Raw genomic sequence first — 40,598 nt, 5'->3', positions numbered from 1 at the left:
GTCTCCGCTGCCGTCCCCGCTGCCGTCCCCGCGGCCCGGCGCGCGCCCGGCGCAGAGGCGGCCGCAGCGCGCGCCCGGCGCTCGAAGGTGCTCGCACGCCGTCGGCGCACCACGGTTCTTCTCTTCCTCGCCTTCACCCTCGGCGCGATCGTCGCAGCGGTCGGCGGACTCGCCTTCCTGTGGGCACCCGGCGCACCCGCCGTGCTGCTCAGCGCGTACATCGCGTATCTGCGAGCCCAGGAGCGGCGCCGCTTCACCTACCAGATGGACCGCCGCCACGCCGAGGCCGCCGCGCAGCGGCTGCACGAGAACCGGCGCCGGCCCCGCCGGCGCGCACCCCTGGACCCCTCCGCCGACGCGCCGGACGCGGGACCCGAACCGGAGACGGACCCCGGACTGTCCGCCCTCGCCGCCGACCGGCGCGCCCTGGTCGAGCAGACCGACCACGCCGAGTGGCTCGACCAGCAGCGCGAGCGCCAGCGCCGCCCCGGCCGGGGCGACAGCTGGGACCCGGTCCCGGTCCCGCTGCCCACGTACGTCACGGCCCCGGTCGCCCCGCGCGCCACCTCCGACGTCGACCTCGGTGCCCCGGACACCTGGAGCTCGGCGCGCTCGTCCACGGCGGTACCGGAGCAGGACGCGGCCCCCGCCGGGGGCGAACCCTCCTCGCCCACCGACGACGCCCTCCCCCACGCTCGAACGCGCTCGCGCGGGGGGACCTCCACCGCCGCCTCGGCCCGCCGCTCCCGCGAACGCGGCCGCACTCCGCTCTTCGACCAGTACGAGGACGGCGACCGTCCCCGCGCGGCCAACGAGTGACCCCAGGACCGGGCCCCGCTCCTGACCAGCCCGGCAACGGATTTCCAACCACCCGGACGAGGATGCTAAGGTTTCCCTCGTTGCAAGGGCCTGTGGCGCAGTCCGGTAGCGCACCTCGTTCGCATCGAGGGGGTCTGGGGTTCAAATCCCCACAGGTCCACGCATGACTGTTCTTGAGTTAGCTCGAGAGCTGTTGACGAGATCCCGCCGATCTTCTTGATCGGTCGGGATCTTTGTCGTTTCCGGGGTAATCCCCCAAAGGGAAGAACAGTGACTGAATGGACTGAAGGTGACAAAGTCACCCCTGTAGTGCCGACCGATCATCCCGAAGATCCGGTAGGGGAGGTCGTCATGATCACCGCGAACGGCGGTGTCATGGTCAAGTTTCCGCTCGCCGGAGCCGAGGTGTACTCCCCTGACGAGCTGACCCGCGCACCTTCCGAAGCAGAGTAGGGCTCCAGCCAAGCCGGCAAGACCAGAGGCTTGGCTGTACGGGGAACGATCACTTCACGAACGGGGAACGATCTTCAAGCCCTCGCGTCACCGCTGGTCAAGGCTTCTCGTGAACACCCCACGCAGCTCAGAGCCCCGGTCGGTGATCACCGACCGGGGCTCTGACGTGTTGACGGTGACTCAGCGGCGCTCTGTGGCTCGCGGATGCCCTGTGCCTGCGAAGGTGATCCAACAGGTCTCCCGGACGGTGTTCCACCGACAGAGCGTCGATACCGAACCTCACGCTGCCGTCACCGGTCGTGTACGAAGGGGCGAGCGCCTGCTCGGCCGGTGTCCGATCCGCCATGGGCGGTCCTTATCCTCCCCTGAGCCGTGTAAGGCGTCAGCACTTGGCGGCGGCCGCTGCGCGATCTGATGCTGCGGTATCCCGCCTCCGCACAGCTCGCAGTGCCAGTCGGCTGCTATCGGTGCACCAGGTTCACCAAAGCCGCACAGTGCGGATCGTCCTGCGGATCCTCGAACAGCTCGCGCTCCCGCGACCGCGGGAACACCTCGGCGATCACTGCCGGTCCTGCCTCCGCGAGCCGCACATCGCAGCCCACCACGTCGGGATCACCCTGATGCCGCACGTACAGCCGCATCCGGCCCTCGCCGAGGTACAGGAAGCCGACCAGCAGTGACTCCGCCTTCTCCCGCTCCTCGTCACCCGGAGCCGGACAGTTCAGCGTGGTCAGCAGCGCGTACGCCCGGTCCTCCGGACGCTCCTCGTAGGGCACGTCCTCCGAGAGCCTGATCAGCGGTGCGCCGAGCACGGTGTCCACCTGGCCGCCGGAGTAGAAACGCACTTCGCCGGCCTCATGCCGTACGCGGCTGACCGCATCCCATGGGCTCAGCATCTCGTCCTGCTGGGAAAGCGGGACCTCGTAGACGGCGAGGAGGCCATGGACGTCCGCTGTGCGTTTGCCGAGGGCGATCCGTACGGCCGGTGACCGGTGGGGGGCTGGGAGGACGCCGCGGACGCGGAGCTTCTTCACGAGGGGCGCCTGCGTGTAGCGGATCATGTGGCCGGTCACGTCGGCCTGTGCGACGGCCACTTCCCACGGCGTCATACGAACGTCTCCCTGTCAGCGCGCGAACTTGGCGGTGGACTGGTTCATCCAGTTGGGGCACTTCGTCATGCCCTTGCAGAAGGCGGTGATGACGCCGATCATCTGCCCCTTCCCGGCGTCGTACCGCTTGTCCTGGGTACGGCGGGTGACCTGCGCCTTGACGATGATCTTCACCTGCGGGTGCTTGCCGTCGAAGGCATAGCCCCAGTATTCCAGCCCTCCCTTGCCGTCGTTCTTGTCCGGCTTGCCGTTGAGGGGAGCGTTGACGATGCGGCAGGTGCGAATGTTGTGCCTGCCCGAGAAGTGGGCCCAGCCGAGTTCGCTGTTGCCGACACGGGTGGGGACGTTCCGTCCGTCCCAGTCCTTCTGCTGGCACTTGATCGTTTTGTTCCAGTGCGGGGCGGCCTGCGCGGATCCCACCTGGGTCAGGGCCAGGACGCCGGCCGAGAGGGCGACGAGCGATGCTTTCGCGATCTTCTGCATGGTCTCCGACCCTGCCAGACAACTGCCCGGCGAAGTACCTGATTTCTGGTCATCCTGGTCCAAGGGGGTGCGGGTGGATGACTCAGCCTTGCGGGTGGATCGGACGGGTCGCCGCCCTGTACGCGGCCGACCACCTCAAGAAGTCCGAGGCGTCCCTCGCCACCGTGTTCCAAGCCGTCATCGAGAACGAGCACGTCCCCTATCTCGCCGCCCCCCGCTACAAGGAGTCTGGTCTGCGTAAGCGTGCGCAGTGGGAACGCGTCTGGGAGCAGCAGCGAGAGGAGGACCGCGACGGCGTGCGCCTGGACATCAAGGTCCCGCCGAAGTACAGCGGCGCCGACTTCCTCCGGCACTCCTACTGGTCGAACCGCGGCAAGCTCGATGTGCCCAAGGAGCGGTTCATCTCCTACCCAAGTGCCTCCACCGACGGTGACCCGTCACTGCTGCTCGGCTGGGCCGGCTGGAACCACAGGGATCAGGCCGAGGACCTCGTCAACCTCATCAACGACCGCACTGAGGAGGACGGCTGGCAGCCCGAGGACCCGCGGTTCGTGCCGTTGTTGGCCGGGTTGAGGGAGGTCATGCCCTGGGGCCACCAGTGGTACGACGAGTACGACGAGGAGTGGGGAGACAGCCCCGCCCGCGAGTTCCAGACGGCACTGAACAAGGGCTGCGCCGTCCGTCGGCTGTCGGAGGCCGATCTCCGTGACCGGCGGCCGGAGAAGCGCCGGGGCGGGCGGGCGAAGGCCGCCGAGTAGCAGCGCCGCAGTGGGACGGGACCGTCAGTCGGCGGTCCCGTCTTCTTTTCCGGGGCCCTCAGGTGAGGGATCCTCCGCGCGCACGAAAGTTCCTTTGACGGGAACAGTGATAAGCAGCCCCTGATCCCGTAGGTCGCGGATGGCTCGGCGGATGGTGTTGACCGCTACGCCGTACTCCTCCGCGAGGTCGCGCTCGCCGGCGAGACGTGCGCCCACGGGAAGGCGCCCCGTTCGAATCTGCTCGGCGATGTGGTGCGCCACCTGCAGGTACACGTACACGTGACTCGTGGGGTCGGGTCGCCACTCACGGATGTCGGCCATAACTGCACGCTAAAGCGCTGCTCAACAGGCGGGTACGTACGGGTGCAGCCATCTGCTACCTATTGCACCCTAGTGCTCCCTAGTGCTCCCTAGTGCTCTCTAGTGCAGGGTAGTCTTGAAGTGATGAAAAGACCCCGGCGGCCTGGCAGGGCCCCGGGGCACGGCCAACGCTGCAAAGGAGCGTCGACATGCACGACCTTATCCGCCGCCTCGCCCATTGGCTGGGCCTTCTCTTCGGTCCCGGTACCGGAACCCACCGTGCGGGCGACCCTCGCCCCGCGCACCTCACCCCGAACCCCACCCCCGCCACCGACTCCGTCTGCCTCCCCCTCCACCGCTCCCCGTACTGCCTGCACCTCCCCCTCGACGGCACCGCCTCCCGGCTCGTCCGCCCCTACCTCACCGCCCACGAACAGGAACGCGCACGTCAGCGCCGCCGCCGGGTCACCCTCGTCCTCGCCGCCGACTTCGGCATCGACCTCGACCAGCACGTGATCGGCGCGGGGAAGGTGGCCGCGTGATGGAGTCGTACCCCTCGCTCCGGCTGCTGCCCTGGTCGTCGCCGGACGGAAAGCCCTGCTTCCTCGCCAACGGCAGCGAGGGTGGATACGTCTCCCGGCTGGCCGACGAGACGGAGGCCCGGCAGCTGGCCGACGGCCTGGACGTGCTCCGCCGTGCCCGACTGGTGCTGGAGGACCCGATGTCCCCGCACGTCGAGGTGCGGTACGCCGCCATCCGCCTCACCGAGTGCCTCGCCGACGCCCTGCGCGTCGCGGAGTCCCGCGGCCGACGCCTGCCCTCGGCGGACGACATCGACGAGCCCTGCGGCTCGGTGGACGGCGACGGAACCGGTGACCACACTCCGGGAGCACCCGCATGAACCCACGCGCCCCATACCAGGCCCGGCACCAGCGCCCGGCGCCGAACGGCTCACCCGGGTGATCGAGGCGGGCTATCGTCGTAGGAACGGTGCGCCGAAGGAGCACGAAGGAGTACCCCCGGTCATGACCGCACACGCCGCAGAACCCACGCCGACCGTTCCGCCCATGCCCGAGCGGAACCCGAAGGCGCTGCGTGCCGCCATCGCCCGGCACACTCCCCAGCTCCTGCCCGACTTCGACGAGCACTGGAAGCGGGCGATCGCCGACACCTACGACATCGGACCGCTGCCCGCGTTCATGGCCCGCTGGTGGGGCGAGTACGCCATCGCCCGGGATCCGAAGCTCGACGCGCACATGGCCGACCTCCACCAACGCGCGGCGGAGTCCACCGGCATCGCCGAGGCCAAGGCCCTTCTCGAAGAGTCCTCAAGGATCCGCCACAGGGCGCGGAAGGTGGAGCCCGACGAGTGACCGACGAGTTCACGGAGCCGCCTTGGCCGATGGACTGGCGGCTCAACGCTTCGGCCGACCGCGGTGAACTGCCTGAGTCGGCAGTCCGGGCCGGTCAGTTCAGCAAGGAAGCCGTGAACGTCGCGCGGTGGTCCGCCAGCCAGGTCTGCATGCGATCCCAGCGTTCCCATCCACCGCGCTCGGCCAGCGCCTGGAGGTAGGCGGGGTCGCCGTCGGCCACGCGGGCGGCGACGAAGCTCCGGCAGACCTCGGTGGCCTGCTCGATGACGCGGGGCAGTTCGGCGCGGTCCCGCGGCGAGAGGCCGTAGCTGTCGGCGAGGATCCGCAGCCGCGCGGGTGCGTCCAGTCCGGAGGGGTAGAAGGCGGCCGCGGACGCGGGGTCGGCCATGGGCACCCAGTAGCGGGCGGTCATGGCGACGTCCCAGAGGGGGCGGCCCGGGGCCGCCAGGTCGAAATCGATCAGGGCGGCGGCACGGCCGTCGCGGAAGACGACGTTGTCCGGGCACACGTCGTTGTGGCACAGCAGCGTTCCCCCCTCCGGATCGGCGAGGTCCAGGGGCCACCCGGCGCCGGCGTCGACCTCGACGGCCGCGCCGGCCTCGTGCAGGCGCCGCAGCAGGCTGCCCACCGATTCGAGGGCGGCCTTCGTCATCGCCCAGTCCGGGAACGGCGGCAGAGCCACGGCGCCGGGGATGAAGGCCAGTTGCTCACGGCCGTCCTCGGTGAGGCCGACAGGAGTCGGTGCCGCGTCGAAGCCGTGCTCCTTCAGCGCGAGGAGATGGACATGTAGGGCGGGCGCGTTGCGCGGCGCCGGGCGCTCCACCAGCGCACCCCGGCGGAAGACCGCCCCGGCGTTCACCATGCCGCCTGCCAGCGCCTCGCTCTCAGCCGTCATGGCGGTCACGCTACCGCCGGATCCGCCCCGCGCGGGCCAGGAGCGGAAGCCTGCCAGCGTTGGCCGGTCAGGCGCTGGTCAGGGCGCACTGGCCGCGGTCGGCCTTGGTCGGGCCGGTGGCGGTGGGGCGGATGTCGAAGTCGAAGATGGCGGTGGGGACGTACAGCGAGCAGCAGGCGTTGGGGATGTCGACGATGCCGCTGATGCGTCCCTCGATGGGGGCCGCGCCGAGCAGCAGGTAGGCCTGCTCGCCGCTGTAGCCGAACTTCTTGAGGTACTCGACGGCGTTGAGGCAGGCCCGGCGGTAGGCCAGTGTCGCGTCCAGGTAGAAGTTCGTGTCCGTGTCGTGGTCGACCGAGACCCCGATGAAGGTGAGGAACTCCGAGTACCTCGGCTCGACGTTGCCCGGAATGATCACGGGGTTGGTGGTGATGCCGTACGTCTCCATGCCGCCCTTGATCAGGTCGACATGGAGGTCGACGTAGCCGCCCATCTCGATGGCGCCGCAGAACGTGATCTCTCCGTCGCCCTGGCTGAAGTGCAGGTCGCCTATGGAGAGTTTGGCGTCCTTGACGTACACGGGGCAGAAGGCCCTCGAACCCCGCGTGAAGTTCTTGATGTCCTGGTTGCCGCCGTTCTCGCGGGGCGGCACCGTGCGTGCGCCCTCCTCGGCGATGCGCCGTGCGGCGTCCCCGGTGGCCGTGCCCGCGAGCGCGTTGTCGGTGGTCGGCGGTGTGGCGAGCGGCGGGACCCGGTTCGGGTCGGTGTCGATCAGCGCCTTTTCGCGGGCGTTCCAGCGGGCGAGCATCTCGGCGGAAGGAGCCGTGCCGAACAGCCCGGGGTGGGTGATTCCGGTGAAGCGGATTCCGGGCAGGTGGCGGGAGACCGCCTGCTGCCCGTGGAAGCTCCATATGGCCTTGTAGGCGTCCGGGAAATAGTCGGTCAGGAAGCCGCCGCCGTTGGCTTTGGCGAAGATGCCGGTGTATCCCCAGCCCTGGCCCGAAACGTCTCCGGTCTGCTGCGGAATGGGGCCGAGATCGAGAAGGTCCACGACGAGCAGGTCACCCGGTTCGGCTCCTTCCACGCCTATCGGGCCACTGAGCATATGAGGAACGGTCAGATCGATGTCGCGTACGTCGTTGGCGGAATCATTGTCGCCGATCTGGCAGTCGGTCCAGTCGCGGCACTCCAGACGGAACTCCGCTCCCGGCCGCACCATGGTGACGGTGGGGACGTCCGGATGCCACCGGTTGTGTCCGGGGACATCCTGCTCACGCATCGACTTGCTCTGGTCCACACTGAAGAGAACCTCGGGCATGACGGATCCTCATTCCTCGTTCCTGGACCGGGCTTCTGGCCCGGTTGTCCGGTTGCGCGGGCACCACCACCGGGGTTGTGGCCACAGGCCTCAAGGGCGCGGCAACCGCGAGATCGCGGGGTGTGGGCGCCGTTCCGCCCTTGCGCGCGGCGGCACTTCGGAGATCACGGGCGGGGCCTCGCGGGTCTGCTCTTCCCGCTGATGGAGGGCGGCGGTCGCTTTCGAGGTCAGCGCGAGGCCGACCGAGGAATACGCGCGTCTCGCAGCCCCTGTGCAGACAGGGCAGTCGTAGGATGCGGGCGCCGTTCCGATCGTCAACTTCACGTCGAATGGCCCACAGTGGCTGCATAGATATTGATAGGTCGCCATCACCACTCCGTAAACCGGTGGACGCCGGCCAACCCGAGTGCGTGCGGCGCGCTCCGAAAAGCGCACTCCATGCAGCGCATCTCTCCTTCCAGGAGACGGTCCGTAAGTGCACGTGTCAAATCCAGCACGTCATGCCCTGTGAGTGCCCTATGAGTGCCCTGTGAGTCGGCTCACTCCGAAATGTGCTGGACGGTCGCGGCCCGGGCCCTTAGTTTCCGTAAACGGACTGATTTCCCAGCGAAACCAAGGTGGACACCGGAAGGGCGGGCCAGTGAGCAACGCGGACGCCGTGTGGGTACGGGGCGTGAACGGCATTCAGTTGCATCACGTGACCGACCTTCAGGATGCCGGCAGGTTTCTGGGCAACGCGGCGATGGCGCTGCGGGCCGCGCACGTGAGGACCGGCGCCGACCGGTACTCCGGCATCGCCGCCGAGCTGAACGGCCTGCTGAAGCGGGTGCGGGAGCTGGAGGACGAGGCGCGGTCGAGCATGCACGACCTGCACTCCGCCGACCCCGAGCGGTTCGCCCGCTGCCGGGACGGTCACGAGCCGTGGCCCGATGAGATCCCGGCAGGGTTCATCCCGCGCCACACCTGCAGGGACGAGTGCCTCTACCACGACCGCGAGGTCCTCGACGCCCTCATGCAGTGCACGTGCGGCCGGCCGCCGTGCCGGGCGTGTGAGATCGGCGGGAAGCTCTGACGGGTCCGGGTCCGAGCTCGGGCCCCCGCCCTGCCGGCGCGCCCTACAGCGTCTTCGCGAAGCACATGCTCGACTCGTACTCGCGGTAGTAGCCGAACTTGGTGCACGGTTCGTAGCCGCTGGAGGTGTAGAGGGCGATGGCCTCCGGTTGCTGGTCGCCGGTTTCCAGGACCATGCGGAGGCGGCCGGCGGCGCGGGCGTCGGCCTCCAGGGCGGCGAGGACGCGACGGGCCAGGCCGCGGCCGCGCATCGACCGGATCACGTACATCCGCTTCAGTTCCGCGTCGCCGTCCTCGTTGCCCTCGGGGTTCTTGTCCTGGCTGCGCCAGCCGCCCGTGGCGACGGGAGTGCCGTCCTCGTCGTAGGCGATCAGGTACGCGCCGTTCGGGGGCCGGAAGTCGGCCGGGTCGAGGGGCGTGGCGTCGCCGCCGTCGCCGTAGCGGACGTGGTACTCGGCCTGGACCTCGTCGTTCAGCTTGACGGCGTCGGGGTGGTCGAAGGGGACTGGGCGGATATGCATGTGGGAAACCGTATGTCGATGCGGCAGCGGGCAAGGGCGCGGTCTTCGAAAAGACCTCGTCCAGTGTGCCGGTATGGTGCCCCCGTGTTCACCGTGACCTCCGTAAATGTGAATGGACTGCGCGCCGCCGCCAAGAAGGGCTTCGTGGAGTGGCTCGCCGGGACCCAGGCCGACGTGCTGTGCCTGCAGGAGGTGCGCGCCGAGCCCCACCAGCTGCCCGAGCACGTCCGCACGCCCGACGGCTGGCACGTCGTGCACGCGCCCGCCGCCGCCAAGGGCCGCGCCGGAGTCTCGCTCTACACGCGGCGCGAACCCGACCGGGTTCAAATCGGCTTCGGGTCCGCCGAGTTCGACGGCAGCGGGCGGTACGTCGAGGCCGACCTGCCGGGTGTGACGGTCGCCTCCCTCTATCTCCCCTCCGGCGAGGTCGGCACCGAGCGGCAGGACGAGAAGATCCGTTTCATGGGCGAGTTCCTCGCCCATCTGAAGGGGCTGCGCGAGCGGGCCGCCGCCGACGGGCGCGAGGTCCTCGTCTGCGGCGACTGGAACATCGCCCACCAGCAGGCCGACCTCAAGAACTGGCGCGGCAACATCAAGAACTCCGGCTTCCTGCCGGAGGAGCGGGAGTGGCTGGACACCGTCTTCGCCCCGACCGCCGGCGGGTACGTCGATGTCGTGCGTGCTCTGCATCCGGGCGTGGCGGGGCCGTACACCTGGTGGTCCTACCGGGGGCGGGCCTTCGACAACGACGCGGGGTGGCGCATCGACTACCACGTGTCCACGCCCGGGCTCGCCGCCAAGGCCGTCAAGGGGTTCGTGGAGCGGGCGGCCACGCATGCCGAGCGGTGGTCCGACCACGCGCCGGTGACCGTCGTCTACGACCTTTAGGGCCCGCCGAGAGTCTCCGCTACGGCTGTTTGCGCGCCCTGCGGTCCAGCGCCATCGACAGTTCCGCGTCCACCACGCTCTTCGCCAACGGGCGCAGGCGCGGGAGATCCCCCTCGGGGGCGTGGCGGAGGATCAGGTCGGTGAAGAGGGCGGCCAGGGCGTCGGCGTGTTCGCGGACGCGGCGGCCGGCGTCGAGGACTTCCGCGAGGGGGATGCCCTCGCGGACCAGGGCGGAGGAGACGTCCAGCAGGCGGCGGCTGACGTGGACGATCTCGCCGCCGTCGGTGCCGACGTAGCCGAGCTCCATGGCGGCGGCCAGGTTCTCGGCGGTGACCTCGCCGGCGAAGTGGTCGGCGAGGTCTTCCGGGGTGAGGCGGACCGGGGTCTCCTCCGTCGGGGCGCCCAGGCCCAGCAGGTCGCCGACGTCCCGGCCGTGGTCGAAGGCCTCGGCCAGTTCCGCTATGCCGCTGAGCGTGTGGCCGCGTTCCAGCAGCGCCGAGATCGTGCGCAGGCGGGCCAGGTGACGGTCGTCGTACCAGGCGATACGGCCCTCGCGACGCGGCGGCGGGATCAGCTTGCGCTCGCGGTAGAAGCGCAGGGTGCGCACGGTGATGCCGGCCAGGCGGGCCAGTTCCTCCATGCGGTACTCGCGTGGGCCTCCAGCCTGTCCGCCGCGCTCTCCACCGTCTTCTGCCACGGCAGCAGCCTATGTTGTACCAGCGGTGCCCGCGGCGGCAGCCGCTGATGCAAAACGCTGTGGTCGGGCCTCTACCCATCAGTACGCACCTCCTCTACGCTCCCCATTACGCCAGTGTTCACTGGCAGAGTCGCTGAGGGCTGGACGCGAGTCGCAGGACGCGAGGCAGGGAGGGGTGCGATGTCGGAGCACCGACATGTGCGGGTGGCGGTGATCGGATCCGGCTTCGGCGGGCTGGGTGCCGCCGTGCGGCTGCGCCGGGAGGGGATCACCGACTTCGTCGTACTGGAGAGGGCCGGCAGTGTCGGCGGCACCTGGCGCGACAACAGCTATCCGGGGTGCGCCTGCGACGTGCCCTCGCACCTGTACTCGTTCTCCTTCGCGCCCAACCCCGACTGGCCGCGCACCTTCTCCGGGCAGGAGCACATCCGCGCCTACCTGGAGCACGTCACGGACGTCTTCCACCTCCGCCCGCACATCCGCTTCGACTCCGAGGTCAAGAAGATGACCTGGAACGCGGAGAAGCTGCGCTGGGACATCGAGACCACCGGCGGGAACCTCTCCGCCGACGTCGTCGTCTCCGCGACCGGGCCGCTGTCCGACCCGAAGGTACCGGCCGTTCCGGGGCTCGACTCCTTCCCCGGCAAGGTCTTCCACTCCGCCCGCTGGGACCACGGCCACGACCTCGCCGGCAAGCGGGTCGCCATGGTCGGCACCGGCGCCTCCGCCATCCAGATCGTGCCGTCCATCCAGCCGGAGGTCGCCCGGCTCACCGTCTTCCAGCGCACCCCGCCGTGGGTGCTGCCCCGCGTCGACCGCGCGATCAGCGGAGTGGAGCGCACACTGCACCGCACGCTGCCGTTCACCACGCAGCTGCGCCGCGGACTGCTGTGGGGCATCCGGGAGTTGCAGGTCCAGGCGTTCACGAAGCACCCCAACGAGCTCGGTCTCGTCGAGCACTTGGCCAAGCGCAACATGGCCCGCGCCGTCAAGGACCCGGAGCTGCGCGCCAGGCTCACCCCGGACTACCGCATCGGCTGCAAGCGGATCCTGCTGTCCAACACGTACTACCCGGCGCTCACGCAGGACAACGTGGACGTGGTCGCGAGCGGGCTCAGCGAGGTCCGCGGGTCGACCGTCGTCGCCGCCGACGGCACCGAGGCCGAGGTGGACGTGATCGTCTTCGGTACGGGCTTCCACGTCACCGACCTGCCGATCGCCGAGCGGGTCGTCGGCGCGGACGGCCGTACGCTCGCCGAGACCTGGAAGGACGGCATGGCGGCGCTGCGCGGCGCCTCCGCGGCCGGCTTCCCGAACTGGATGACGATCATCGGGCCCAACACCGGCCTCGGGAACTCCTCGATGATCCTGATGATCGAGTCCCAGCTGAACTACATGGCCGACTTCCTGCGGCAGTTGGAGGTCCTCGGCGGCCGGGCCGCCCTCGACGCCCGGCCCAGTGCCGTGAACGCCTGGAACCGCAAGGTGCAGGAGCGCATGAAGCGCACGGTGTGGAACACCGGCGGCTGCACCAGCTGGTACCTGGACGCGAGCGGTGCGGGCGACCGGGCGGGCACGCGGGCACGGCAACGACGACGCACGGATCAAGGACGACGCACGGGTCAACGACGACGCACGGATCAAGGAGGGCGCATGAGCAGGGTGGGCCTGGAAGGGCAGGTCGCGGTCGTCACGGGGGCCGCGCGGGGCGTCGGTGAGCTGCTCGCGCGCAAGCTGTCCGCGCGCGGCGCGAGGATCGCGCTGGTCGGGCTGGAGCCGGACGCGCTCAAGCAGGTCGGTGAGCGGCTGCACGGCGAGAGCGCCCACTGGCACGCCGACGTCACCGACCACGAGGCGATGACCCGGGTCGCGGCGGAGGTCAGGGAGCGGTTCGGGAAGGTCGACATCGTGGTCGCCAACGCCGGTGTGGCGAGCGGCGGTCCGTTCACCGAGTCCGATCCGGAGGCCTGGCGGCGGGTGATCGAGGTCAACCTCATCGGATCGGCGGTCACCGGGCGGGCGTTCCTGCCGGCGCTCACCGAGAGCCGGGGCTATCTGCTGCAGATCGCCTCGCTCGCCGCGATCACCCCGGCGCCGATGATGACGGCGTACTGCGCCTCCAAGTCCGGTGTGGAGGCGTACGCGCACAGCCTGCGCGCCGAAGTCGGCCACAGGGGCGTGCGGGTGGGCGTCGCGTATCTGTCCTGGACCGACACCGACATGGTGCGCGGGGCCGACCAGGACGACGTCATGCGGGAGTTGAGGCAGCGGCTGCCGTGGCCGGCGAACAAGACCTACCCGCTGGGACCGGCGGTGGACCGGATCGTGGCCGGGATCGAGCGGCGCGCCGGCCATGTGTACGGGCAGTGGTGGCTGCGGGGGACGCAGGGCGTGCGCGGGTATCTGCCGGGGATCATCGGGACCGTGGGGCAGCGGGAGATGCGGCGGTTCGCGGACCGGCTGACGGGCGTGCGGACCGGGCTGGTCGGCGCGGGCGGGGCGGCCGACGAGCAGCACCGGACGACCTCAACCACGTACCGTCACTGATCGACATGCGCAGGGTCACCGCCCGTGTGAATCTGGTCGAGGCCGATCCCCTCGCCCACGTGGGGATCATCCTCACCCATACGGGAGTGAACAGCATGGGCATGAAGGACAAGTCCCAGGAACAGACCGAGCAGGCGCGTCGGCAGGGCAAGGAGAGGTCCGGCGAGGGCCGGGAGAAGGCGGGCCAGCGCGCCTCCCAGGAGCGTGACCGTGCCCGGCAGGGCATGGAGGGCACGCGCGACGAGACGGAGGGTCGCCGCAACGAGGACTACGACCGGTAGTCACTGTTGTCGCCGCGCTCGGCTTCGACCGTAACGACGTGGGGTGCCCCGTGTGTTGGGGCACCCCACGTTTGGTGACGGGTGTTCACCGGCAGGCGGGCTCAGCGGCGCGGGGGCAGCTTCGGCCGTGAGCGGTCGGGTACGTCGCCGTAGTCGGGCGGGGTCGCCGCCGGGTTGGCCTCCAGGAGTTCCAGGGCCAGTTCGATGGCGTCGTCCATCTCGACGTGGCGGCCCTCGGCCCAGTCCAGGGGGGTGCGCAGGCTCTCCACGTCGGGGGCGACGCCGCGGTTCTCGACGGACCAGCCGTAGGCGTCGAACCAGGCCGCGTTCATCGGCACCGTGATGATCGTGCCGTCGCCGAGGCGGTGCCGGCCGGTCATGCCGACCACGCCGCCCCAGGTGCGCTGACCGACCACCGGGCCCAGCTTCAGCAGCCTGAAGGCCGCGGTGATCATGTCGCCGTCGGAGGAGGTCGCCTCGTCGGCGAGGGCCACGATCGGGCCGCGGGGCGCGTCCGAGGTGTACGACACCGGCTGGGCGTTGCGGGTCAGGTCCCAGCCGAGAATGGTCCGGGTCAGCTTCTCTATGACCAGTTCGCTGATGTGGCCGCCGGCGTTGCCGCGGACGTCGACGATCAGCGCGGGCCGGGACATCTCCATGCGCAGGTCCCGGTTGAACTGGGCCCAGCCGGAGCCGCCCATGTCGGGGATGTGCAGGTAGCCGCAGCGGCCGCCGCTCAACTCCCGTACGACGGCCCTCCGTTTGGCCACCCAGTCCTGGTAGCGCAGCGGGCGCTCGTCGATCAGGGGGACGATGGCGACCCGGCGGGGCGGCCCGCCCTCCGCGGGCTCGAAGGTCAGCTCCACCGTCGTACCACCCGAACCGGCCAGCAGCGGGTACGGGCCCGCCACCGGGTCCACCGGGCGGCCGTCCACCTGGGTCAGGACCGCGCCCTCGCGGATGCCGGTGCCGGCCAGCGGGGAGCGGGCCCTGGAGTCGGAGGAGTCGCCGGGCAGGATCCGTTTGACGGTCCAACGGCCGTCCCGGCTCACCAGGTTGGCGCCGAGCAGGCCCTGCCGGCGCTGGTAGTGCGCGGGGCCCTCGTTGCGGCGGGCGGCGGCGACGTAGGCGTGGGAGGTGCCCAGCTCGCCGAGGACCTCGCGCAGCAGGTCGGCGAACTCGTCGGGGGAGGCGACGCGCTCGACCAGCGGGCGGTACTGGGCGAGCACCCCGTCCCAGTCGATGCCGCACATCTCCGGCTCCCAGAAATAGGCCCGGATCAGCCGGCCCGCCTCCTCGTACGACTGGCGCCACTCGGCGGGCGGGTCCACCACGTGCAGGATCCGGCGCAGGTCGATCCAGGTCGTGGTGTCGCTGTCGCCGACCTCCGTGGACGGCACCGCGCGCAGGTCGCCCCCGTCGGCGACGACGAGCCGGGTGCCGTCGCCGCTGACCGCGAAGAAGTCGAGGTGGTTCACGAGTTCGTACTTCTTCGCCTTGCTGAGGGTGAAGTGCTCCAGCGTCGGCCGGCCGGAGGTGTCGTCCGGGTTGACGAACGTCTCGCCCAGCGCGCCGGAGATCGGCCAGCGCAGCCAGACCAGGCCGCCGCCGGCGACCGGGCACAGCGCGGAGTACTTGGAGGCGATGACCGGGAACGGAGTGACCCGGCTCTCCAGCCCCTCGAGCTGCACGGTCACCGCGCCGGGCTCCTCGGCCCCCTCGTCCTCGACGGGGTCCAGGCCGCCGGCGGCCGGGCGGCCCTCGGGGTTCAGCGCGAAGGGGGAGGGGGTCGCGGAGGACAGGGGGACCAGGTAGGGCTTGCAGCCGAGGGGGAAGGACAGGTCCCCGGTGTGCACGTCGTACACCGGGTCGAAGCCGCGCCAGGACAGGAAGGCCAGGTACCGGCCGTCCCGGGTGAACACCGGGTTCTCGTCCTCGAACCGTCCGTCGGTCACGTCGACGGTCAGCCGGTCCTTGATCCGGGCCATCCTGATCTGCCGCAGCGTCCGTCCCACTCCGGGCTGCGACCAGGTCAACCACGCTCCGTCCGGCGAGAACGCGAGATCCCGCACGGGCCCGTTGAGCGACCGAACCAACTCGGTGACACCCCCGCCGGCACCCTCCGCGGTACCACCGCCGGGGGCGCCCCGGGGGCCGGGGGCGCCGGAGGCGGCGGGGCCGCTCGTGCCTGCGGGGCTGCCCGCGTCTGTGGGGTCGCTCGTGCCCGTGGGGTCGCCCGCGTCTGCGGGAGCGTTTGCACGCATGGGGTAGCCCGCTTCTGTGGGGCTGCTCGTGCCTGTGGGGCCGCCCGCGTCTGTGGGGCCGCCCGGGCCCGCGGGGCCGCCCACGTCCGCGGAGCCGCCCGCGGTCGCGGAGTTCTCCGTCGCGGCCCAGCCGCCGGAGTCCTCCACGGTGCCCGAGGCACCGGCGGCCGCCGTCGCTCCCGAGCCACCGGCAGCCACGTCCAGGAGCAGCAGGCGGCCGTCGTGGGAGGCTATGGCGAGGCGTTCGCCGGCGGGGTCGGAAGTCAGTTCCAGGACGCGGCCCAGGCGGCCGGAGGCCAGGCGGCGGGGTGGGCGGGCGCCGGTGGCGCGGGGGAGGTGGGCGATCTCGACGGCGTCCTCGCCCTCGGCGTCGGTGACGTAGGCGACCTGGCCGGTCTCGCCGAGCATCTCCGGCAGCCGGATCCGTACGCCCGGTGTGTCGATGAGGGTGCGCGCGGGGCCGTCACGATGGGTCAGCCAGTGCAGGGAGCCCCGTACGACGACCGCGCTGGCCCGGCCCGTCTCGTCGACGGAGATGCCGTCGACGTGCTGGGCGGCCGGCACGTGGTAGCCGCGCCGGCCCGCCTGCGCTCCGCTCAGCCGCACCTGGAGCCGCCGCGGGACCGAGTCCGGGGACAGGTCGTCCACGATCCACAGGTCGCCCGCGCACTGGTACACCACCCGCGTCCCGTCGCTCGCGGCGTGCCGGGCGTAGAAGGCGTCGTGGTCGGTGTGCCGGCGCAGGTCGGAGCCGTCGTGGGCGCACGAGTAGAGGTTGCCCACGCCCTCGTGGTCGGAGAGGAAGGCGATCCGGCCGCCGACGAACATCGGGCAGTCCAGATGCCCTCCGATGTCGGCGAGCAGCCGTTGCCCGTGCAGCCACAGCCGGCCCGTGGCACCGCCCCGGTACCGCTTCCAGGAGGCCGGTTCGTGCGGCGGCGCACCGGTCAGCAGCAGGGTCCTGTGCCCGTCGTCCACGTCGGCGACCTGCAGGTCGGTCACCGGCCCCCAGGGCAGCTTGCGGCCGGGGGAACCGTCGGTGGCGACCTTGTAGGCCCAGGTGAAGTAGGAGAAGGGCTCGCCGTGGGAGGTGACGGCGAGGATGTCGAGATGGCCGTGTTCGTCGGGCGGCGCCCACCCGCACACGCGGGTGTCGGTGCTGCCCCAGTACGTCAGCTGCCGGCCCGGCCCGCCGTCCACCGGAACCAGGTGGATCTCGGGCACCAGACTCCGCCAGCTCGTGTACGCGATGTGACGCCCGTCGGGCGAGAAGCGGGGATGGCCGACCTTGGTACGGTCCACGGTGAGCCGCCAGGCACGGCCCGCACCGTCGAGCGGCGCCAGCCAGAGGTCGTCCTCGGCCACGAAGCACAGCAGGTCACCGCTGAGGTGCGGCAGGCGCAGATAGCTCACCTTCCCATGCTTTGCCCGGGTATGGCCCGCAGCAACTTATGCGAACGCGACAACCGTGACCCAGCCCACGTACGAAACCGTTTCGTTTCGCTCGGCCCCTGCGCTACATTCGTGGCGTACGAAAAGCGGGCCGGAACGCACACCGGAACACGCACCCGACCGTGTCGTTCGCAGAGATTCGCAGAGAGAAAGAGAAGGCGACAGGCCATGGCTGAGGCCGCACCACCGCGTCGCAGCCGTCTCACGCCCGAGCGCGAGGCCGAGCTGTACGAGGCCGTGCTCGACCTGCTCCGCGAGGTCGGCTACGACGCCCTCACCATGGACGCCGTCGCCGCCCGCACCCGCTCCAGCAAGGCCACCCTCTACCGCCAGTGGGGCGGCAAGGCCGAGCTGGTGGTGAAGGCCCTCCGGCACGGCAAGCCCGCCCGGACCGACGAGATCGACACCGGCACGCTCCGCGGCGACCTGCACGCCCTCGTGGCGCTGGAGGACGACTGCACCGTGGAGCGCAACGCCGCGCTGATGCGGGGCGTGGCCATGGCGATCCACCAGAACCCGGACCTGCGCCAGGCGTTCCGGGAACAGCTGGTGGAGCCGGAGATGGCCGAGTTCCGGCGGATGCTGCAGCGGGCCGTCGGCCGGGGCGAGATCCGGCCGGACTGCCCGGCGCTGGACTTCCTGCTGCACATGCTGGTCGGCGGATTCGCCACCAGGACACTGCTGGACGACCAACCGCCGACACGGACCTTCCTCACCTCGTACCTCGACGCCGTGGTCCTCCCCGCCCTCGGCGTGCCCACCCCCTGACCCAGCTGGTCCCCGTCCCCGTAACCACCCCCGTAACAACCTGACGCCGAACCGCTCACGTCGTCGGGCCGATGACCCCTGCCCAGAACAAGCCCCACGACCTGACCGGGAGTTACGTCAACGTGGCCACCTTCCTCTACAAACTCGGCCGCCTGGCCTTCAGGCAACGGCACTTCGTCGCCCTGATCTGGGTGGCGCTGCTCACCCTCGCCGGCGTCGGCGCGGCCTCCGCGCCCGCCGCGGGCAACACCTCCTTCTCCATCCCCGGCACCGAGGCACAGCGCGCCTTCGACCTGCTGGAACAGCGCTTCCCCGGCGCGAACGCCGACGGGGCCACCGCGCGCGTGGTGTTCAAGGCGCCGGGTGGCGAGAAGATGACGGACGCCGGCAACGAGGCGACCGTGCGGAAGACCGTCAAGGAGCTGTCCGGCGGCTCGGAGGTCGCCGCCGTCACCGACCCCTACGTCACCAGGGCCGTCAGCCAGGACGGCACGATCGCCTACGCGTCGGTGAGCTACGAGGTCTCCGGAATGGAGCTGGAGGACTCCTCCCGCACTGCCCTGAAGACGGCCGCGCAGCACGCGCGGGACGCCGGGCTGACCGTGGAGATCGGCGGCGACGCCCTCCACACCGTGCCCCAGACCGGCGCGGCGGAGGTCATCGGCATCGGCATCGCGGCCGTCGTCCTCGTCATCACCCTCGGCTCGATGATCGCGGCCGGGCTGCCGCTGCTGACCGCGATCATCGGCGTGGGCATCGGCGTGGCGACGATCACCGCCCTCGCCAAGGCCCTCGACCTGGGCTCCACCACCTCCATCCTGGCCACGATGATCGGCCTCGCGGTCGGCATCGACTACGCGCTGTTCATCGTCTCCCGCTACCGCGCGGAGCTCGCCGAGGGCCGCGAGCGCGAGGAGGCAGCCGGGCGGGCCGTCGGCACGGCGGGCTCCGCGGTGGTCTTCGCCGGCCTCACCGTCGTGATCGCCCTGGTCGGCCTGTCCGTGGTCAACATCCCGATGCTGACGAAGATGGGCATAGCCGCAGCCGGCACGGTCGTCATCGCCGTCCTCATCGCCCTCACGATGATCCCCGCGCTGCTGGGCTACGCGGGCCGCAAGATCAAGCCGACCGGGGAGAGCGGGCTGCTCGGCCGCGGGCGCGACGCGAAGAAGCCGGGCCGGCCGAACATGGGCACGCGCTGGGCGAGCTTCGTCGTCCGCCGTCCGCTCGCCGTACTGCTGCTCGGCGTGATCGGCCTGGGCGCCGCCGCGATCCCGGCCGCCTCCCTCGAACTGGGCCTGCCCGACGACGGCTCCCAGCCCACCTCCACCACCCAGCGCCGCGCCTACGACCTGCTCTCCGAGGGCTTCGGCCCCGGCTTCAACGGCCCGCTGATGGTCGTGGTCGACGCGAAGGGCAGCGACGACCCGAAGGCGTCCTTCACCAAGGTCACCGACGAGATCAAGGGTCTGAAGGACATCGTGACCGTGACCCCGCCGCAGCCCAACAAGGCCGGCGACACCGCGATCGTCACCGTCATCCCCCAGTCCAAGCCGTCCTCGACCGCCACCGAGGACCTGGTACACGCCATCCGCGACGCGGGCGCGGACATCGAGGCCAGGACGGACGCCAAGGTCCTGGTCACCGGCTCCACGGCGGTGAACATCGACGTCTCGCAGAAGCTGAACGACGCGCTGCTGCCGTATCTGGCCCTGGTGGTCGGCCTCGCCTTCCTGCTGCTGATCGTGGTCTTCCGCTCGGTCCTCGTCCCGCTCAAGGCGGCGCTCGGCTTCCTGCTGTCGGTGCTGGCGGCGCTCGGCGCGGTGGTCGCGGTCTTCCAGTGGGGCTGGCTGTCCGGCCTGATGAACGTGGAGCAGACCGGCCCGGTCATGTCGATGATGCCGATCTTCATGGTGGGCGTCGTCTTCGGCCTCGCCATGGACTACGAGGTGTTCCTCGTGACCCGGATGCGCGAGGCCTACGTCCACGGGGAGAAGCCCGGCCAGGCCGTGGTGACCGGCTTCCGGCACAGCGCCCGGGTGGTGACGGCCGCCGCGGTCATCATGATCGCCGTCTTCTCCGGGTTCATCGGCTCCAGCGAGTCGATGGTCAAGATGATCGGCTTCGGCCTGGCGGTCGCGGTGCTCTTCGACGCGTTCATCGTGCGCATGGCGATCGTGCCCGCGGTCCTGGCCCTGCTGGGCCACAAGGCCTGGTGGCTGCCGAAGTGGCTGGACCGCGCCCTGCCCAACGTCGACGTGGAGGGCGAGAGCCTGCGCACCGAGCAGGCCGACCCCGCCGACGACCGGGAACTGGTACGGGCCTGAGCCCCGGCTCGGCCGAGAGACCGGCCGGTGAGGGTGCCGTGGGGACGGCGCACCCTCACCGGCCTCGTCCATGACGGGGAGATCCGCGACGGGGAAATCCGCACACGACGTCTGTAGGCAGCAGCTAACCTGCCCTCCATGACGCCGCCACCCGAGTCCGCAGCCCACCCCCGTTTCGCCGAGGCCCTGCGCGAGCTGGGGCTCGGGGAGCTGATCGCCGAGGTCCGCCGGTTCCCCGAGGCGACCCGGACCGCCGCCGAGGCCGCCGCGGCCATCGGCTGCGAGCTGAGCCAGATCTGCAAGTCGCTGATCTTCGCCGTCGACGAGGAGCCGGTCCTGGTGCTCATGGACGGGGCCTCCCGCGTGGACCTCGAGCGCGTGCGGGAGGAACTCGGCGCGCAGAAGGTCACCCGGGCCAAGGCCGACGTCGTACGGGAGACCACCGGGTACGCCATCGGCGGCGTACCGCCCTTCGGCCACCGAACGCGGACGCGGGTGCTCGCCGACCGGTCGCTGCTGGAGCACGACGTGGTCTGGGCGGCCGCCGGAACCCCGTACACCGTCTTCCCGATGGAACCCAAGGCGCTGGTCGCCCAGGCCGGCGCCACCCTCGTGGACGTGCGCGAGCACACCTCGTGACACCGGCCGTCACCGCGGCGGTGCTGCTCGCGGCGGTCACCCACGCCAGTTGGAACGCGATCGCCCACCGGATCGTCGACAAGCTGGTCGGATTCACGCTGATCGCGGGCGGGGGCCTGCTGATCGGGCTGGCCATGGCGCCGTTCGTCCCGCTCCCGGCGCGCGGCGCGTGGCCGTACCTGTTCGCCTCGGCGGCCATCCACATCGTGTACTACGTGTTGCTGATGAAGTCCTTCCGGCTCGGCGACTTCGGACAGGCCTACCCGATCGCACGCGGCACCGCACCCCTCGTCGTCACCGTGCTCGCGGCCCTCTTCGCGCACGAGGTGCCCGACGGCTGGGTGGCCGCGGGCATCGCCCTGTCCTGCGCGGGACTGACCGGTGTCGCCCTGTGGGGGCTGCGCGGGCACCGGCCGAACTGGGCGGCGATCGGCGCCGCGCTGGCCACGGGGCTGTCCATCGCGGTGTACACGGTCGTCGACGGGCTCGGGGTACGCGCCTCGGGGTCGTCCCTCGGGTACATCGCCTGGCTGATGGCGGTCCAGGGCGCGGTGATCCCGGTGTACGCGGTGTGGCGCTGGCGCGGGCGTACGGCGACCGTGCTCCGGCCGTACGCCGGGCTCGGGCTGCTCGGGGCGGCGCTGTCCGTGACGGCGTACGCGCTGGTGCTGTGGGCGCAGACGAGGGCGGAACTCGCACCGGTCGCCGCGCTGCGGGAATCGTCGATCATCGTCGGTGCCGCGATCGGCGCGGTGTTCTTCAAGGAGCGGTTCGGGCGTCCGCGCATCGCTGCCGCGGGGCTGCTGGTCGCCGGGATCGGGCTGATGCTGCGCGCGGGGTAGGGCCGGTCCCCGGTGTGACCGAGGTCGTGCCCGGCGGGCGTCGGGCTGGTCACCCGTGGGCGCACTGGTTGATCGGCCGGCTCAGGTTTTGCTGGTGACGCCCTCACCATCGCGGTGAGCTGCCGGGGCAATCCGGGGTGGAGCACAGTGGATTGGTGTCCGTCGAGGCGTCCCCAGCCGTGCATCGGTCAAGCGCTGCTCATGCAGTGACGACCTGGCTGGTCACCGGATGCCGCTGAATGGCGTAGACTGTTCTTACAACGACGCGGGGTGGAGCAGTTCGGTAGCTCGCTGGGCTCATAATCCAGAGGTCGCAGGTTCAAATCCTGTCCCCGCTACTGCATGAAGCGGAGCCTGGGCATCCATGCCCAGGCTCCGCTTCGTATATTGCCGGGCGGTTTACTCTCGGCCCAGCGGGTGATGTCGATCATCGTCGGTGCCGCGATCGGCGCGGTGTTCTTCAAGGAGCGGTTCGGGCGTCCGCGCATCGCTGCCGCGGGGCTGCTGGTCGCCGGGATCGGGCTGATGCTGCGCGCGGGGTAGGGCCCGGGCCGGTTCTTGGGTGCGTGAGGGCCGGGTGAGGGGCACTCTGGAAGCAGGTGTTCCGGAGGTGATCGTCATGATGAAGACCACGGTGGGCTGGCATGTCGAGCTGGAGTTCAAGGAGGACGACCAGCACACCCGGGCGGCGGCGTTGGTCCGTCTGCCCGACGGCAGCGAGGTCCGGGCGCACGGGCGGGCCAGCCGGCACCACACCGACGCAAATCAGCCCCGGGTCGGTGAGGAGATCGCCGGGGCAAGGGCCCTGAACGAGCTCGCCATGCAGCTCCTGACCAAGGCACACACCGAGATCGACGAGGCATCGGGCCGCACGTCCCAGCCCATCCACGTCTAGGACGGCAGGGGGTCCGTCCGCGTTCCGTTCGCGGGGGAGTCCACGTCCGACGGATACCGGCCCGGGCCGGGCCCCGGCCGGTATCCGGTCTGTTCAGCGGTGCCGCGCGGCCGCCTCGGCGCGTTCCGTCAGCCGCCACAGCTCCTCGCGCAGCCGTACGACCTCCGCCGCGCCGACCCCCGTCGCCGTCAGCAGCGTGCCGGGCACGCGTGCCGCGCGTTCCCGGAGCTCCTCCCCGCGCCCGGTGACCGTGACGAGCACCGAGCGCTCGTCGCGGGCCGAGCGCTCCCTGCGCACCAGCCCCGCCGACTCCAGCCGCTTCAGCAGCGGCGACACCGTGCCGTAGTCCAGGCGCAACGCCGCGGCCAGCTCCTTCACCGTGGTCTCGCCGCGCTCCCACAGCACCAGCAGCACCAGGTACTGGGGGTAGGTGAGACCCAGCTCGTCGAGGAGCGGCCGGTACGCGGCCGTCACCGCGCGCTGGGCGGCATACAGCGCGAAGCACAGCTGGTCGTCCAGCAGCAGCGACCCGGCGGGCCGTTCGTCGTCTTGACGCGTCACGCGCCCATTGTCACGGACCGCGGATCGAACCCGAAGGGCAGCTCCAGACGGTGGGCGCGCATCAGCGCGTCGTCGGCGAGCAACTCGCCGGTCGGACCGTCCGCCGCGATCACCCCGTCGCTCAGGATCAGCGAGCGCGGGCACAGCTCCAGCGCGTACGGCAGGTCGTGGGTGACCATGAGCACCGTCACGTCCAACGAGCGCAGGATGTCGGCCAGTTCGCGGCGCGAGGCCGGGTCGAGGTTGGACGAGGGCTCGTCCAGGACCAGGATCTCCGGCTCCATGACGAGGACGGTCGCCACGGCGACCCGGCGGCGCTGGCCGAAGGAGAGGTGGTGCGGCGGACGGTCGGCGAACTCCCGCATGCCGACCCGCTCCAGGGCCGCCACGACCCGCGCCTCCAGCTCCGGGCCCTTCAGCCCGGCCGCCGCCGGTCCGAACGCCACGTCCTCCCGCACGGTCGGCATGAACAGCTGGTCGTCCGGGTCCTGGAAGACGATGCCGACCTTCTGCCGGATCTCGGCCAGGTGCTTCTTCCCGACCGGCAGCCCGGCCACCCGCACCGTGCCGGTCCCGCCGCCCAGGATGCCGTTCAGATGCAGCACGAGGGTGGTCTTCCCGGCGCCGTTCGGCCCGAGCAGCGCCACCCGCTCCCCACGGCCGATGCCGAAGTCCACGCCGAACAGGGCCTGGTGGCCGTCGGGATAGGCGAAGGCGAGGCCGGAGACCTCCAGGGAAGCCGGAGAAGCGGGAGAGGCGGGAGAGGCGGGAGAGGCTGTCATAGAGTCCATCCCAGCAGACAGACCACGAGTGCCGCGCAGGGGAGGGTCAGGGCGTACGACCACTGTGCCCGGGACGCGGTCACCTCGTCGATGACCGGCATGGAACCGGCGTACCCCCGGCTCACCATGGCCAGGTGGACCCGCTCCCCGCGCTCGTAGGAGCGGATGAACAGCGCGCCCGCGGACTTGGCGAGCACGCCCCAGTGCCGGATCCCACGCGCCTCGAAGCCGCGCGACTCACGGGCGATCCGCATCCGCCGCATCTCGTCGGTGATGACGTCGCCGTAGCGGATCATGAAGGAGGCGATCTGCACCAGCAGCGGGGGGAGCTTCAGGCGCTGCAGGCCCAGCAGCAGCTCCCGCAGCTCGGTGGTGGCGGCGAGCAGGACCGAGGCGGCCACGCCCAGGGTGCCCTTGGCGAGCACGTTCCAGGCGCCCCACAGGCCGTTCAGGCTCAGCGACAGCCCGAGGACGTCCACCCGCTCGCCCTCCGCCACGAACGGCATCAGCACCGCGAACGCGACGAACGGCACCTCGATCAGCAGCCGCTTGAGCAGGAAGCCGGCGGGCACGCGGGCCACGGACGCGACGGCGGCGAGCAGCACGGCGTACAGGGCGAACGCCCACATCGCCTCCCGCGGGGTCGACACCACGACCACGACGAAGGCGAAGACCGCGGCGAGCTTGGTGTGCGGCGGCAGCGCGTGCACGGGGGAGTGCCCGTGCCGGTACAGCCGGTGCGTGTGGCCCGCTCCCATGTCAGAGGGCCTGCGACGAAGGGGCGGCCTCGACGGCCTCGGCGGCCGTACGGCGCCTGCGGACCACCCAGAAGACACCGCTGCCCGCCGCGACGGTCGCGCCGACGCCGATCACGCCCGCGAGTCCGCCGGACAGCCGGGCGTCCGAGACGTCCTTCACGCCGTAGTCGGCGAGCGGGGAGTCGGCGTACCTGTGTTCCTTCTCCGCCTTGTCGATGCCGTGGTCGTGGGCGACCTTCTCCAGGCCGTCGGGGCTGGCGGAGGCGTAGAAGCTGACGAAGCCGGCGAGCACGAGGGAGGTGACCAGGCCGGTGATCCACAGCTTGTGGTGGGAGCGAGAGGCGACAGGGGCGGGCTCGGGCCGGGACGCTGCCGGGGCGTCGACGAGTTCGCCGTTCACCCGCAGCTTCAGGCGCTGCTGGAGGCCGCGCGCGCCGTACACCAGGTCCGGGCGTACGGCGATGACGGCGCCGACGGTCAGCGCGGTGATCGCGGCCTCGCCGATGCCGATGAGGACGTGCACGCCGACCATGGCGGTGGCGACCTTGCCGATCGCGACCTCGGTGGTGCCGCCGACCGCGTAGAGCAGGGTGAAGGCGACGGCGGCGGCCGGGACGGAGACGAGGGCGGCGGTGAAGGAGGCGGCCGTGACCGTGCGGTGGCCGCGCGGGAGCAGCTTCACCAGGCCGCGGAGGACGGCGTGGGCGACGACCGTGGTGACGACCGCCATGACGGTGATGTTGACGCCGAGCGCGGTCAGCCCGCCGTCGGCGAAGAGGAGGCCCTGCATGAGCAGGACGACCGAGACGCACAGGACCCCTGTGTAGGGGCCCACGAGTATCGCGGCCAGCGCCCCGCCGAGGAGGTGACCGCTGGTCCCGGCCGCGACGGGGAAGTTGAGCATCTGTACGGCGAAGATGAACGCCGCGACAAGGCCGGCCAGCGGCGCGGTCCGCTCGTCGAGCTCCCGGCGCGCACCGCGCAGGCTCACGGCGAGGGCGCCTGCGGCGACGAGTCCGGTGACGGCGGATGTGGGCGCGTTGATGAATCCGTCAGGCACATGCACCGTTCGATGATGCGGCTTGTTGCAAACCTTGTGCAAGAGCGAGGTGGTGGTGGGAAGTGTCGTCGCCCCGATGCCGGGCCGCAGGTTCGAGAAGAGAATTTCAGGAAATATGGGACATTGGGGGGAGGGTTGGTGCATGGAGTGCCCAGCTCTCGCACAGGTAACACCGCGTAAGGGGTCGTCCGATGTCGGTAGTCGAACAGTACGCACGCGCCCACATACTCACGGACGACACCCAGGACGACCAGGAGAACGTGGCCGTCCCGGTCGTCTTGCGCTACGACCCCCTGGTGGCCCCGCACGAGGTGCGGGTCGGCCTGCCCGGCGCGCGTGAGTGGACCTTCTCCCGGTCGCTTCTCGAGCAGGGCCTGCGCGCCCCGGCCGGCACCGGTGACGTGCGGGTGTGGCCGTGCGGGCGGGTGCAGGCCGTGGTCGAGCTGCACTCCGCGCACGGGGTCTCGGTGGTGCAGTTCGAGATCAGGACGCTGACCAGGTTCCTGCGGCAGACCTACCGGGCGGAGTCGCTCGTCGCGGCCGCCGTCCACGGGTGATGCCCGGCGGCCCGCCTGTGATCGTCCGGCGGCCCGTCCGTGACGCCCGGCGCCCGCTGGTGACGCCGGGCTGTGCTCAGCCGCCCGCCTTCAGCAGCGCCGCCACGATCGGGCCGGCCGTCTCGCCGCCGGTGCCGGCCGCCTGGACGACGCCCGCGGCGGCGAGGTCGCCGCGGTAGGCGAGGAACCAGCCGTTGGGCTTCTTCTGGTTGTCGACCTCGGCGGAGCCCGTCTTCGCCCCGAAGTCCGGGCCGAGGCCGGCCATGGGCTCGGCGGCGGTGCCGTACGCGGCCGTGTACTGCATCAGGTCGCGCAGCTGGGACAGCGCGGACGCGGACATCGTGCGGGACGCCGTGGCCAGCTTGCGGTTGTCGACGGACGGCGAGACCAGGTACGGCTGGTGGAAGACGCCCGCCTTGACCGTCGAGGCCACCGAAGCCATGTTCAGCGGGTTCATACGGACCCCGCCCTGGCCGATGAGCGAGGCGGCCATCGGGGCCGCCGACTGCACCGGGACCGCGCCGTCGAAGGACGGCACGCCGATCGCCCAGTCGCCCAGCGCCAGGCCGAAGACCTGCTGGGCGTGCTGGGTCAGGTCGGAGTCCTTCAGCTTCTCCGCCTGGCTGATGAAGGCCGTGTTGCAGGAGCGGGCGAAGCTCGCCTTGAAGGTGCCGTCCTTGATCTCGAACTTCTTGTAGTTGTGGAACTTCCAGCCGCCGTAGGTGAACGTCTTCGGGCACGGGTGCGGCTTGTCGGCGGAGGCCAGGCCCTTCTCGATGAGCAGCGACGCGGTGACGACCTTCATCGTGGAGCCGGGGGCGAGGGAACCCTGGAAGGCGGTGTTGAAGTTGCGGTTGCTGTTCGCCACGGCGAGGATCTCACCGGTCGACGGGCGCATCACGACCACCGAGGCCCGCTCCTTCCGGGCCACCTCCTTCTCGGCCGCCGCCTGCAGGGACGGGCTCAGCGTCGTCTTCACCGTGCCCGGCGTGCCCTTGCTCAGCTCCAGGAGCGTCCTGTCGGACAGCTTCGCCTTCTTCGACTCCTCGCCGCGGACGACGCGCAGCTCCACGCCCGCCCTGCCGCCCGCCGTCGCGCCGTACTTCTCGCGCAGCCCGTCCAGGACCGGGCCCAGCGAGGGGTACGTGGCGGTGGTCAGCTCGGCGCCGTCCCGGTCCAGGGCCTTGACCGGCGGGGTGCCGGACTCGCCGGTGACCAGGGTGTCGCCGTCCTTCAGCTCGGGGTGGACGACGGCGGCGTGCCAGTCGACGACCGGCTCGCCGTCCTTGGCGCGCCGGACGACGGTCAGCGCGCTGTCGTACGTCAGCGGCTTGCTCTGCCCCTGGTGGGAGACGGTCGCCTTCACGGAGAACGGCACCTTGTCGCCGCTGCGGGTACCCGCGGTGAGCGTGACGTCCTTCAGGTGTGCGTCCTTGGCGTAGCCGGCCAGCAGGGCGGCGGCCGCCGCGGAGTCGCTCGTCGCTGCCGCCGCCTCGGTGGGCTTGCCCTGCTGCCAGGCGGTCAGGAACCGTACGGCCGTGGTCTGCACCTCGGTCGCCGACAGCGGGCCGGTCTTCACCGCCTCGCGGCCGTCCGACGCGGCCTGCGTCCGGCTCTCGGCCTTCGCGCCGCCGCCGAACAGCGCGTAGCCGCCGACGCCCGCGCCGACGGCCACCACGGCGATCACCCCGCCGATCACGGCGGGAGACGTCTTCCGCCGCTCGGCGACGCGTCTTCTCTTGCCCACTGCGTTCCGTCCTCCGCGATTCCCCGGGGCGCCCCCACGCCCTCATCCGCCACACGCTCCTCAGTGTCAACCACCCTAGGGCCTGCCGCCGTGTCCCGGCCTGCCGGGCGATGGCGGGCGCTTTTCCCCGGGGCCTGGTCAGCCGCCCGTGCGCAGGACCGCCGCGACGATCGGGCCCGCGGCGTCGCCGCCGTGGCCGCCCTCCTGGGTCATGGCGGCGGCCGCCATGTCGCCCCGGTAACCGGTGAACCAGCTGTTGGACTTCGCCTGTCCGTCGACCTCCGCGGAGCCGGTCTTCGCGCCGATGCCGCTGCCCAGGCCCGCCATCGCGGTGGCCGCGGTGCCGCTGGTGGCGGTGCGGTTCATCATCTGCCGCAGCTGGGCGACCGTGCCCGCCGACAGCCCCCTGGCCCGGGCCAGCGGGCGGTCGTCGAGCGACCGCGGGACGATGACCGGCTGGCGGAAGGCGCCGGTCATCGCGGTGGCCGTCACCGACGCCATGTTCAGCGGGCTCATCTGGACCTGGCCCTGGCCGAGCATGTTGGCCGCGGTGTCCGGGCCGCCGGAGGCGGGGACCGAGCCGTCGAAGGACGGGATGCCGACCTTCCAGTCGTCCCGCCCGAGCCCGAAGCGGTCCTCGGCCTCCCGGGTCAGGGAGTCCACCTTGATCTCGTCCGCGTACTTCACGAACGCCGTGTTGCAGGAGCGGGCGAAGCTCTCGGAGAGGGTGGCGTTCTCGTTGGGGGCCATGCCCTTGAGGTTGCGGAAGGTCTGGCTCTGCCACACCGCCTCGTCGGGGCAGGGCGCGGGCCCGCCCGCCGTCGTGATCCCGTTGTCGATGAGTGTGGCCGCGCTGATGATCTTCATGGTGGAGCCGGGTGCGAGCCGGCCGAGGAAGGCGGCGTTGAAGCCGTCGGCGCGGTGGTTGGCGACCGCGAGCACCTCGCCGGTGGACGGCTTCACGGCGACCACGGACGACTCGGCGTACCGCTGCACGGCCTGCTCGGCCGCCGCCTGCGCGCTCGCGCTGATGGTCGTGGGCAGCTTGCCCGGCCGGCCCTTGGCGAGGGTGATCAGCGGAGTCTCGGCGGCGTTCGTGTCCTCGTGCCGGATGCTCAGCTCGATTCCGGGCGTGCCGCCCGCCTTGTTCCCGTACTTCTCCCGCAGCGCGTCCAGGATCGGCCCGAGGGACGGGTACTTGTCCTTGGTCAGCACGGTGCCGTTGCGGTCGACGGCCTCGATCGGCGGCGCCGCCGACTCACCCGTGACGAGCGTGTCGCCCTTCTTGAGCTCGGGGTGCACCACCGACGGATCCCAGTCGACCAGCGGCCGGTGCGTGGTGGCGCCGCGCACGACGGTCAGCTCGCTGCGGTAGGCGAGCGGCTTGGACTTCCCGTCGTAGGACACGGTGGCCTCGACCGAGAAGGGCACGGTGGTGCCGGAGGCCGCCCCGGGCGTGATCCGCACGTCGGTGATGTGCGCGTCGTTCCCGTAGGCACTGAGCAACTGCCCGGCCACCTCGGGGAAGTTCGTGTACGACGCGGCCGTCGCCGCCTCGTTCCTCTCCCAGGCGGCGAAGAACTTCGCCGAGGTCTCCTCCACCTCGTCCCGGCTCGGCGGACCGGTCCTCACGGGGGCCGGCCCACCGCCGACGGTCGCGCTCCCGTTCAACGCGGACACGAAGTTGTACGTCCCGTACCCCGCTCCGCCCACCAGCACGGCGAACACCCCACCGACGACGGCGGCCTTGGCCCCCTTGCGCATGACTGCGCCCCCTCCCCGTTCGAAGACCCACCGACTGTATGGGGCCGCGGGGGAAACAGTGAGGCTTGTTCTCGGATGTTGTCCGAACAGTGATCAGCCGGCTGACTCAGACCCAGGTATCCAGCCACATCCGTGAACGCCACGAGTCGATCGGGATCGACGTGCCGGTGTACAGCGGCCAGAAGTAGATGAAGTTCCAGGCGATCAGCAGGACCAGGGCCCCCGCGCCGAGTGTGCCCGCGACGCGGCGGGTGTCCGTGGAGCCGGGTGGGCCGACGAGCGCGCCGACCAGCATCGCCACCGCGAGGCACAGGAACGGCAGGAAGACCACGGCGTAGAAGAAGAAGATCGTGCGCTCCTGGTACAGGAACCAGGGCAGGTAGCCGGCCGCGACGCCGCAGGCAATGGCGCCCGCGCGCCAGTCGCGGCGGAAGAACCAGCGCCACAGCACGTACACCAGCGCCGCGCAGGCCGCCCACCACAGCACGGGCGTGCCGATGGCGAGGACCTCGCGGGCGCACTTGTCGGCCGTGTCCGCCGGACAGCCGTCCGTGCCGGGGGAGGGGGACTCGTAGAAGTACGACACCGGGCGGCCGTCGACGATCCAGCTCCACGGGTTCGACTGGTAGGTGTGCGGCGAGGTCAGGCCGACGTGGAACTTGTAGACCGCGTGCTCGTAGTGCCACAGGCTGCGCCACCAGTCCGGCAGGAAGGAGAAGAAGCCGCCCTTGCCGTCGGTCGCCGCCCAGTCGCGGTAGTAGCCGCCGGTGCCGTCGGCGGGGGAGAGGATCCAGCCGGTCCAGGAGACCAGGTAGACGGCGATCGCGACCGGGACCGTGGACAGGAACGCCAGGCCCAGGTCCCGCTTCAGCACGGCCCTGTACGGGTGCCAGGCGCCGGCCACCCTGCGGGCGCCGACGTCCCACGCCACGGCCATCACGCAGAACGCGGCCAGGACGTACAGGCCGTTCCACTTGGTGCCGATCGCCAGGCCCAGCATGAGGCCGGCCGCCCACCGCCACGGGCGCGGGCCCAGGCGGGCCGTCTCGGCCGTGTACGCGTCGGGACGGACCCGGCCGTCGGCGTCGGCCGGGAGCGCGGCGGCGAGTCTCGCCCGCGCCCGGTCGCGGTCGACCAGCAGACAGCCGAAGGCGGCCAGCACGAAGAACATCAGCACGCCGTCGAGCAGCGCGGTCCGGCTCATCACGAAGTGCAGGCCGTCCACCGCCATCAGCGCGCCCGCCAGACAGCCCAGGAAGGTCGAGCGGAACAGCCGCCGGCCGATCCGGCACAGCATCAGCACCGACAGCGTGCCGAGCAGCGCCGTCATGAACCGCCAGCCGAACGGGTTGAACCCGAAGGCCAGCTCCCCGAGGCCGATCATGTACTTGCCGACCGGCGGGTGCACGACGTACGCCGCGTCCGAGGGGATGGGGACGTCGCCGCCGGTCTTCAGGATCAGGGCGTTGGCGTTCTTGCCCCAGTTGACCTCGAAGCCGCGGTGGACGATCGCCCACGCGTCCTTGGCGTAGTACGTCTCGTCGAATATCACCGCCTTCGGGCTGCCCAGGTTCCAGAACCGCAGCACGCCCGCCACCAGCGTGACCAGCAGCGGGCCGCCCCAGCCCGACCAGCGGACCAACCGGTCGGCGAGTGTGCGCGGGATGCCGAGAGCCGCCCACAGGTGCGGGCCGGGCTGCGCGTACGGCGGCACCAGACGATCGCGAACGTCGCTTGCGGGCCCCGCCGAGTGGCCGAAGCGGCGCAGCCGCTGCTGCCACGACGGTCGCTGGTCGTACGGGGCCAGGCCCTGCCGGGTGTCCGTGGAGGACGCGGTACTGGTCACCGCGCCATCGTAGGGAACCGTTCCGTGTGAGTCCCGCGCATGGGCGGTACCGGCCGGGATGCGTCCGCCTCCCGGGGTGCTTGAGAGGATGGGACGCGTGACTGGAACCCTGGTTTTGGCGGGCACCCCCATCGGCGACGTCCAGGACGCACCGCCCCGGCTCGCCGAGGAGCTGGCCGGTGCGGACGTGGTCGCCGCCGAGGACACCCGGCGGCTGCGCCGGCTCGCGCAGGCGCTCGGGGTGACCCCCAAGGGGCGCGTCGTGTCGTACTTCGAGGGCAACGAGTCCGCCCGCACGCCGGAGCTGGTCGAGGAGCTGCTCGGCGGCGCGCGCGTGCTGCTGGTGACGGACGCGGGCATGCCGTCCGTGTCCGACCCCGGCTACCGGCTGGTCGCGGCGGCCGTCGAGCAGGACGTACGGGTGACGGCCGTACCGGGCCCGTCCGCCGTGCTCACCGCGCTCGCGCTGTCCGGGCTGCCCGTCGACCGGTTCTGTTTCGAGGGGTTCCTGCCGCGCAAGGCGGGCGAGCGGCTGAGCCGACTGCGGGAGGTCGCCGGCGAGCGGCGCACGCTGGTCTACTTCGAGGCCCCGCACCGGCTCGACGACACGCTCGCCGCGATGGCCGAGGTGTTCGGCGCCGAGCGGCGGGCCGCCGTGTGCCGGGAGCTGACCAAGACCTACGAAGAGGTACGGCGCGGCGGGCTCGGCGAACTGGCCGCGTGGGCCGCCGAGGGCGTACGAGGTGAGATCACCGTCGTGGTCGAGGGGGCGCCCGAGACGGGGCCCGAGGAGGTCGGCGCCGAGGAGCTGGTGCGGCGGGTGCGGGTGCGCGAGGAGGCCGGCGAGCGGCGCAAGGAGGCCATCGCGGCGGTCGCGGCCGAGGCCGGGGTGCCCAAGCGGGAGGTGTTCGACGCGGTGGTCGCCGCCAAGCGCGCGGGGGCGTGAGAAGGCGTGAGAGGGCGTGAGAGGTCGCCCGCAGCTGCTTCGAGCAGGACGCGCCCCTTCTGAGCGGGCGCCCCATGGGGCGGCAAAGAGCGGTCAGGGAAGGCAAAGCGACGGCGGCCGTCCGGGGGAGCCTTGGGCAAGCGACGCCCAAATCGCCTCCAACACTCGACAGGCGTGCTGCGTCGACGCGGGTGGAGGCGTCCACTGGGGAAGGAACGCAACCGTCCCTTCGCTCAGCAGACACGAGGAGCCGGCATGGGTGAGATCGCAGGGCGGACCGGCCACCGGGGCAGGGCCACCGCCGTCGTCAACGAGTCGTACTCCTTCGCCTGCATGCGGTGCGGGCACGGGTGGGAGCAGTCGTACGAGATCGAGCACCACACGGACGGCGACGGCAAGGAGTTCGTGATGTACGTGGCGGACGGCCGCGTCGTGCCGTCCCCGCTGTCCCGGCCGAACTGCGGGAACTGCGACGGGCACGTGGTCCGGATCATGCGGGCGGGTCGGGTGTCGTCCGCGCAGAGCCGGCAGAGCGGGCAGAGCCGGCAGAGCCGTCCGCGTCGGCGGCCCCCGGCCCCGGCGGACCGGCCCGAGCACCACCACTGGCACCTGTCCGACCTGCTGCACCCGTTCCACCGCCGCACGGGATGACCCGCACGGGACGACGAACGGTGACGGCATGCCCCTTCCGTAGGATCGGAGCATGTCTTCCCACGCCGACAAGAACGCGGCGCCCCCGCTTCCGGAACCGCTCCGGATACCGGTCGCCGACTCCCACACCCACCTCGACATGCAGTCCGGCACCGTCGAGGAAGGCCTGGCCAAGGCCGCGTCCGTGGGGGTGACGACGGTCGTCCAGGTCGGCTGCGACGTCAACGGCTCGCGGTGGGCCGCCGAGACGGCCGCGGCGTACGAGAGCGTGCACGCCACGGTCGCCCTGCACCCGAACGAGGCCCCGCGCATCGTCCACGGAGACCCCGACGGCTGGTCGAGGCAGGGCCCTCGCGGGCCCGGCGGGGACGCGGCGCTGGACGAGGCGCTGGCCGAGATCGACCGGCTGGCCGCGCTGCCGCAGGTCAAGGGCGTCGGCGAGACCGGGCTCGACTACTTCCGCACCGGCCCCGAGGGCAAGGCGGCGCAGGAGCGGTCCTTCCGCGCCCACATCGAGATCGCCAAGCGGCACGGCAAGGCCCTCGTCATCCACGACCGCGAGGCCCACGCCGACGTCCTGCGCGTCCTCAAGGAGGAGGGCGCCCCGGAGCGGACGGTGTTCCACTGCTACTCCGGGGACGCGGAGATGGCCGAGGTGTGCGCCCGTGCCGGCTACTACATGTCCTTCGCCGGCAACGTCACCTTCAAGAACGCCCAGCACTTGCGGGACGCCCTCGCCGTCGCCCCGCTGGAACTGGTCCTCGTGGAGACCGACGCGCCCTTCCTGACCCCGGCGCCGTACCGCGGACGGCCCAACGCGCCGTACCTCGTTCCGGTCACGGTGCGCGCGATGGCCGCCGTGCGGGGGGTCGACGAGGACATCCTGGCGACGGCGCTGGCGGCGAATACGGCACGGGTGTTCGACTACGTTCCGTATCCGGGCGGCTTTGGAGGGTGGCGGTCCCTCCGCTAGGTTCTGGCGCCGTGAAGAACTCGCCGTACGAGACCCACGAGCCGTACGCGGGCGCCGGTGTCCCCCACGACCACGACGTGCACGCCGCACCGACGCTGCCGTACGGGGCTCACGGGTCGCCGTACGCCGGCCCCTACCGGCGGCCCCCCGGCCACGAGCCCACCCAGCCGGTGCTGCCCCGCCAGGTGGGCAGGGGCAGGGGCAGGGGCCGGCGGCGCAGGACGCGGTCCACCGAGCGGCCGGAGGCGAACGTGCGCCGGCTGCTGCCGCGCGCCCTGATCGTCGCCTGCCTGGCGGGCGGGACCACGGCGTTCGTCGCCGAGGACAAGGCGATCGAGCTCGACGTCGACGGCCGGCAGCGCACCCTGCACACCTTCGCCGACGACGTGTCCGAGCTGCTGGCCGAGGAAGGAGTGCGGGTCGGCCCGCACGACGTGGTGACGCCCGCCCCCGGCACGGCGCTCACCGACGGCGACGAGATCGCCGTGCACCACGGGCGGCCGGTCCGGCTCACGCTCGACGGGCACGCGCACGAGGTGTGGACGACGGCGCGCACGGTGGAGGGGGCGCTCAGCGAGCTGGGCGTGCGCGCGGAGGGCGCCCACCTGTCGGCCTCGCGCTCCCGGCCCATCGGACGCGCCGGGCTCGCGCTCGACGTGCGCACCGAGCGCTCGGTGACCGTGATGGCGGACGGCCGGGCGCGCACCGTCCGCACCAACGCGGCGACCGTACGGGAGGCGGTGGAGGAGGCCGGGATCACGCTGCGGGGCCAGGACACCACGTCCGTGGCGCCGGACAGCTTCCCGCGCGACGGGCAGACGGTCACCGTGCTGCGGATCACCGGGAGCCGGGAGGTGCACGAGGAACCCATCCCCTTCGCCGTACGGCGCACCGCCGACCCCTCCCTGTTCACGGGGACGGAGGTCGTCGAGCAGACCGGGGAGCCGGGGGTGCGCCGGGTCACGTACGCGCTGCGCACGGTCAACGGCGTGCGGCAGCGCCCGCGGCGCCTGGAGTCCGAGGTGGTGCGCGAGCCGCGCACCCGGATCGTGAAGGTCGGCACCAGGGCCCACCCGCCGTCCGTGCGCGGCGCCGACGACCTGAACTGGGAGGCTCTGGCCCGGTGCGAGTCCGGCGGCCGGCCGGACGCGGTGGACCCCTCGGGGACGTACGGCGGCCTCTATCAGTTCGACACGGAAACCTGGCACAAGCTCGGCGGCAGGGGCTGCCCCCAGGACGCGTCGGCGGAAGAACAGACCCACCGGGCCAAGAAACTGTACGTACACCGGGGCGCCGGCCCCTGGCCCCACTGCGGCGACCGACTGCACGCCTAGCGGGCGTGGCAACCACGCTCCCCGCACCCCCGTACCCTTGTCGCCGTGAGCAGCCCCACCCCCGACGCCCTCCTGGGCCCCGCCGACATCCGCGAACTGGCGGCAGCCCTGGGCGTACGCCCCACCAAACAGCGCGGCCAGAACTTCGTGATCGACGCGAACACGGTCCGCCGTATCGTCCGCACCGCCGACGTCCGCCCCGAGGACGTGGTCGTCGAGGTCGGTCCGGGGCTCGGCTCCCTCACCCTGGCCCTGCTGGAAGCCGCCGACCGCGTCACCGCCGTCGAGATCGACGACGTACTCGCCACCGCGCTGCCCACGACCATCGCCGCCCGCATGCCGGACCGCGCCGGCCGTTTCGCGCTGGTGCACTCCGACGCCCTGCACGTCACCGAACTGCCGGGCCCGGCCCCCACGGCCCTGGTCGCGAACCTCCCCTACAACGTGGCCGTCCCGGTCCTCCTCCACATGCTCGGCACCTTCCCGAGCATCGAGCGCACCCTCGTCATGGTGCAGTCGGAGGTCGCCGACCGGCTCGCGGCAGCGCCCGGCTCGAAGGTGTACGGCGTGCCGTCCGTGAAGGCCAACTGGTACGCCGAGGTCAAGCGGGCCGGTGCCATCGGCCGCAACGTCTTCTGGCCCGCGCCGAACGTGGACAGCGGACTGGTGTCCCTGGTCCGGCGCACGGAGCCGGTCAGGACCACCGCCACCAAGGGCGAGGTCTTCGCCGTCGTCGACGCGGCCTTCGCCCAGCGCCGCAAGACCCTGCGGGCCGCGCTCGCCGGATGGGCCGGGTCGGCGGCGGCGGCGGAGGCGGCCCTCGTCGCCGCCGGGGTGTCACCGCAGGCGCGGGGTGAGTCGCTGACCGTGGAGGAGTTCGCGCGGATCGCCGAAGCCGCATCACCGCGGGGGACGACCCCCGCACCCCCGGAAGAGGAGCCCAGGAACCAGTGAGCGTCACCGTCCGCGTCCCCGCCAAGGTCAACGTCCAGCTCGCCGTGGGCGCCGCCCGTCCCGACGGCTTCCACGACCTGGCGAACGTCTTCCTGGCGGTCGGCCTGTACGACGAGGTCACGGTCGCCGAGGCCGACGAACTGCGCGTGACCTGCACCGGCCCGGACTCCGGCCAGGTCCCCCTGGACCGTACGAACCTCGCCGCCCGCGCGGCCCTCGCCCTCGCCGAGCGCTACGGCCGCAGCCCCGGCGTCCACATTCACATCGCCAAGGACATCCCGGTCGCCGGGGGCATGGCGGGCGGCAGCGCGGACGGCGCGGCGGCCCTGGCCGCCTGCGACGCCCTGTGGGGGACGAACGCTCCCCGCGACGAACTCCTCGGCATCTGCGCCGAGTTGGGCAGCGACATGCCGTTCGGCCTGGTCGGCGGCGCGGCGCTGGGCACCGGGCGCGGGGAGAAGCTGCGCCCGCTGGAGGTCGGCGGCACCTTCCACTGGGTGTTCGCGATGGCCGACGGCGGGCTGTCCACCCCGGCGGTGTTCCGCGAGTTCGACCGGCTGAACGAGGGTGTCCGCATCCCGGAGCCGGCCGCCTCCGAGGACCTGCTGGCCGCCCTGACGAAGGGCGACGCCCACGCGCTCGCGGGCACCCTCTCCAACGACCTCCAGCCCGCCGCGCTCTCCCTGCGCCCGTCCCTCGCGGACACCCTCGCGGCGGGGCGAGCGGCGGGGGCCCTGGCCGGGCTGGTGTCGGGGTCGGGGCCGACGACGGCGTTCCTGGCGGCCGATGCGGGGGCGGCGGCCGCGGTGGCTCAGGCCCTGCTCGCGTCGGGGACCTGCCGGGCCGCCCGGGTCGCCGAGTCTCCGGCGGCCGGGGCGACGGTGGTGTGAGGGGCGGCGCGGGCGGCTACAGCTCGTCGATGGCCGTGAGGTCGATGTCGATGGCGTAGGGCTTGTCGACCTCGATCCGATTGCGGTGCATGCCCATGTGGACATACCCGTGGGTGAGGGGGTCGAGTTCGTAGACGTGGACGAGCGGGTTGCCGCTGGTTCCGTCACGCTCGACGCGCCAGAAGTTGGGGATGCCGGCGGCGGCGTACTTCTGCGGCTTGGTCGTGCGGTCGCGGGACTCCGAGTCCGGCGACACCACCTCGATGGCCAGCAGCACGTCCGGCGCTTGATAGCTTGTTTGATCCGGTCCGCTGACCGCATCGGCCAGGACCACGCTCACATCGGGCTCCGGACCGTTGCGCCGGTCGAGGACAATGGTCATTTCCCGCTTCACTTTGAACTTCTTCGGAATGCTTCGCCGGAGGCCGCTGACCAGCAGGTCGATCACGTCTGCGTGGAAGTTGCGCTGCGGACTCACGATGACGAGGCTCCCGTCGATCAGCTCGGTGTGCGGCGGGAGATCGGGCAGTGTGAACAGGTCGTCCACGGTGTAGCCGTCCTTGGGCGGCACGTGCCACCGGCTGTGCTGCGTCACGGACTCGGCGGTCATGGTTCCTCCCATGGACGGGATCCTGTTGCCTGCCTTCCACGGTAGCCGCCATATTCCGATCACGTCATCACAAAGAGTGACCCTCCCCTCGCGCGCCGCCCCCACCTCCGCAGGCCCTACGCTTGAAAGCTGACCGACCCCGCGCAGCAGGAGTGAAATGGCCGTCAACCTGGTCAATGTCGAGAACGTCAGCAAGGTGTACGGCACCCGTGCCCTGCTCGACGGCGTCTCGCTCGGCGTGTCCGAAGGGGACCGGATCGGGGTCGTCGGGCGCAACGGGGACGGCAAGACCACCCTCATCCGGATGCTGGCCAGGCTGGAGGAGGCCGACACCGGGCGGGTCACGCACTCGGGCGGGCTGCGGATCGGGGTGCTCACGCAGCACGACTCGCTCGACCCCGCGGCGACCGTGCGGCACGAGGTCATCGGGGACCTGGCCGACCACGAGTGGGCGGGCAACGCCAAGATCCGCGACGTACTGACCGGGCTGTTCGGCGGGCTGGACCTGCCCGGCTTCCCCAAGGGGCTGGACACCGTCATCGGACCGCTGTCCGGTGGTGAGCGGCGGCGGATCGCGCTGGCCAAGCTGCTCATCGAGGAGCAGGACCTGATCGTCCTGGACGAGCCCACCAACCACCTCGACGTCGAGGGCATCTCCTGGCTCGCCCAGCACCTGCGCGAGCGCCGCTCCGCGCTGGTGTGCGTCACCCACGACCGGTGGTTCCTGGACCAGGTGTGCACGCGCATGTGGGACGTACAGCGCGGGACCGTGCACGAGTACGAGGGCGGCTACTCCGACTACGTCTTCGCCCGCGCCGAGCGTGAGCGCATCGCCGCCTCCGAGGAGGCCAAGCGGCAGAACCTGATCCGCAAGGAGCTGGCCTGGCTGCGCCGCGGCGCCCCCGCCCGTACGTCCAAGCCGCGCTTCCGCGTGGAGGCCGCCAACGAGCTGATCAAGGACGTTCCGCCGCCGCGGGACAGCAGCGAGCTGATGAAGTTCGCCTCCTCGCGGCTGGGCAGGACGGTCTTCGACCTCGAGGACGTCACCGTGCAGGCCGGGCCCAAGGTGCTGCTCAAGCACGTGAACTGGCAGCTCGGGCCGGGCGACCGGATCGGTCTCGTCGGTGTCAACGGCGCCGGCAAGACCTCCTTGCTGCGGGCCATGGCCGAGGCCGCGCGGACACAGGGCGAGGAACAGCCCGCGGGCGGCCGGATCGACGTGGGGAAGACCGTGAAGCTGGCCTACCTGTCCCAGGAGGTCGCCGAACTCGACCCCGACTGGCGGGTGCTCCAGGCCGTGCAGCGGGTGCGCGAGCGCGTCGACCTCGGCAAGGGGCGGGAGATGACCGCCGGGCAGCTGTGCGAGACGTTCGGCTTCAACAAGGAGAAGCAGTGGACGCCGGTGGGCGACCTGTCCGGCGGTGAGCGGCGGCGGCTGCAGCTGCTGCGCCTGCTCATGAGCGAGCCCAACGTCCTCTTCCTCGACGAGCCCACCAACGACCTCGACATCGAGACCCTCACCCAGCTCGAGGACCTCCTCGACGGCTGGCCCGGCTCGATGATCGTCATCTCCCACGACCGCTTCTTCGTCGAGCGCACCACCGACACCGTGTACGCCCTCCTCGGCGACGGCACGCTGCGGATGCTGCCGCGCGGCATCGACGAGTACCTGGAGCGGCGACAGCGGATGGAGCAGCAGGCCGCGGCCGCCGCGGCGGCCCCGGCGCCCGCCGACGAGAAGGCCGTGCCGGAGAAGAGCGCCGCCGAACTGCGCGCCGCGAAGAAGGAACTGCAGAAGATCGAGCGGCAACTGGACCGGATCTCCGAGAAGGAGACCGTGCTGCACGCGCGGATCGCCGAGCACGCCACCGACTTCGCGAAGGTCGCCGAACTCGATGCCGAGCTGCGTGCGCTGACGGGCGAGCGGGAGGAGCTGGAGATGCGCTGGCTCGAACTCGCCGAGGACGCCCAGGGCATGTGAAGGCAGGGTGTGAGGACGGGGGCGTGTGAACGTGGGCGCGCGCGCCGCGTGAAGGGGGCGTGAAGGTGCATAACGAGCGCGTCACGGGCCGGTCCTCCCTTGGGAACAGGGACCCACGCGAGCCGGTGGACTGTTATGGGTGGGTGATAGGAAGGAGCTGTCCGTGACATTTCGGAGTACGGCTCTGGGTCCATCGCGTGCCTCAGGGCGTGGCTAAAAATCAGTGGATTGAGGGGGGAACGGCGCTGATGACTCAGCCGCCCAACCAGCCGCCGCGGGGCGGCTTCGGAGCACCGCAGGACCAACCGCCGCAGCCGCAGCACCAGTCGCCGCAGGACCAGCAGTCCCCGCAGCAGCCGCAGGCCGGTGGCTTCGGGCCGCCGCCCCCGCAGACCCCGCCCGCCCAGGGCGGCTTCGGCGCCCCCCAGAACCCGGGCCAGGCCATGCCCCCGCCCCCGGCCCAGCCGCCGCAGTCCCCGCCCCC

General features: G+C 71.5%; 40 protein-coding genes, 2 tRNA genes and 2 pseudogenes. 27 read left to right on the top strand and 17 right to left on the bottom strand.

Translation table 11 applies throughout. The annotated features are described in order from the left end of the window. From sepX to DEP02_RS33220, 3 genes are all read left to right on the top strand, one after another. On the top strand, positions 1-819 hold an 819-nt coding region (gene sepX / locus DEP02_RS03485; RefSeq protein ID WP_438947720.1), incomplete at its 5' end, for a divisome protein SepX/GlpR. A gap of 86 nt (positions 820-905) precedes the next feature. Further along, positions 906-979, top strand: a tRNA-Ala gene (locus DEP02_RS03480). Positions 980-1,089: 110 nt separating this feature from the next. After that, positions 1,090-1,272 (top strand): hypothetical protein, encoded by a 183-nt coding sequence (locus DEP02_RS33220; RefSeq protein WP_157977357.1) that lies wholly within the window; start codon positions 1,090-1,092, stop codon positions 1,270-1,272. Positions 1,273-1,733: 461 nt separating this feature from the next. On the opposite strand, the gene DEP02_RS03475 is transcribed toward DEP02_RS33220, so the two are convergent. Both DEP02_RS03475 and DEP02_RS03470 read right to left on the bottom strand, forming a co-directional pair. Further along, positions 1,734-2,381: a hypothetical protein gene (locus DEP02_RS03475; protein WP_112465827.1), complete on the bottom strand. Its 648-nt coding sequence runs from the start codon at positions 2,379-2,381 to the stop codon at positions 1,734-1,736. Between the two features lie 15 nt (positions 2,382-2,396). After that, on the bottom strand, positions 2,397-2,864 hold the full coding sequence (locus DEP02_RS03470) for a hypothetical protein (RefSeq protein WP_232838937.1): 468 nt from the start codon (positions 2,862-2,864) through the stop codon (positions 2,397-2,399). A 77-nt stretch (positions 2,865-2,941) separates the two neighbouring features. Between DEP02_RS03470 and DEP02_RS03465 the strand changes: the two genes are divergently transcribed. After that, positions 2,942-3,622 (top strand): DUF7008 domain-containing protein, encoded by a 681-nt coding sequence (locus DEP02_RS03465; RefSeq protein ID WP_232838936.1) that lies wholly within the window; start codon positions 2,942-2,944, stop codon positions 3,620-3,622. Positions 3,623-3,646: 24 nt separating this feature from the next. Here the strand turns inward: DEP02_RS03465 and DEP02_RS03460 are convergent, their stop codons facing one another. Next, entirely contained in the window at positions 3,647-3,943 is a 297-nt protein-coding gene (locus tag DEP02_RS03460) for a GntR family transcriptional regulator (protein ID WP_198668270.1), read from the bottom strand. A 188-nt stretch (positions 3,944-4,131) separates the two neighbouring features. Between DEP02_RS03460 and DEP02_RS03455 the strand changes: the two genes are divergently transcribed. The 3 genes from DEP02_RS03455 to DEP02_RS03445 all read left to right on the top strand — a co-directional run bounded on the left by DEP02_RS03455 (position 4,132) and on the right by DEP02_RS03445 (position 5,295). Further along, a complete protein-coding gene (locus DEP02_RS03455) occupies positions 4,132-4,464 on the top strand; it encodes a hypothetical protein (protein ID WP_112465826.1) in 333 nt (110 codons plus the stop codon). Then, positions 4,464-4,823 carry a hypothetical protein gene (locus tag DEP02_RS03450; RefSeq protein WP_112465825.1) on the top strand — a complete coding sequence of 120 codons (360 nt, stop codon included), beginning with the start codon at positions 4,464-4,466 and terminating at the stop codon, positions 4,821-4,823. The genes DEP02_RS03455 and DEP02_RS03450 overlap by 1 nt, the downstream gene beginning before the upstream one ends. A 124-nt stretch (positions 4,824-4,947) precedes the next feature. Then, on the top strand, positions 4,948-5,295 hold the full coding sequence (locus DEP02_RS03445; protein ID WP_112465824.1) for a DUF6247 family protein: 348 nt from the start codon (positions 4,948-4,950) through the stop codon (positions 5,293-5,295). 94 nt (positions 5,296-5,389) lie between these two features. On the opposite strand, the gene DEP02_RS03440 is transcribed toward DEP02_RS03445, so the two are convergent. From DEP02_RS03440 to DEP02_RS35640, 3 genes are all read right to left on the bottom strand, one after another. Beyond that, positions 5,390-6,190, bottom strand: a complete 801-nt coding sequence (locus DEP02_RS03440) for a phosphotransferase (RefSeq protein WP_112465833.1) — start codon at positions 6,188-6,190, stop codon at positions 5,390-5,392. 67 nt (positions 6,191-6,257) lie between these two features. After that, positions 6,258-7,508, bottom strand: a complete 1,251-nt coding sequence (fmdA, locus tag DEP02_RS03435) for a formamidase (RefSeq protein WP_112465823.1) — start codon at positions 7,506-7,508, stop codon at positions 6,258-6,260. Between the two features lie 90 nt (positions 7,509-7,598). After that, a complete protein-coding gene (locus DEP02_RS35640; protein WP_112465822.1) occupies positions 7,599-7,877 on the bottom strand; it encodes an FmdB family zinc ribbon protein in 279 nt (92 codons plus the stop codon). A gap of 271 nt (positions 7,878-8,148) precedes the next feature. Between DEP02_RS35640 and DEP02_RS03425 the strand changes: the two genes are divergently transcribed. Further along, entirely contained in the window at positions 8,149-8,580 is a 432-nt protein-coding gene (locus tag DEP02_RS03425) for a hypothetical protein (RefSeq protein ID WP_112465821.1), read from the top strand. Between the two features lie 43 nt (positions 8,581-8,623). Here the strand turns inward: DEP02_RS03425 and DEP02_RS03420 are convergent, their stop codons facing one another. Next, the gene (locus DEP02_RS03420) at positions 8,624-9,100 is read right to left on the bottom strand and encodes a GNAT family N-acetyltransferase (RefSeq protein ID WP_112465820.1); all 477 of its coding nucleotides are present in this window, start codon (positions 9,098-9,100) and stop codon (positions 8,624-8,626) included. An 84-nt stretch (positions 9,101-9,184) separates the two neighbouring features. Between DEP02_RS03420 and DEP02_RS03415 the strand changes: the two genes are divergently transcribed. Next, positions 9,185-9,988 (top strand): exodeoxyribonuclease III, encoded by an 804-nt coding sequence (locus tag DEP02_RS03415; protein WP_232838935.1) that lies wholly within the window; start codon positions 9,185-9,187, stop codon positions 9,986-9,988. 19 nt (positions 9,989-10,007) lie between these two features. On the opposite strand, the gene DEP02_RS03410 is transcribed toward DEP02_RS03415, so the two are convergent. Continuing rightward, the gene (locus DEP02_RS03410) at positions 10,008-10,628 is read right to left on the bottom strand and encodes a MerR family transcriptional regulator (RefSeq protein WP_112465819.1); all 621 of its coding nucleotides are present in this window, start codon (positions 10,626-10,628) and stop codon (positions 10,008-10,010) included. A gap of 237 nt (positions 10,629-10,865) precedes the next feature. Here DEP02_RS03410 and DEP02_RS03405 point away from each other — a divergent pair, with 237 nt between their 5' ends. Together DEP02_RS03405 and DEP02_RS03400 are read left to right on the top strand one after the other, a co-directional pair. Further along, complete coding sequence (locus tag DEP02_RS03405; protein WP_112465818.1) at positions 10,866-13,232, top strand: short-chain dehydrogenase/reductase; 2,367 nt, start codon at positions 10,866-10,868, stop codon at positions 13,230-13,232. Positions 13,233-13,237: 5 nt separating this feature from the next. Continuing rightward, entirely contained in the window at positions 13,238-13,513 is a 276-nt protein-coding gene (locus DEP02_RS03400) for a hypothetical protein (RefSeq protein WP_232838934.1), read from the top strand. Between the two features lie 101 nt (positions 13,514-13,614). Here DEP02_RS03400 and DEP02_RS03395 read toward each other — a convergent pair whose 3' ends face one another. Next, positions 13,615-17,190 (bottom strand): S41 family peptidase, encoded by a 3,576-nt coding sequence (locus DEP02_RS03395; RefSeq protein WP_112465817.1) that lies wholly within the window; start codon positions 17,188-17,190, stop codon positions 13,615-13,617. Between the two features lie 207 nt (positions 17,191-17,397). Here DEP02_RS03395 and DEP02_RS03390 point away from each other — a divergent pair, with 207 nt between their 5' ends. The 7 genes and pseudogenes from DEP02_RS03390 (at position 17,398) to DEP02_RS03360 (ending at position 22,700) form a co-directional block, all read left to right on the top strand. Then, positions 17,398-17,997: a TetR/AcrR family transcriptional regulator gene (locus DEP02_RS03390; RefSeq protein WP_112465816.1), complete on the top strand. Its 600-nt coding sequence runs from the start codon at positions 17,398-17,400 to the stop codon at positions 17,995-17,997. Positions 17,998-18,119: 122 nt separating this feature from the next. Further along, positions 18,120-20,324 (top strand): MMPL family transporter, encoded by a 2,205-nt coding sequence (locus DEP02_RS03385; RefSeq protein WP_112465830.1) that lies wholly within the window; start codon positions 18,120-18,122, stop codon positions 20,322-20,324. Between the two features lie 138 nt (positions 20,325-20,462). Continuing rightward, positions 20,463-20,963 (top strand): YbaK/EbsC family protein, encoded by a 501-nt coding sequence (locus tag DEP02_RS03380; protein WP_112465815.1) that lies wholly within the window; start codon positions 20,463-20,465, stop codon positions 20,961-20,963. Next, the gene (locus DEP02_RS03375) at positions 20,960-21,805 is read left to right on the top strand and encodes a DMT family transporter (protein WP_112465814.1); all 846 of its coding nucleotides are present in this window, start codon (positions 20,960-20,962) and stop codon (positions 21,803-21,805) included. Before DEP02_RS03380 ends, DEP02_RS03375 begins: the two co-directional genes overlap by 4 nt. 264 nt (positions 21,806-22,069) lie before the next feature. Then, positions 22,070-22,143 (top strand) — tRNA-Met (locus DEP02_RS03370). Between the two features lie 76 nt (positions 22,144-22,219). Further along, positions 22,220-22,348 (top strand): annotated as a pseudogene (locus DEP02_RS03365) (EamA family transporter); the annotation flags it as partial. Between the two features lie 76 nt (positions 22,349-22,424). Then, entirely contained in the window at positions 22,425-22,700 is a 276-nt protein-coding gene (locus DEP02_RS03360; protein ID WP_112465829.1) for a DUF1876 domain-containing protein, read from the top strand. A 93-nt stretch (positions 22,701-22,793) separates the two neighbouring features. Here DEP02_RS03360 and DEP02_RS03355 read toward each other — a convergent pair whose 3' ends face one another. Genes DEP02_RS03355 through DEP02_RS03340 form a run of 4 tightly spaced genes read right to left on the bottom strand, consistent with a single transcriptional unit; the run spans position 22,794 to position 25,867 of the window. Beyond that, positions 22,794-23,261, bottom strand: a complete 468-nt coding sequence (locus DEP02_RS03355; RefSeq protein ID WP_112465813.1) for a MarR family winged helix-turn-helix transcriptional regulator — start codon at positions 23,259-23,261, stop codon at positions 22,794-22,796. After that, the gene (locus DEP02_RS03350; RefSeq protein WP_112465812.1) at positions 23,258-24,043 is read right to left on the bottom strand and encodes an energy-coupling factor ABC transporter ATP-binding protein; all 786 of its coding nucleotides are present in this window, start codon (positions 24,041-24,043) and stop codon (positions 23,258-23,260) included. Before DEP02_RS03350 ends, DEP02_RS03355 begins: the two co-directional genes overlap by 4 nt. Continuing rightward, positions 24,040-24,801 (bottom strand): cobalt ECF transporter T component CbiQ, encoded by a 762-nt coding sequence (gene cbiQ / locus DEP02_RS03345; protein WP_112465811.1) that lies wholly within the window; start codon positions 24,799-24,801, stop codon positions 24,040-24,042. Before cbiQ ends, DEP02_RS03350 begins: the two co-directional genes overlap by 4 nt. Position 24,802: 1 nt before the next feature. Then, the gene (locus DEP02_RS03340; protein WP_112465810.1) at positions 24,803-25,867 is read right to left on the bottom strand and encodes an energy-coupling factor ABC transporter permease; all 1,065 of its coding nucleotides are present in this window, start codon (positions 25,865-25,867) and stop codon (positions 24,803-24,805) included. A 185-nt stretch (positions 25,868-26,052) separates the two neighbouring features. Between DEP02_RS03340 and DEP02_RS03335 the strand changes: the two genes are divergently transcribed. Then, a complete protein-coding gene (locus DEP02_RS03335; protein WP_112465809.1) occupies positions 26,053-26,418 on the top strand; it encodes an SsgA family sporulation/cell division regulator in 366 nt (121 codons plus the stop codon). Between the two features lie 76 nt (positions 26,419-26,494). On the opposite strand, the gene DEP02_RS03330 is transcribed toward DEP02_RS03335, so the two are convergent. The 3 genes from DEP02_RS03330 to DEP02_RS03320 all read right to left on the bottom strand — a co-directional run bounded on the left by DEP02_RS03330 (position 26,495) and on the right by DEP02_RS03320 (position 31,775). Beyond that, on the bottom strand, positions 26,495-28,165 hold the full coding sequence (locus DEP02_RS03330) for a penicillin-binding transpeptidase domain-containing protein (RefSeq protein ID WP_112465808.1): 1,671 nt from the start codon (positions 28,163-28,165) through the stop codon (positions 26,495-26,497). Positions 28,166-28,303: 138 nt separating this feature from the next. Beyond that, a complete protein-coding gene (locus DEP02_RS03325; protein ID WP_112465807.1) occupies positions 28,304-29,929 on the bottom strand; it encodes a penicillin-binding transpeptidase domain-containing protein in 1,626 nt (541 codons plus the stop codon). A 106-nt stretch (positions 29,930-30,035) separates the two neighbouring features. After that, positions 30,036-31,775 carry a dolichyl-phosphate-mannose--protein mannosyltransferase gene (locus tag DEP02_RS03320; protein WP_198668269.1) on the bottom strand — a complete coding sequence of 580 codons (1,740 nt, stop codon included), beginning with the start codon at positions 31,773-31,775 and terminating at the stop codon, positions 30,036-30,038. A 97-nt stretch (positions 31,776-31,872) separates the two neighbouring features. Here DEP02_RS03320 and rsmI point away from each other — a divergent pair, with 97 nt between their 5' ends. The 6 genes from rsmI to DEP02_RS03290 all read left to right on the top strand — a co-directional run bounded on the left by rsmI (position 31,873) and on the right by DEP02_RS03290 (position 37,523). Next, complete coding sequence (rsmI, locus tag DEP02_RS03315; protein WP_112465806.1) at positions 31,873-32,721, top strand: 16S rRNA (cytidine(1402)-2'-O)-methyltransferase; 849 nt, start codon at positions 31,873-31,875, stop codon at positions 32,719-32,721. Positions 32,722-32,976: 255 nt separating this feature from the next. After that, the gene (locus DEP02_RS03310) at positions 32,977-33,372 is read left to right on the top strand and encodes a hypothetical protein (protein ID WP_112465805.1); all 396 of its coding nucleotides are present in this window, start codon (positions 32,977-32,979) and stop codon (positions 33,370-33,372) included. 52 nt (positions 33,373-33,424) lie between these two features. Next, positions 33,425-34,345: a TatD family hydrolase gene (locus DEP02_RS03305; protein ID WP_112465804.1), complete on the top strand. Its 921-nt coding sequence runs from the start codon at positions 33,425-33,427 to the stop codon at positions 34,343-34,345. Between the two features lie 11 nt (positions 34,346-34,356). Further along, entirely contained in the window at positions 34,357-35,679 is a 1,323-nt protein-coding gene (locus tag DEP02_RS03300; RefSeq protein ID WP_112465803.1) for a resuscitation-promoting factor, read from the top strand. 45 nt (positions 35,680-35,724) lie between these two features. Beyond that, the gene (rsmA, locus tag DEP02_RS03295; protein WP_112465802.1) at positions 35,725-36,633 is read left to right on the top strand and encodes a 16S rRNA (adenine(1518)-N(6)/adenine(1519)-N(6))-dimethyltransferase RsmA; all 909 of its coding nucleotides are present in this window, start codon (positions 35,725-35,727) and stop codon (positions 36,631-36,633) included. Continuing rightward, positions 36,630-37,523 (top strand): 4-(cytidine 5'-diphospho)-2-C-methyl-D-erythritol kinase, encoded by an 894-nt coding sequence (locus tag DEP02_RS03290; RefSeq protein WP_112465801.1) that lies wholly within the window; start codon positions 36,630-36,632, stop codon positions 37,521-37,523. The genes rsmA and DEP02_RS03290 overlap by 4 nt, the downstream gene beginning before the upstream one ends. A 16-nt stretch (positions 37,524-37,539) precedes the next feature. On the opposite strand, the gene DEP02_RS03285 is transcribed toward DEP02_RS03290, so the two are convergent. Then, positions 37,540-38,133 carry a Uma2 family endonuclease gene (locus DEP02_RS03285; protein ID WP_232838933.1) on the bottom strand — a complete coding sequence of 198 codons (594 nt, stop codon included), beginning with the start codon at positions 38,131-38,133 and terminating at the stop codon, positions 37,540-37,542. Positions 38,134-38,290: 157 nt separating this feature from the next. On the opposite strand from DEP02_RS03285, the gene DEP02_RS03280 reads away from it, so the two are divergent. Both DEP02_RS03280 and DEP02_RS03275 read left to right on the top strand, forming a co-directional pair. Further along, positions 38,291-40,114, top strand: a complete 1,824-nt coding sequence (locus DEP02_RS03280; protein ID WP_112465799.1) for an ABC-F family ATP-binding cassette domain-containing protein — start codon at positions 38,291-38,293, stop codon at positions 40,112-40,114. Positions 40,115-40,362: 248 nt separating this feature from the next. After that, positions 40,363-40,598: pseudogene (locus DEP02_RS03275) on the top strand (outer membrane protein assembly factor BamB family protein); the annotation flags it as partial.

Source organism: Streptomyces triticisoli (genome assembly GCF_003270085.1).
GTDB lineage: Bacteria > Actinomycetota > Actinomycetes > Streptomycetales > Streptomycetaceae > Streptomyces > Streptomyces triticisoli.
Note: the sequence above shows the minus strand (reverse complement) of the source record. Positions and strands in the feature narration are given on the sequence as shown.

Bases quoted from the DNA above. Each gene is read 5' to 3' on its own strand.
- DEP02_RS03405 (WP_112465818.1), top strand. From the start codon at position 10,866: ATGTCGGAGCACCGACATGTGCGGGTGGCGGTGATCGGATCCGGCTTC.
- DEP02_RS03460 (WP_198668270.1), bottom strand. From the start codon at position 3,943: ATGGCCGACATCCGTGAGTGGCGACCCGACCCCACGAGTCACGTGTAC.
- DEP02_RS03280 (WP_112465799.1), top strand. From the start codon at position 38,291: ATGGCCGTCAACCTGGTCAATGTCGAGAACGTCAGCAAGGTGTACGGC.
- DEP02_RS03380 (WP_112465815.1), top strand. From the start codon at position 20,463: ATGACGCCGCCACCCGAGTCCGCAGCCCACCCCCGTTTCGCCGAGGCC.
- DEP02_RS03420 (WP_112465820.1), bottom strand. From the start codon at position 9,100: ATGCATATCCGCCCAGTCCCCTTCGACCACCCCGACGCCGTCAAGCTG.
- DEP02_RS03470 (WP_232838937.1), bottom strand. From the start codon at position 2,864: ATGCAGAAGATCGCGAAAGCATCGCTCGTCGCCCTCTCGGCCGGCGTC.
- cbiQ (WP_112465811.1), bottom strand. From the start codon at position 24,801: ATGGGAGCGGGCCACACGCACCGGCTGTACCGGCACGGGCACTCCCCC.
- DEP02_RS03465 (WP_232838936.1), top strand. From the start codon at position 2,942: ATGACTCAGCCTTGCGGGTGGATCGGACGGGTCGCCGCCCTGTACGCG.
- DEP02_RS35640 (WP_112465822.1), bottom strand. From the start codon at position 7,877: ATGGCGACCTATCAATATCTATGCAGCCACTGTGGGCCATTCGACGTG.
- DEP02_RS03285 (WP_232838933.1), bottom strand. From the start codon at position 38,133: ATGACCGCCGAGTCCGTGACGCAGCACAGCCGGTGGCACGTGCCGCCC.
- DEP02_RS03325 (WP_112465807.1), bottom strand. From the start codon at position 29,929: ATGCGCAAGGGGGCCAAGGCCGCCGTCGTCGGTGGGGTGTTCGCCGTG.
- DEP02_RS03350 (WP_112465812.1), bottom strand. From the start codon at position 24,043: ATGACAGCCTCTCCCGCCTCTCCCGCCTCTCCCGCTTCTCCGGCTTCC.
- DEP02_RS03455 (WP_112465826.1), top strand. From the start codon at position 4,132: ATGCACGACCTTATCCGCCGCCTCGCCCATTGGCTGGGCCTTCTCTTC.
- DEP02_RS03410 (WP_112465819.1), bottom strand. From the start codon at position 10,628: ATGGAGGAACTGGCCCGCCTGGCCGGCATCACCGTGCGCACCCTGCGC.
- DEP02_RS03450 (WP_112465825.1), top strand. From the start codon at position 4,464: ATGGAGTCGTACCCCTCGCTCCGGCTGCTGCCCTGGTCGTCGCCGGAC.
- DEP02_RS03400 (WP_232838934.1), top strand. From the start codon at position 13,238: ATGCGCAGGGTCACCGCCCGTGTGAATCTGGTCGAGGCCGATCCCCTC.
- DEP02_RS03475 (WP_112465827.1), bottom strand. From the start codon at position 2,381: ATGACGCCGTGGGAAGTGGCCGTCGCACAGGCCGACGTGACCGGCCAC.
- DEP02_RS03445 (WP_112465824.1), top strand. From the start codon at position 4,948: ATGACCGCACACGCCGCAGAACCCACGCCGACCGTTCCGCCCATGCCC.
- fmdA (WP_112465823.1), bottom strand. From the start codon at position 7,508: ATGCCCGAGGTTCTCTTCAGTGTGGACCAGAGCAAGTCGATGCGTGAG.
- DEP02_RS03360 (WP_112465829.1), top strand. From the start codon at position 22,425: ATGATGAAGACCACGGTGGGCTGGCATGTCGAGCTGGAGTTCAAGGAG.
- DEP02_RS03310 (WP_112465805.1), top strand. From the start codon at position 32,977: ATGGGTGAGATCGCAGGGCGGACCGGCCACCGGGGCAGGGCCACCGCC.
- DEP02_RS03335 (WP_112465809.1), top strand. From the start codon at position 26,053: ATGTCGGTAGTCGAACAGTACGCACGCGCCCACATACTCACGGACGAC.
- DEP02_RS03390 (WP_112465816.1), top strand. From the start codon at position 17,398: ATGGCTGAGGCCGCACCACCGCGTCGCAGCCGTCTCACGCCCGAGCGC.
- DEP02_RS03305 (WP_112465804.1), top strand. From the start codon at position 33,425: ATGTCTTCCCACGCCGACAAGAACGCGGCGCCCCCGCTTCCGGAACCG.
- DEP02_RS03440 (WP_112465833.1), bottom strand. From the start codon at position 6,190: ATGACGGCTGAGAGCGAGGCGCTGGCAGGCGGCATGGTGAACGCCGGG.